Origin of the sequence: Paucibacter soli, from assembly GCF_037482845.1 — a bacterium.
Taxonomy (GTDB): domain Bacteria; phylum Pseudomonadota; class Gammaproteobacteria; order Burkholderiales; family Burkholderiaceae_C; genus Paucibacter_B; species Paucibacter_B soli.
Window position 1 is genome coordinate 281,115 of the sequence record NZ_JBBHJW010000004.1, and the last position, 55,427, is coordinate 336,541.

54 protein-coding genes (2 of these 54 cut by a window edge) are annotated in these 55,427 nt (G+C 69.9%); 30 read left to right on the forward strand and 24 right to left on the reverse strand.

The annotated features are described in order from the left end of the window. The 4 genes from WG898_RS11125 to WG898_RS11140 form a co-directional block, all read left to right on the forward strand. A protein-coding gene (locus WG898_RS11125) for an efflux RND transporter permease subunit (protein WP_339602856.1) crosses the window boundary here: on the forward strand, positions 1–2,095 show its 3' portion. Its footprint begins 953 nt before the window's first position; only the last 2,095 of its 3,048 coding nucleotides appear in the window; its start codon lies off the left edge, out of view; the stop codon is at positions 2,093–2,095. Then, positions 2,092–2,535 carry a cytochrome c gene (locus tag WG898_RS11130; protein WP_339602857.1) on the forward strand — a complete coding sequence of 148 codons (444 nt, stop codon included), beginning with the start codon at positions 2,092–2,094 and terminating at the stop codon, positions 2,533–2,535. The genes WG898_RS11125 and WG898_RS11130 overlap by 4 nt, the downstream gene beginning before the upstream one ends. A 231-nt stretch (positions 2,536–2,766) precedes the next feature. Continuing rightward, entirely contained in the window at positions 2,767–3,648 is an 882-nt protein-coding gene (locus tag WG898_RS11135; protein ID WP_339602858.1) for a chromate resistance protein ChrB domain-containing protein, read from the forward strand. Between the two features lie 130 nt (positions 3,649–3,778). Beyond that, the gene (locus WG898_RS11140; RefSeq protein WP_339602859.1) at positions 3,779–4,963 is read left to right on the forward strand and encodes a chromate transporter; all 1,185 of its coding nucleotides are present in this window, start codon (positions 3,779–3,781) and stop codon (positions 4,961–4,963) included. Between the two features lie 121 nt (positions 4,964–5,084). Here the strand turns inward: WG898_RS11140 and lnt are convergent, their stop codons facing one another. The 8 genes from lnt to WG898_RS11180 all read right to left on the reverse strand — a co-directional run bounded on the left by lnt (position 5,085) and on the right by WG898_RS11180 (position 12,610). Beyond that, positions 5,085–7,568 (reverse strand): apolipoprotein N-acyltransferase, encoded by a 2,484-nt coding sequence (gene lnt / locus WG898_RS11145; protein WP_339602860.1) that lies wholly within the window; start codon positions 7,566–7,568, stop codon positions 5,085–5,087. Next, positions 7,565–8,248, reverse strand: a complete 684-nt coding sequence (locus tag WG898_RS11150; RefSeq protein ID WP_339602861.1) for a hypothetical protein — start codon at positions 8,246–8,248, stop codon at positions 7,565–7,567. The genes lnt and WG898_RS11150 overlap by 4 nt, the downstream gene beginning before the upstream one ends. Positions 8,249–8,257: 9 nt before the next feature. After that, on the reverse strand, positions 8,258–9,331 hold the full coding sequence (locus WG898_RS11155) for an SGNH/GDSL hydrolase family protein (protein WP_339602862.1): 1,074 nt from the start codon (positions 9,329–9,331) through the stop codon (positions 8,258–8,260). Positions 9,332–9,456: 125 nt separating this feature from the next. Beyond that, positions 9,457–9,897 carry a CBS domain-containing protein gene (locus WG898_RS11160; RefSeq protein ID WP_339602863.1) on the reverse strand — a complete coding sequence of 147 codons (441 nt, stop codon included), beginning with the start codon at positions 9,895–9,897 and terminating at the stop codon, positions 9,457–9,459. 88 nt (positions 9,898–9,985) lie between these two features. Then, positions 9,986–11,371, reverse strand: coding sequence for a class II fumarate hydratase (fumC, locus tag WG898_RS11165; protein WP_339602864.1), 1,386 nt, complete (start codon positions 11,369–11,371; stop codon positions 9,986–9,988). Between the two features lie 53 nt (positions 11,372–11,424). Then, a complete protein-coding gene (locus WG898_RS11170) occupies positions 11,425–11,667 on the reverse strand; it encodes a CsbD family protein (RefSeq protein ID WP_339602865.1) in 243 nt (80 codons plus the stop codon). 22 nt (positions 11,668–11,689) lie between these two features. Continuing rightward, the gene (locus WG898_RS11175) at positions 11,690–12,004 is read right to left on the reverse strand and encodes a BON domain-containing protein (RefSeq protein ID WP_339602866.1); all 315 of its coding nucleotides are present in this window, start codon (positions 12,002–12,004) and stop codon (positions 11,690–11,692) included. Between the two features lie 42 nt (positions 12,005–12,046). Then, positions 12,047–12,610, reverse strand: a complete 564-nt coding sequence (locus WG898_RS11180) for a ferritin-like domain-containing protein (protein ID WP_339602867.1) — start codon at positions 12,608–12,610, stop codon at positions 12,047–12,049. Positions 12,611–12,810: 200 nt separating this feature from the next. Between WG898_RS11180 and WG898_RS11185 the strand changes: the two genes are divergently transcribed. Together WG898_RS11185 and WG898_RS11190 are read left to right on the forward strand one after the other, a co-directional pair. Continuing rightward, entirely contained in the window at positions 12,811–13,176 is a 366-nt protein-coding gene (locus WG898_RS11185; protein WP_339602868.1) for a DUF4398 domain-containing protein, read from the forward strand. Continuing rightward, positions 13,173–14,135: an OmpA family protein gene (locus WG898_RS11190; RefSeq protein ID WP_339602869.1), complete on the forward strand. Its 963-nt coding sequence runs from the start codon at positions 13,173–13,175 to the stop codon at positions 14,133–14,135. Before WG898_RS11185 ends, WG898_RS11190 begins: the two co-directional genes overlap by 4 nt. On the opposite strand, the gene WG898_RS11195 is transcribed toward WG898_RS11190, so the two are convergent. The 4 genes from WG898_RS11195 to WG898_RS11210 form a co-directional block, all read right to left on the reverse strand. Continuing rightward, positions 14,127–22,547 carry a glycoside hydrolase family 94 protein gene (locus WG898_RS11195; protein WP_339602870.1) on the reverse strand — a complete coding sequence of 2,807 codons (8,421 nt, stop codon included), beginning with the start codon at positions 22,545–22,547 and terminating at the stop codon, positions 14,127–14,129. The genes WG898_RS11190 and WG898_RS11195 overlap by 9 nt on opposite strands. Before the next feature lie 10 nt (positions 22,548–22,557). Then, positions 22,558–22,806 carry a hypothetical protein gene (locus WG898_RS11200; protein WP_339602871.1) on the reverse strand — a complete coding sequence of 83 codons (249 nt, stop codon included), beginning with the start codon at positions 22,804–22,806 and terminating at the stop codon, positions 22,558–22,560. Between the two features lie 43 nt (positions 22,807–22,849). Then, positions 22,850–24,013 (reverse strand): OmpA family protein, encoded by a 1,164-nt coding sequence (locus tag WG898_RS11205; protein WP_339602872.1) that lies wholly within the window; start codon positions 24,011–24,013, stop codon positions 22,850–22,852. 136 nt (positions 24,014–24,149) lie between these two features. Further along, the gene (locus tag WG898_RS11210) at positions 24,150–24,698 is read right to left on the reverse strand and encodes a sterol desaturase family protein (protein ID WP_339602873.1); all 549 of its coding nucleotides are present in this window, start codon (positions 24,696–24,698) and stop codon (positions 24,150–24,152) included. 128 nt (positions 24,699–24,826) lie between these two features. On the opposite strand from WG898_RS11210, the gene WG898_RS11215 reads away from it, so the two are divergent. Beyond that, positions 24,827–25,546, forward strand: coding sequence for a Crp/Fnr family transcriptional regulator (locus WG898_RS11215; protein ID WP_339602874.1), 720 nt, complete (start codon positions 24,827–24,829; stop codon positions 25,544–25,546). A 93-nt stretch (positions 25,547–25,639) separates the two neighbouring features. Continuing rightward, positions 25,640–26,326: a Crp/Fnr family transcriptional regulator gene (locus WG898_RS11220; protein ID WP_339602875.1), complete on the forward strand. Its 687-nt coding sequence runs from the start codon at positions 25,640–25,642 to the stop codon at positions 26,324–26,326. Between the two features lie 21 nt (positions 26,327–26,347). Here WG898_RS11220 and WG898_RS11225 read toward each other — a convergent pair whose 3' ends face one another. Beyond that, complete coding sequence (locus WG898_RS11225) at positions 26,348–26,740, reverse strand: hypothetical protein (RefSeq protein WP_339602876.1); 393 nt, start codon at positions 26,738–26,740, stop codon at positions 26,348–26,350. 125 nt (positions 26,741–26,865) lie between these two features. Continuing rightward, entirely contained in the window at positions 26,866–27,984 is a 1,119-nt protein-coding gene (locus WG898_RS11230; protein WP_339602877.1) for an AI-2E family transporter, read from the reverse strand. A 124-nt stretch (positions 27,985–28,108) separates the two neighbouring features. Here WG898_RS11230 and WG898_RS11235 point away from each other — a divergent pair, with 124 nt between their 5' ends. The 3 genes from WG898_RS11235 to WG898_RS11245 are packed head-to-tail and all read left to right on the forward strand — an operon-like array spanning position 28,109 to position 30,309. Next, complete coding sequence (locus WG898_RS11235; RefSeq protein ID WP_339602878.1) at positions 28,109–28,996, forward strand: YihY/virulence factor BrkB family protein; 888 nt, start codon at positions 28,109–28,111, stop codon at positions 28,994–28,996. Further along, positions 28,993–30,027, forward strand: coding sequence for an extracellular catalytic domain type 1 short-chain-length polyhydroxyalkanoate depolymerase (locus tag WG898_RS11240; protein ID WP_339602879.1), 1,035 nt, complete (start codon positions 28,993–28,995; stop codon positions 30,025–30,027). The genes WG898_RS11235 and WG898_RS11240 overlap by 4 nt, the downstream gene beginning before the upstream one ends. A 24-nt stretch (positions 30,028–30,051) precedes the next feature. Beyond that, positions 30,052–30,309: a VF530 family protein gene (locus WG898_RS11245; RefSeq protein WP_339602880.1), complete on the forward strand. Its 258-nt coding sequence runs from the start codon at positions 30,052–30,054 to the stop codon at positions 30,307–30,309. On the opposite strand, the gene WG898_RS11250 is transcribed toward WG898_RS11245, so the two are convergent. The 8 genes from WG898_RS11250 to WG898_RS11285 all read right to left on the reverse strand — a co-directional run bounded on the left by WG898_RS11250 (position 30,306) and on the right by WG898_RS11285 (position 36,754). After that, complete coding sequence (locus WG898_RS11250; protein WP_339602881.1) at positions 30,306–32,312, reverse strand: AsmA family protein; 2,007 nt, start codon at positions 32,310–32,312, stop codon at positions 30,306–30,308. The two genes, WG898_RS11245 and WG898_RS11250, sit on opposite strands and share 4 nt — an antisense overlap. Continuing rightward, positions 32,309–32,944 carry an ABC-type transport auxiliary lipoprotein family protein gene (locus WG898_RS11255; RefSeq protein WP_339602882.1) on the reverse strand — a complete coding sequence of 212 codons (636 nt, stop codon included), beginning with the start codon at positions 32,942–32,944 and terminating at the stop codon, positions 32,309–32,311. The genes WG898_RS11250 and WG898_RS11255 overlap by 4 nt, the downstream gene beginning before the upstream one ends. Further along, a complete protein-coding gene (locus WG898_RS11260; protein ID WP_339602883.1) occupies positions 32,941–33,858 on the reverse strand; it encodes an MlaD family protein in 918 nt (305 codons plus the stop codon). Before WG898_RS11260 ends, WG898_RS11255 begins: the two co-directional genes overlap by 4 nt. 11 nt (positions 33,859–33,869) lie before the next feature. Continuing rightward, on the reverse strand, positions 33,870–34,673 hold the full coding sequence (locus WG898_RS11265) for an ABC transporter ATP-binding protein (RefSeq protein ID WP_339602884.1): 804 nt from the start codon (positions 34,671–34,673) through the stop codon (positions 33,870–33,872). Position 34,674: 1 nt separating this feature from the next. Further along, positions 34,675–35,793: an MlaE family ABC transporter permease gene (locus WG898_RS11270; RefSeq protein ID WP_339602885.1), complete on the reverse strand. Its 1,119-nt coding sequence runs from the start codon at positions 35,791–35,793 to the stop codon at positions 34,675–34,677. After that, the gene (locus tag WG898_RS11275) at positions 35,768–35,956 is read right to left on the reverse strand and encodes a hypothetical protein (RefSeq protein WP_339602886.1); all 189 of its coding nucleotides are present in this window, start codon (positions 35,954–35,956) and stop codon (positions 35,768–35,770) included. Before WG898_RS11275 ends, WG898_RS11270 begins: the two co-directional genes overlap by 26 nt. After that, positions 35,953–36,225, reverse strand: coding sequence for a hypothetical protein (locus WG898_RS11280; RefSeq protein WP_339602887.1), 273 nt, complete (start codon positions 36,223–36,225; stop codon positions 35,953–35,955). Before WG898_RS11280 ends, WG898_RS11275 begins: the two co-directional genes overlap by 4 nt. Positions 36,226–36,523: 298 nt before the next feature. Next, a complete protein-coding gene (locus tag WG898_RS11285) occupies positions 36,524–36,754 on the reverse strand; it encodes a hypothetical protein (RefSeq protein WP_339602888.1) in 231 nt (76 codons plus the stop codon). Between the two features lie 103 nt (positions 36,755–36,857). Here WG898_RS11285 and WG898_RS11290 point away from each other — a divergent pair, with 103 nt between their 5' ends. The 4 genes from WG898_RS11290 to WG898_RS11305 all read left to right on the forward strand — a co-directional run bounded on the left by WG898_RS11290 (position 36,858) and on the right by WG898_RS11305 (position 39,233). Beyond that, a complete protein-coding gene (locus WG898_RS11290; protein ID WP_339602889.1) occupies positions 36,858–37,241 on the forward strand; it encodes a collagen-like protein in 384 nt (127 codons plus the stop codon). A 10-nt stretch (positions 37,242–37,251) separates the two neighbouring features. Continuing rightward, positions 37,252–37,410 carry a DUF3309 family protein gene (locus WG898_RS11295; protein ID WP_339602890.1) on the forward strand — a complete coding sequence of 53 codons (159 nt, stop codon included), beginning with the start codon at positions 37,252–37,254 and terminating at the stop codon, positions 37,408–37,410. A gap of 16 nt (positions 37,411–37,426) precedes the next feature. Next, positions 37,427–38,248 carry a polyphosphate kinase 2 gene (ppk2, locus tag WG898_RS11300; RefSeq protein WP_339602891.1) on the forward strand — a complete coding sequence of 274 codons (822 nt, stop codon included), beginning with the start codon at positions 37,427–37,429 and terminating at the stop codon, positions 38,246–38,248. A gap of 112 nt (positions 38,249–38,360) precedes the next feature. Further along, entirely contained in the window at positions 38,361–39,233 is an 873-nt protein-coding gene (locus tag WG898_RS11305; protein WP_339602892.1) for a diguanylate cyclase domain-containing protein, read from the forward strand. Here the strand turns inward: WG898_RS11305 and WG898_RS11310 are convergent. Then, on the reverse strand, positions 39,230–40,144 hold the full coding sequence (locus tag WG898_RS11310; protein ID WP_339602893.1) for a sensor histidine kinase: 915 nt from the start codon (positions 40,142–40,144) through the stop codon (positions 39,230–39,232). The genes WG898_RS11305 and WG898_RS11310 overlap by 4 nt on opposite strands. On the opposite strand from WG898_RS11310, the gene WG898_RS11315 reads away from it, so the two are divergent. Next, on the forward strand, positions 40,115–40,750 hold the full coding sequence (locus tag WG898_RS11315) for a response regulator (protein ID WP_339602894.1): 636 nt from the start codon (positions 40,115–40,117) through the stop codon (positions 40,748–40,750). The two genes, WG898_RS11310 and WG898_RS11315, sit on opposite strands and share 30 nt — an antisense overlap. Here WG898_RS11315 and WG898_RS11320 read toward each other — a convergent pair. Continuing rightward, positions 40,728–41,126: a response regulator gene (locus WG898_RS11320; RefSeq protein WP_339602895.1), complete on the reverse strand. Its 399-nt coding sequence runs from the start codon at positions 41,124–41,126 to the stop codon at positions 40,728–40,730. The genes WG898_RS11315 and WG898_RS11320 overlap by 23 nt on opposite strands. Positions 41,127–41,296: 170 nt before the next feature. On the opposite strand from WG898_RS11320, the gene WG898_RS11325 reads away from it, so the two are divergent. The 14 genes from WG898_RS11325 to WG898_RS11390 all read left to right on the forward strand — a co-directional run. After that, on the forward strand, positions 41,297–42,109 hold the full coding sequence (locus WG898_RS11325; protein WP_339602896.1) for a beta/gamma crystallin-related protein: 813 nt from the start codon (positions 41,297–41,299) through the stop codon (positions 42,107–42,109). A 26-nt stretch (positions 42,110–42,135) separates the two neighbouring features. Then, entirely contained in the window at positions 42,136–42,690 is a 555-nt protein-coding gene (locus WG898_RS11330; RefSeq protein ID WP_339602897.1) for a hypothetical protein, read from the forward strand. Between the two features lie 261 nt (positions 42,691–42,951). After that, positions 42,952–44,148: an amine dehydrogenase large subunit gene (locus tag WG898_RS11335; RefSeq protein ID WP_339602898.1), complete on the forward strand. Its 1,197-nt coding sequence runs from the start codon at positions 42,952–42,954 to the stop codon at positions 44,146–44,148. A gap of 19 nt (positions 44,149–44,167) precedes the next feature. Next, a complete protein-coding gene (locus tag WG898_RS11340; protein ID WP_339602899.1) occupies positions 44,168–44,728 on the forward strand; it encodes a MauE/DoxX family redox-associated membrane protein in 561 nt (186 codons plus the stop codon). Further along, a complete protein-coding gene (gene mauD / locus WG898_RS11345) occupies positions 44,716–45,306 on the forward strand; it encodes a methylamine dehydrogenase accessory protein MauD (RefSeq protein ID WP_339602900.1) in 591 nt (196 codons plus the stop codon). Before WG898_RS11340 ends, mauD begins: the two co-directional genes overlap by 13 nt. A gap of 33 nt (positions 45,307–45,339) precedes the next feature. Then, positions 45,340–45,888 (forward strand): methylamine dehydrogenase light chain, encoded by a 549-nt coding sequence (locus WG898_RS11350; RefSeq protein ID WP_339602901.1) that lies wholly within the window; start codon positions 45,340–45,342, stop codon positions 45,886–45,888. After that, a complete protein-coding gene (locus WG898_RS11355) occupies positions 45,888–46,340 on the forward strand; it encodes a c-type cytochrome (protein ID WP_339602902.1) in 453 nt (150 codons plus the stop codon). Before WG898_RS11350 ends, WG898_RS11355 begins: the two co-directional genes overlap by 1 nt. Before the next feature lies 1 nt (position 46,341). Then, positions 46,342–46,809 (forward strand): c-type cytochrome, encoded by a 468-nt coding sequence (locus WG898_RS11360; RefSeq protein ID WP_339602903.1) that lies wholly within the window; start codon positions 46,342–46,344, stop codon positions 46,807–46,809. Positions 46,810–46,848: 39 nt separating this feature from the next. Continuing rightward, positions 46,849–48,192, forward strand: a complete 1,344-nt coding sequence (locus tag WG898_RS11365; RefSeq protein ID WP_339602904.1) for a DUF1329 domain-containing protein — start codon at positions 46,849–46,851, stop codon at positions 48,190–48,192. A gap of 22 nt (positions 48,193–48,214) precedes the next feature. Beyond that, the gene (locus WG898_RS11370; protein WP_339602905.1) at positions 48,215–49,999 is read left to right on the forward strand and encodes a DUF1302 domain-containing protein; all 1,785 of its coding nucleotides are present in this window, start codon (positions 48,215–48,217) and stop codon (positions 49,997–49,999) included. Between the two features lie 4 nt (positions 50,000–50,003). Beyond that, the gene (locus WG898_RS11375) at positions 50,004–52,364 is read left to right on the forward strand and encodes an efflux RND transporter permease subunit (RefSeq protein ID WP_339602906.1); all 2,361 of its coding nucleotides are present in this window, start codon (positions 50,004–50,006) and stop codon (positions 52,362–52,364) included. Between the two features lie 19 nt (positions 52,365–52,383). Next, the gene (locus tag WG898_RS11380; RefSeq protein ID WP_339602907.1) at positions 52,384–53,337 is read left to right on the forward strand and encodes a WD40/YVTN/BNR-like repeat-containing protein; all 954 of its coding nucleotides are present in this window, start codon (positions 52,384–52,386) and stop codon (positions 53,335–53,337) included. 34 nt (positions 53,338–53,371) lie between these two features. After that, positions 53,372–55,069, forward strand: coding sequence for an AMP-binding protein (locus WG898_RS11385; RefSeq protein ID WP_339602908.1), 1,698 nt, complete (start codon positions 53,372–53,374; stop codon positions 55,067–55,069). 22 nt (positions 55,070–55,091) lie between these two features. Then, on the forward strand, positions 55,092–55,427 hold the 5' end (the start) of the coding sequence (locus WG898_RS11390) for a helix-turn-helix domain-containing protein (protein WP_339602909.1). Its footprint extends 627 nt past the window's final position; only the first 336 of its 963 coding nucleotides appear in the window; the start codon lies at positions 55,092–55,094; the stop codon falls past the right edge of the window.

A 55,427-nucleotide genomic window follows, 5' to 3' on the forward strand; every position in this document is an offset into this window, starting at 1 on the left:
CGTGAACAGCACGGTCGAGCACACCGAGGAGCAGTACCAGGGCTCGATGCACATGTTGTTCGAAGGGGCGGTGCTGGCGGTGCTGGTGATCTGGCTGTTCCTGCGCGACTGGCGCGCCACCGTGATCGGCGCCACCGCGCTGCCGCTGTCCATCATTCCGGCCTTCGCCTATATGCACTGGGCCGGCTACACGCTCAACACCATCACCCTGCTCGCGCTCGCCGTGGTGGTGGGCATTCTGGTGGACGACGCCATCGTCGAGGTGGAGAACATCGCCCGCCATATGCAGACCGGCAAGCCGGCGCGCCAGGCCACCGAGGACGCCGTCAACGAGATCGCGCTGGCGGTCGCGGCCACCACCGCCACCCTGGTGGTGGTGTTTCTGCCCACCGCCTTCATGGGCGGCGTGCCGGGCCTGGTGTTCACCCAGTTCGGCTGGACCATTGTGGTGGCGGTGAGCCTGTCCTTCGGCGTGGCGCGCGTGATCACGCCGATGATGGCGGTGTGGCTGGTCAAGCCCGGCCAGGGCCACGCGCCGGCCGACGGGCCGCTGATGCGCGGCTATCTGCGCGTGGCCGCCTGGTGCCTGGCGCACCGCGGCCGCACGCTGGCGGCGGGCCTGGGCTTTTTTGCGCTCTCGCTGGCCTTGCTGCCCCTGCTGCCCACCGGCTTCATCCCGCCGGCCGATCGCGGCAGCACCACCATCAGCATGGAACTGCCGCCCGGCGCCAGCCTGGCACAGACGATGGAACGCGCCGAAGCCGCGCGCGCCGCGATCGCCGATGTACCGGGCGTGCGCCGGGTGTTTGCCTACGCGGGCGGCGGCGTCGAAGCGGGCGAGGTGCGCCGCGCCAGCCTGATCGTGGTGCTGGCGGAACGCAGCGAGCGTGCCGCGCAACGCCAGGTGGAGGCGCAGCTGCGCGCGCGCCTGGCCGAGGTGCCGGGCGCCCGCTTCACCTTCAGCAGTGGCAGCTCGGGCGAGAAGATGGAGCTGGTGCTGTCGAGCACCGACACGCGTGCGCTGCTGGCCACCGCCGCTGCGCTGGAGCAGGCGCTGCGCGAGCTGCCGCAGCTGCACAACGTCAGCTCCAGCGGCGGCAGCGAACGCCAGGATGTGGTGGTGCGCCCCGATCTGGAACGCGCCGCCGAGCGCGGCGTCAGCAGCGCCGTGATCGCCGACACGCTGCGCGTGGCGCTCGCCGGTGACCGCAGCGCCGCGCTGGCCAAGCTCAATCTGGAAGACCGCCAACTCGACATCCGCGTGCAGATGGAGCCGGCGCTGCGCAAGGATCTGGCCGCGCTGGCCGCGCTGCCGGTGCCGGCGCGTGGCGGCAGCGTGCCGCTGGGCAGCATCGCCAGCGTCGGCCTGGAGAGCGGCCCTTCGCAGATCGACCGCTTCGACCGCGAGCGCCAGGTCACGCTGACCGCCGATCTGGCCGGTGCCGCCCTGGGCGACGCATTGAAAGCGGCCCAGGCCCTGCCGGCCCTGACCGCGCGGCCGGCGCAGGTGCGGCTGCTGGCCTCGGGCGACGCCGAGAACCAGGCCGAGCTGTTCAATGGCATGCGCGGCGCCATGCTGGCCGGCCTGCTGTGCGTCTATGCGGTGCTGGTCCTGCTGTTCAAGGACTGGTTCCAGCCGCTGACGATTCTCTCGGCCGTGCCGCTCTCGGTGGGCGGTGCCTTTGCGGCGCTGCTGCTGACGCGCGGCCAGCTCAATCTGCCCTCGCTGATCGGCCTGGTGATGTTGATGGGCATCGTGACCAAGAACTCCATCCTGGTGGTGGACTTCGCGATCGAGGCCGAGCGGCGCGGACTGACGCGCCTGAATGCCTTGCTCGATGCCTGCCACAAACGCGCCCAGCCCATCACCATGACCTCGGTGGCCATGGCCGCCGGCCTGAGCCCGCTGGCGCTGGGCTTCGGCGCCGATGCCAGCTTCCGCCAGCCGATGGCCGTCACCGTGATCGGCGGCCTGTTCAGCTCCACCGCCATGAGTCTGCTGATGGTGCCGGTGGTCTATAGCTATGTGGCCGATCTGCAGGCCTGGCTGCAGCGCCGGCGCAAGCTGCCCATCAGCCCCTCGACATCCCTATGAAAACAGCCACTTTCCTTCTTGTTGCCGCGCTGGCGCTGTTGAGCGCCGGCCATTGTCACGCTGCCGAGGCCGCCGGCAGCGCGACGCCGGGGCTGCGCCTCATCATGCAGGAGCTGGGCCGCCAGATGCAGCTGGGTGCCGACGCCATCGCGCGCGAGGACTGGGCCGCCATCGCCGCGCTCGCACCCAAGCTGGCCGAACACGCGGCGCCGCCCGTGACCGAGAAGCTGCGCATACTCGGCGCGCTTGGCGGCCAGGCCGGCCAGTTTCGCGAGCTCGATCAGCAGGTCCACCATGCCGCGCAGGCGATGGGCGCGGCCGCGCAGAGCAAGGACGGCCAGGCCGTGATTGCGGCCTATGCCAGGGTGCAGACCGCCTGCCTGGCTTGCCATCAGGGCTTTCGCCAGCCGCTCAAGGATGCACTGGAGTCGAAGCGTTAGCAGGCTGAAGATGGATGTGCGAACCGGACCACATGCGGGGCGCGCCTGCGACCGCGCCGTTCGCAAGCGCATGAGCGCGAGCGATACCGCCGCGGCCGCCAGAACTTGTTGGCCTGAGCGGACTGCCGCAGCCATTGAATTTGTTGACATTGCACCATTGGTATTAATATCAACAAAATGAAATGGTTGCTACTGATCCTATCGCTTCCTACGGAGAACGCCACCGCGCGCATGCGCTGCTGGCGCGCGCTGAAGTCCTGCGGTGCGGCCGTGCTGCGCGACGGGGTCTACCTGTTGCCCAAGCAGGCCGAGAACGCGGCCACGCTCAAGGCCATTGCCGAGGACCTGCGCAACAACGCCGGCACGGCGCACCTGCTGCCCACCGAGAGCGAGGAGGATGACTTCAAGCAGCTGTTCGACCGCAGCGCCGAGTTCGGCGAGCTGTTCAAGCAGATTGCCGCGTGCCGGGCTGGACTCACCGAAGACAGCGCGCTCGAGGTGCTCAAGCAATGCCGCAAGCTTCGCAAGAACCTGGAGCAGTTGCTTGCCATCGACTTCTTTCCGGGCGAGGCGCAGCGACAAACGGATGCGGCGCTGCAAGCGCTTGAACTCGACGCCAGCCGCGTTCTTTCACCCAACGAGCCCCATGCCATGCAGCAGGGCATTGCGCGCCTGCGCATCGAGGATTACCGCGGCCGCACTTGGGCAACGCGCAGCCGCCCCTGGGTGGACCGCCTCGCCAGCGCCTGGCTGATCCGCCGCTTCATCGATCCCGACGCCAGATTTCTCTGGCTCAAGTCGCCGGCCGATTGCCCCAAGAAGGCGGTGGGTTTCGATTTCGATGGTGCCACCTTCAGTCATGTGGGCATGCGCGTGACCTTCGAGACCCTGCTGGCCAGCTTCGGGCTGGAAACCGCGCCGCTGCTGCGCCTGGGCCTGCTGGTGCACAGCCTGGACGTCGGCGGCGTGCAGCCGATGGAAGCCGCGGGTGTGGAGCGCGTGCTCGCGGGCATGCGCGAAGCCATCACCGATGACGACCAATTGCTGCTCGTGGCAGCCGGTGTCTTTGAGGGCCTGCTGACCGCGTTTCAACATGCGGCGGACAAGCCATGATGCTGGCCTTCCAGCCGCGCGAGGGCAGCTCGGTCAAGCGGTGGGCCGCCGATCACAGGCATGCGCTCGCCGGCGGCATCAACGCCTGGGCGGCAGCGTGCAGGCCCCTGCGAGCCAAGGAGGGCCGAGCATGAGCGAGCAGCAACAGGCGAGGGCGGAGCCGGCGCCGCGCTACACGCTGTGGCAACTGCTTGCCTATATGCTGGGCCTGGGTACTTGGGGCTTCGGCGGGCCGGTGGCCCTGGTGGGCTTCATGTACCGCGACCTGGTCGAACGCAGGCAGTGGATTGCCGAGGCCGACTACAAGGAGGGCATGGCCCTGGCCCAGCTGATGCCGGGGCCGCTGGCTGCGCAACTGGCCATCTATCTTGGTTACGTGCACTTCCGCGTGCCTGGGGCCACGCTGGCAGGGCTGGCTTTCGTGCTGCCCTCGTTCTTCATGGTGCTTGGCCTGGGGGCGGTGTACGTCGCCTACGGCGGCATCGGCTGGATGCAGGCGGTGTTCTACGGCGTTGGCGCGGCCGTCATCGGCATCATCGCGATGAGCGCCTACAAGCTGACCACCAAGAACATCGGCAGGGACAAGCTGCTGTGGGCGATCTACCTGACCAGCGCCGCCGTCACGGTGCTCACCAAGTCGGAGGTCGTCTGGCTGTTCCTGGCTGCCGGTCTGCTGGTCTGGATGGTGCGCGTGCCACCGAAATTCGGCGGCCGACTCAACGGCATCGCCGCTTCCGCCCCGATCGCCGGCGCGGCCCTGCTCAGCACCGTGCACTGGCCCCAACTGCTCGAGCTCGGCGCCTTCTTCGCCTATGCCGGCAGCTTCGTGTTCGGCAGCGGCCTGGCCATCGTGCCCTTTCTCTACGGCGGCGTAGTTCAGCAGCACCATTGGCTCAATGACCGTCAGTTCGTCGATGCCGTGGCGGTGGCCATGATCACGCCAGGCCCGGTGGTCATCACCACTGGCTTCATCGGTTATCTGGTCGCCGGTTTCTGGGGGGCGATCTTGGCCGCGCTGGGAACTTTTGTGCCCTGTTATCTGTTCACGATCGTGCCGGCGCCGTATTTCAAGAAGCATGGCAAGCGGCCCGGCATCGCCGCCTTCGTCAATGGGGTGACGGCGGCGGCCATCGGGGCCATCACGGGCGCCGTCATCGTGATCGGCCAGCGCTCGATCAGCGACTGGCTCACTGCCGCGCTGGCCCTGGCAACGGTTGCCGTGTTGTGGCGATTCAAGCAGATGCCGGAACCTCTCATCGTGCTGATTGCCGCGCTGATCGGCCTGTTCGTGCATCCCCTGATGCGGGCAGCCTGAAGGCTTTGCCGCAGCGGCCCGCGTGAAGCAGGCAAATTCGGCGCCTTGCCCGGCGTCGCAGCGCGGAGCAGCTGGTGTCCCAGTACGTGGTGTAGGCGCCTGCCGCGGCGCGCGCCGCTGTTCACTGTGCCAGCAGGCGCAGCAGCAACCAGGCCGGCAGGCCCAGGTAGAGCGCCGCCAGGGCCAGGCGCTCCAGCCAGCGCCGCACGCCGCCGGCCGCCTCCGGGCGCAGCAGCAGGGCGGCCAGCGTGCCGGCCTCGACGACGGTGCGCAGCAGCGCGGCGCACAGCAGCACGCCGATCGCCCAGGCGGCCCACCAGAGCGCGAAACCCTTGAGGAAGAGCAGTGCCCCGTAGGCCTGCAGCTCGCCGAAGCTGCTGCCATAGGCGATCTGCTGGTGCAGGCGGAAGGCCGGAATCGCCAGCGCCAGCGGCAGCAGCAGGAACTTCGCCCATGGTTGCTGCAGGCGGACGCGCCGGCTGGAAGTTAGGCAAAGTTGTGCGTAGCGCGCCGAAAACGACATGGAGGGCGGGGGTGGCAGCCGCAGCAGGCGGGCCAGGGCCAGCGGGTCGGCCAGCGCCAGGCCATAGGGCCAGCGCTGGCCGTCGGCCAGGCGCAGCCAGGCGCCCGGGCCGGGCAGGGGCAGGCGCCAGGGTTCGATGCCGGCGATGTCCCGCAGCGGCAGGGCCAGGCGCTGGCGATCCCGCGCCAGCACCAGCATGCCGGCCTCAAGGCTGGCGCGCGCCCTGAAGGCGCGCAGCACGCACCAGGCCGCCAGCTCCGGCGCGAGGAACAGCGTCGCCACGCTGCGGATCTGCGCCAGGGTGTTGGCCTGCAGCGGGCCGTCGCCCAGCGCGATCGCCGCCAGCAGCCACAGCAGGCTGGCGCGCGCAAAGCCGCGCAGCAGGCCGGCGACGAGGCGGGCGGCGGGGGGTAGGGCCGACACGTTTGTCAGGGTGGCGGCATCGCTGGCGGCGGGGTCCGGCTGTGCTTCGCCGGGTCGCCACCAGCGGCGCAGGGCAGCGCCCATCGCCAGCATGGCCAGGGCGGCGAGGGCCGCGCGCCCCACCCAGTCGCCCCAGGCCAGCATCAGGGTGGGATGGCCGCCGGGCTCGCGCAGCGGCAGCTCGCCCAGCACCAGCACGCGTTCGCCCAGGCGCGCGCCGGCGACGATGCTGCCGCCCGCATCGATGATGGCGCTGAAGCCATTGCTGGTGACGCGGAACTGCGGCAGGCGCGTCTCGATGCTGCGAAACGCCGCCACCGCCTGATGCAGGGCGGCGCCCTGCGGCAGGGCAGCGCTGAACCAGGCGTCGTTGGACATCGTCAGGATGGCCTGGGCGCCCAGGCGCGCGCCCTCGATGGCGAGCGCGGTATCGACCGCATCCAGGCAGATCAAGGCCAGCACCGGGATCTCGCGGCCATCGGCCAGGCGCAGCGGGAACACGCGCGCGCCGCTGCCCGGCCGCCAGCCGCCCGCCCAGGGCAGCCAGCGCCGCAGGGTGGGGCCGTCCAGCCAGGCCGGCACATATTCGGTGAGCGGGAAGGGTCGGGTCTTGCGGTACAGGCCCAGCAGGCCGGTGCCGGGCGCCACGAAGGCGGCGGCGTTGTACTCTGCGCCGCCATCACCCTCAGCATCACGGTCATAGGTGCCGAACACAAAGGGCACGCCGGCGGCGTTCATGAATTCCAGTATCTCGGCGTCGAATGCGGCGCCGGCCGCGCTCTTGGGGTGGCCGAAGGTGGTGGGGTAGACCGTCTCCGACCACAGCACCGCATCGGCGTGCTGGCGCTCGACGGCATCAAAGGACATGGCGAAATGCGTGTCCAGCACCTCGCGCACCACTGCGGCCGCGCCGCGCACGCGACGCATGCCCTCGTAGTCGGTGATATTGGCCTGCACCAGGCCCATGCGCAGCGGCTTGCCGGCCGCCGGCAGGGCCGCCAGCGCCGACAGCGCATAAGCGCCGTAGCCGGCCAGCAGCAGCGGCACGAGGGCCGCCAGCGCGAGTGGCCGGGCCAGCGCACGCAGGCCATGCGCACGCCGCGCCAACACTTCGGCCAGGGCTTCGTTGCTGAGCAGCAGCAGCAGCGTCAGGCCCGCAGCGCCGCCGACATCGGCGGCCTGGCGCAGCAGCCGCGCGGGGTAGAGCCCATAGCCCAGCGTATCGCCCAGCAAGCGGGGCAGCAGCCACTCGGCGCCGACCCAGGCCGCGCTGCCCATCAGCGCCCCGGCCAGCGCGCCGCGACGGCGGCCCAGCCAGCGCAGCAGTGCGAAGGCGAAGAACTGCGGTTGGAACAGCGGTGCCAGCAGCAGGAGCAGCAGCAGGCCGGTGCCGGCACCCAGCTGCGTGTAGGCGCCGATGGCGCTGCCGAACCAGGCAAACACCGCCAGCGTGTAGAGCACCGATATGGCCCAGGCGCTCAGCAGCGTGTCCCGCAGCGAGGTCACCTCGCTGAGTCGGTGCAGCCAGGGCACGAGGGCCACGAAGCCGAGCGACCAGGCGGCGCCGCCGCGCGCGTACAGGCCACACAGCAGCGCGCTGGCAAGTGGGCCGAACCAGCGGCTGGTGGCCAGCCTGTGCAGCAGTTCGCCGATGTTCAACCCCCGGATCGCTCGAGCGGCGCCGGCACCACGATGCGCCGCAGCGGCAGGCCTGGGGGCGCGAGCTCGGGCGGCACCACGCGGTCCGCCGGCAGCGCGATCGGCTGGCGCGCCGCGTCGAGCAGCTGCAGATCGGGCGCGAACATCAGCACGGCCTCGATGCGCTGGCCATCATCGGTGGCCTGGTAATGCCGCACATAGCCGGGCGGCAGCGGGAAGTCCTCCGGCACCGCCAGGCCCAGCAGGGGCGGGCGCGTGCCCGGCGGCGAGAAGGCACCGAGGCCGGTGGTGACGCCGGCCTGGTGCAGGCGCGCGATCACCTCGGCCATGCCGGGGCGCTCGCCCTCGTTGACATAGTCGGCCAGGTCGGGCGTCTGGTCGCCGGCCGGGTCGCGCTGGCGCGGGATGCGTGGCGGCGACGCCGGCAAAGCGCCGTGCTGGGCCAGCGGCGTGGCGGGCAAGGCGGCGCTACTCACCGCCACCGGCCTTGCCGGCAGCGCCAGCGAGGCGCTGCGGGTGTCCGCCAGCGTGACCGGTGCTTCGGCCTTGTCGGGCGCCTCTTCTCCCATCCACCACCAGGCGCTCGCCGCCAGCACCAAGCCCAGGGCGATCACCAGCGGGCCCAGCGAGGGCCGCCAGCCGCCGGCTTGATGATGATGAGGATGGTGGCGGCCTTGCATGGCCCGCCCTCAGGGCGCCGCGGGGTTGGTGGTGGAAATCGCCCAGCCCATGCGCTCGTGGCCGTATTGGTTCCAGATCGGATTCTTGCCGCCGCTGATCGAGGGATAGCGCGGCGCGCCCGCGCCGGAGGTGCCGCCGAACAGGCCGGCGTTGACGGTGCCACCGGTGTAGGTGGGATGGGTGTTGTCGGACTGGATGTAGTCGTAGCTGCTGCTGGCCGAGACGAAATGCGTGTTGGCATCGCGCAGGGTGGCGCGCAGCGTGTTGCTGATGCGGTTCACATAGCTGGCCTCGCTCTCGCCGGCCACATAGCGCAGCGCATCCGAATCGACCAGGCCATCGCCATTGGCGTCGTAGTCGGCGCCCATGTACTGGGCGAAGTTGTCCGCGCACTTGAAGCCCTTGAGCCGCGCGTACTCGCACATCCAGTAGTTCATGGCGGCGAGCTTGGGCAGGAACAGGCTCTGCAAATTCACCGTCGCGCCGCTGCTGGCGTCCTTGCAGCTGCTCTGCACATTGTCGGCGGCATAGCCCGGGTAGTGCAGGTTGGAGATGATCTTGAGCTTGGTGCCGGCATAGGCATTGGCATTGATGAAGTCCATCGCCGCCGCCACATAGGTCTTGCAGCTGGCGACGGCGTTGTCCATGCCGGCGTAGTTGCACGTGCCGGTCTGGCTCTTGAAGGCCGAGCGTGCCTGCAGGCCGTCGTTACCGCACATCTCGAACGTTACCACCCGGGTCGAGGCGGCCTGCATATAGGACTTCTCGGCCACGATCTTGTTGTTGTAGACATCGGCCGCCACCGCGCCGGACTTGGCACGCCGCACGCTCTCGATGTCGGCATTCCACAGCGCCGAGAGGTATTCGGCATCCACCGTCGGAGCCGCGTACTTGGCGGCGTTGAGGGTCGAGCCGTTGTAGCCCGCGTAGATCGAGTCGCCATAGGCCACCAGGCGGTACTTGGTGGCGGTGCCGGCCCGGTCTATGGTCCAGGAGACGTTCTGGGTCAGCGTGTTGGCCGTAGCCGCGGCGCCCACGCCCAGCAGCGTGAGGGCGGTCATGAGCATGCGCAAGGTCCTCATCGGGGTCTCCTTGAAGCCTGGAAGGGCCAGACTAGCAGCCCGGCTGCGCCACCGGTTGCGGGTAATCCCTGCGCTGCGGTGCAGCAGAAGTTGACCCCTTCGGCCGCGGCCCGGCGCCCAAGCGCTTAGTCGCGCCGCCCGACGATGTAATGTTCCAGCTGCTCGATGATGAACTGCTGGTCGGCAATGGTGGCCTTGACCAGGTCGCCGATCGAGACCAGGCCCAGCAGCTGCTCGCCGTCCATCACCGGCAGGTGGCGCAAGCGGTGCTCGGTCATCAGCGCCATGCATTCCTCGGCGCTGCGCTCGGGAGGCACCACCATCACCGGGCTGGACATGATGTCGCGCAACAGCGTGTCCCTGGACGACCGGTCCATCAGCACGATCTTGCGCGCGTAATCGCGCTCCGTGACGATGCCCACCACCTTGCCGTTTTCCATCACCAGCAGCGCGCCGATGTTCTTGTCGGCCATCATGCTCACCGCCTCATACACCGAGGCCGTGGGCGCTATCGTGTACACGGTCGCAGCGGGCTTGGAACGGAGTACTTGTGCAGCGCTTGTCATATGGCGATCCTCCATGGCTGTCGACGCGCCCCTATTCAAACCGATCTGGGCCATTTGCGCATCACCCATCTGAGGCAGCAAGACGCGGCTACACCATCCGCTCGGGCCGCACCCAGGCGTCGAACTGCCCGGCCGTCAGCAGGCCCGAGGCCAGCGCCGCGTCGCGCAGGCTCAGGTTCCGGTCATGGGCGGCCTTGGCGATGGCGGCGGCCTGGTCGTAGCCGATGTGGGGAGCGAGCGCCGTCACCAGCATCAGCGAGCGCTCCAGCAGCTCGCCGATGCGCGCGCGGTCGGCGCTGATGCCGCGCGCGCAATGGGTGTCGAAACTGACCATGCCGTCGGCCAGCAGGCGCAGGCTTTGCAGGAAGTTGTGGGCGATCAGGGGTTTGTAGACGTTCAGCTCGAAATTGCCCGAGGCCGCGCCCATGCTCAGCGCCACATCGTTGCCCAGCACCTGGCAACAAATCATGGTGAGCGCCTCGCATTGGGTCGGGTTGACCTTGCCCGGCATGATGGAGCTGCCGGGCTCGTTCGCCGGGATGCGCAGCTCGCCCAGGCCGCAGCGCGGCCCCGAGGCCAGCCAGCGCACATCGTTGGCGATCTTCATCAAGGCGGTGGCCAAAGTCTTGAGCGCGCCATGCGCCATCACCAGGGCCTCGTGGCCGGCCAGCGCGGCATAGCGGTTGGCGGCGCAGCGCAGCGGCAGGCCGGTGGCGGCGGCCAGGCGTGCCGCCACGCGCCGGCCGAACTCGGCATGGGTGTTGAGGCCGGTGCCCACCGCGGTGCCGCCGATCGCCAGCTCATGCACGGCGTCCTGGCTGGCGCGGATGGCGCGCTCGGCGAGCTCCAGCTGCGCCACCCAGCCCGACATCTCCTGGCCCAGGGTGAGCGGCGTGGCGTCCTGCAAATGGGTGCGGCCGATCTTGATCAGGTCGGCATAGTCGGAGGCCTTGGTGGCGAGCGTGTCGCGCAGGGCGCGCAAGCTGGGCAGCAGGCTGGCCTGCAGCTCGATGGCCGCGGCCACATGCATGGCACTGGGGAAGACGTCGTTGGACGACTGGCCCAGGTTCACATGGTCGTTGGGATGCACATGGCGCTGCATGCCGCGCCCGCCGCCCAGCAGCTCGGAGGCGCGATTCGCCAGCACCTCGTTCATGTTCATATTCGTCTGCGTGCCCGAGCCGGTCTGCCAGACCGAGAGCGGGAAGGCGTCGGCATGCTCGCCGGCCAGCACCTCGCCGGCCGCCTGCGCGATCGCGGCCGCCAGCGTGGCGTCCAGCAGGCCCAGCTCGGCGTTGACCCGTGCGGCCTCGGCCTTGATGCGGGCCAGCGCCAGCAGCAAGGCAGCGGGGATGCGCTCGCTGGAGATGTGGAAGTGCAGCAGCGAGCGCTGCGTCTGCGCGCCCCACAGCGCGCTGGCAGGCACGGCGATCGCGCCGAAGCTGTCGGTCTCAATCCGGGCGGAGGGCTGCATGGCAGGTCCTTGTCAGGGCCGGTCAAAGGCCCACCCGCCCAGTGTAGGCAGGCTCAGTGCTTCTTGGGCGCGTCGTCCTTGTCGCCGAACCAGGCATCGGTGGCGCTGCGCTGCCAGGCCGAGAGCTGCTTCTCGGCTTCTTCCTTGGCCACGCCGTAGCGTTCCTGGATCTTGCCGGCGAGCTGGTCGCGCCGACCAGCGACGACGTCGAGGTCATCGTCGGTCAGCTTGCCCCATTGTTCCTTGACGCGGCCGGTGGTCTGCTTCCAGTTGCCTTCTATGCGATCCCAATTCATGGTGCTTCCTTGTGTTGAATGCTTACGGACGGATGGCAATTTCGTTCTTCACGTTCTTCACGCCGGCGATCTTCCAGGTGATGCCCTCGGCGGTGGTCTTTTCCTTCACGCTCTTGGCAAAGCCTGAGAGCATGACGGTTCCATTGAGCGTCTCCACGCTGATGGCCGAGGCGTCGACGTCCTTGTTGTCGATGAAGCGGCCCTTCACGGCGGTGGTGATGGCGGTGTCGTCCATATAGGCCCCGACGGTCTCCTGGCCTCGCGTGACGGCGCAGCCGCTGGCGAACAAGAGGACGAGGGCGCTGAGCGCGGCGGTAGTGAGGTGGCGGATGGTCATGGTTGGTTCCAGTGGTTTGAGATGGGTGATTGAGATGCGGCCTCAGTCGGCCAGCCAGTCCTTGAGCTCTTCGGCATGCTCTTGTTCGTCGCTCAGGATGTCTTCGAGCAGGCGGCGGGTGGTCGAGTCCTTTTCGCCGATCAGGCTGATCAGCTGGCTGTAGGCCTCGATCGCGACGCGCTCTGCAATCAGGTTGGCGCGGATCATGGCTTTCAGATCCATGGCGTCGTCGTAGCTGGCATGGCTGCGCATGCTCAGGGTATCGGGCGCGAAATCCGGCGCGCCGCCGAGCTGCACGATGCGCTGGGCCAGTCGGTCGGCATGACCAAGCTCGGCCGCGGCGTGCAGCGCAAACTCCTCCGCGATCTTGGCCGAGGCCAGGCCCTGGGCGGTGTAGTGGTGGCGCTTGTAGCGCAGCACGCAGACCAGCTCGGTGGCCAGCGCATCGTTCAGCAGCTTGACGATGTCGCCACGCCAGGGACCGTAGTGCGGTGTCATCGCGCCCAGCTCGAGGCTGTGGCGCGCTTCGGCCAGGGCTGCTTCGTCCAGGGCCATGGGCTCCTGCGGCGTGAGCGAGCGCTGGCGGGCATGTGTGGTGCTGTGCATCGAAGCATCCTTGTAGCGAAAGGGCAGCGGTCACCGCCCCTGCCGACCAATGTAGGCAGGCCCTGGGGCACTGCCCATAGTCGGGCAGCACCTGCTCTTGTAGGACGACACCGCATCTGCCGGCTCTGTGCGTCAACGCACCGACGCCGGCAACGGGGCGACGCAGGCTGGCCGGGACATCCCAACCACGGAGTAGCACCATGCGTACCCTTTCTGTATTCGCCCTGAGTGGCTTGTTGATCCTCGCCCTGGCAGCCTGCGCCAGCACCCCGCCGCCCGCCGCCGAGATGGCGCTGGGCAAGGCCGCCATGGGCCAGGCCTTGAGCGCTGGCGGCAACGAATACGCGCCGGCCGAGATGCGCATGGCACGCGACAAGCTGGAGCGTGCCCAAATTGCCATCAACGACAAGCAGTACGCCCAGGCCCGTCTGCTGGCCGAGGAGGCGCAGGTCGACGCGCGGCTGGCGCAGAGCAAGTCGGAGGCCGGCAAGGCCGGCAAGGCCGCGATGGCCGTCAAGGAAGACGGCCGCGTGCTGCGCGAAGAACTCGAGCGCAAGGCGCCGTGAACGCCGTGAACCCCCTCAACACCCGCAAGGAATCCATCATGAGCATCATCCGCAGCAATCCCAGTACCCTGATCGCCCTGGCGGCCAGCGCCGTCCTGATGGCGTGCAGCTCGATACCGGCCAGCAACCCGCAACTCGATACCGCGCGCGCCGACTACCGCCAGGCCCAGAACGACGCGCAGACGCGCGAGCTGGCGTCGGCCGAGCTGAAGCAGGCGGGCGAGGCGCTGGAGCGTGCCGACCAGGCCTATGCGCGCCGCGACGAAACCGGCAGCGTCAATCACCTCGCCTATGTGGCGGCACAACGCACGGCGATCGCGCAGGAAAGCGCACGCCAGCGCGCCGCCGAGCGCGCGGTGGCGCAGTCGCAGGTGGAACGCGACCGTATGCGACTGGCCGCCCGCACCAGCGAGGCCGATGCCGCCAAGCTCAGCGCCGCCACGGCGCAGCGCCAGACCCTGGACGCGCAGCGCCAGACCTCGATGGCGGTGGCCGATGCCGAGGCCGCGCGGCGCGCTGCCGACGATGCCCAGGTGCGCACCTACCAGCTCGAAACCGAGCTGCGCGCGCTCAATGCCAAGCAGACCGAGCGCGGCCTGGTGATCACCATCGGCGACGTGCTGTTCGACAACAACCAGGCCCGCCTCAAGCCCGGCGGTCTGCGCAATCTGGAGCAACTGGCCGCCTTCATGAAGCAGTACCCGCAGCGCCGCCTGATGGTGGAGGGCCATACCGACAGCGTGGGCAGCGACAGCAGCAATGAGGGGCTGTCGCAGCGGCGTGCCGAGGCGGTGCGCGATGTCATCGTCGGCCAGGGCGTGGCGGCCGATCGCCTCAGCGTGCGTGGCCTGGGCGAGACCCGACCGGTGGCCAGCAACGACAACGCCGCAGGACGCCAAATGAACCGCAGGGTGGAGATCCTGCTGTCGGATGTGAACGGCGTGATTGCATCACGCTAGCAGGGGGACGACAAAGCTGGCCCCCAAAGGCAGTTCGTTCCAGTTCACGCACTGACCCGGCAGCAGGACTTGGGCCGCCGCTCCATCCCCCAGGATGGCGGCGGCCTGTTTTTGCGCCAGCGCCGGCGGCGCGCGCAACAGCAGGAAGCGCATCACGCGCGCGCCGCGCCGCAGCGTCAGCCGGGCCTCGGGCCAATGCGAGGGCAGGCAGGGGCGCAGGCTGAGGCTGTGCGCCTCCAGCCGCAGGCCGAACAGCGACTCGATGGCGGCGCGCTGCAGCCAGGCGGCCGAGCCGGTGTACCAGCTCCAGCCGCCGCGCCCCAGCAAGGGTGGCTGGCTGTAGACATCGCCCGCCATCACATAAGGCTCGATGCCGTAGGCCGGCCCGCGCAGGGCATCGGCGGCACGGTGGGCCGGGCTCAGATAGGTGAAATAGCGGTAGGCCAGATCGCCCGCCTCGGCCAGCGGGCTGTGCTGCGCGAGTTGCGCCTGCGCCATCAGCGCCCACACACCGGCATGCGAGTACTGGCCGCCGTTCTCGCGCACGCCCGGCGGGTAAGCCTGGATATAGCCGGCGCTGGGCTGGGCCTGGGCCAGCGGCGGATGCAGCAGGCGCAGCAGGCCCATCTCATGGTCCACCAGTTCGCGCTCCACGGCCGCCATCGCCAGGCGTTGCCGGGGCAGCGGCGCCACCCCCGACAGCACGCTCCAGGCCTGCGCGATCAGGTCGATGCGCGCCTCGCTGTTGGCATGCGAGCCCAGTGGCGAGCCGTCGTCGAAGAAGGCACGCTTGAACCACAGGCCGTCCCAGGCCGGACCCTGCAGCGCCGCCTGCCAGCCCTCGGCCGCGCGCTCCCAGCGCGCGGCGCGCTCGGGCTCGCCGCGCTGGCGCGCCAGCGGCGCGAAGCCGGCCACCAGCTGGCAGGCGAACCAGGCCAGCCAGACCGACTCGCCGCGCCCCTGGTCGCCGACCCGGTTCATGCCGTCGTTCCAGTCGCCCGCGCCCATCAACGGCAGGCCGTGGGCGCCAACGCGCAGGCTCGCGTCGATGCAGCGCGCCGCATGCTCGTAGACGCTGGCGCTCAGCGCGCTGGTGGCGGGGCTGCCGTAGGCATCCTCGGCGCCGGGCGCAATCGGCGCGCCGTCCAGAAAGGGCTGGGTCTCTTCCAGCAGCGCCTGGTCGTCGCTGGCGCGCAGGTAGTGCAAGAGGGCCTGCGGCAGCCACAGCAGATCGTCGCTGCAATGGGTGCGCACGCCGGCGCCGCCGGGTTCGTGCCACCAATGCTGCACGTCGCCCTCGGGGAACTGGCGCGAGGCGGCCAGCAGGATCTGCGCACGCAGCCGGGCCGGCGCGGCCCAGGCCAGCGCCATGGCGTCCTGCAGGTGGTCGCGAAAGCCGGTGGCGCCGCCGGCCTGGTAGAGCCCGGCCTTGGCCCAGATGCGGCAGGCCAGGGTCTGGTAGAGCAGCCAGCGGTTCACCATCGCGTCGAACAGGGGGTCAGGTGTTGCCACCGTGGTGGCGCCCAGCAGCTCGTCCCATTGAGCATGGGACGCGGCCTCACGGCCGGCGGCGTCCTGCTGCGCGGCGCTGGCGGCGAGCTGGCGTGCCGCCGTGGAGCTGGCCGCATAGCCGAGCAGGAACACGCGCTGCTCGCTCGCGCCCGGCGCGAGTACCAGCTCGCTGGACAGCGCCGCGCAGGGGTCGAGGCCGCTACCGCTCAGGCGCCCCAGCGCGTGGGGCAGCACCAGGGCGCCGCTGGCGTCGAAGAACTCACGGCGGTCGCAGCTCCAGTCGCTCGGCGCGGCGGCGCCGGCCAGCGCGAGGAAGGCGGTGCCGCCACCAAAGCCGCCGGAGCGCTCGCGCTGGGTGGCGAACAGCACACCGCCCTGGCGCTCGGTGTGCAGGCTGGCGCGGTCGCTGCGGCTGGCGCCCAGCAGCCATTCGGCCATCGCCAGCACGCGCAGATGGCGCGTGCGCGGCCCGGCGTTGTGCACCTGCAGGCGCAGCTGCTTGACGGCCGCCTGCGGGTCCACGCACCAGCTCAGGCTGATGCTCAGTTCGCCGTGCCGGTGGCTGATGAGGGTGCTGCCCTGGGCGTGGCTGACGCGGTAGCGCAGCGCGGCGTCTCCGCCGGCGCCGGCGCTGGCGCTCCAGACCTCGCGGCTGCGCAGATCCTGCAGCAGCAGATGCTCGCCGGCCGGGTCGGCGACCGGGTCATTGGCCCAGGCGGTGAGCTGGTTCATGCGGCTGTTCGTGGCCCAGCTGTAGCCGCCGCCGGCCTCCGAGACATGGCAGCCGAAATGCGCATTCGCCAGCACATTGATCCAGGGCCGCTGCGGGCGCTCGGCGGCACCGGCGCTGAAGCTGAAGCGGGCGCTGCCGTCGCTGGCGAACTCGCCCTGCGAGACTGCGGGCTCGGGCGGCGGCTCGGCGCGCACCAGCGGGCTGGTCGGCACCTCCTGGCGCAGCAGCTGGGCCTGGTCGTGCAGCGAGGCCCAATCGGCCACATGCTGGCGCAGCGGCCGCCCATCGGCCTGCAGGCGCAGACGCGCCAGGGCCTGCAGCGTGGCCAGCTCCTCGGCCGAGACCTCCTCGGCGCGCAGCAGGTGGAACTGCGTCACCGCGCCCTGCGGCAGGGCCATTCCATCGGCGAGGTGGCGCTCGCGCAGCAGCGCCAGCTCGCGCTGCAGCGCCATCTGGTAGGAGGCCGGCTCCTGGTTCAGCACCACCAGCTCGCAGGCCAGGCCACCCCATTCCCATAGACGCAGCGCCTGCGCCAGCGCGCGCAGCAGGCCCAGGCCCTGGGTGGCGGCGATGCTCACCAGCAGCATCGGACGGTCGCCCGAGATGCCGTAGCGCCACAGCAGGCGCCGGTCGCTGCTCGCCCTGGCCTCGCCCGGGGCGCCCGGATCGGGGCGCGTCAGGGTGTAGAGCAGGGCGGTGCTGAGCAGCTGCGTGGCGGCATGGTTGTCGGGGCTGATCCGCAGGGCACGCAGCCGGATGCTGGTGAGCGTGGCCGACATCAGCGAGGCACGTTCGACATGACTGGGCTGGCGGTATTTGTCGATCACCGCATGCAGCAGCGCCGGCTGGTCGGAGGCGGCGGTGGCGAAGGTCAGCAGGGCCTTGCCATGTGCGGGGATGCGCAGCGTGAGCGCCAGTGCGCAGACCGGGTCCAGGCCGGTATCGAGCGCCTGCACTGCGTTGGCGGTGGCCGGCGCCGCCATCGCCACGGCTTGCAGCCTGGCCAGCGGCTGGCGGGCCGCGCGGTTGCGGCCCAGCCACAGTGCGCGATCGGTCTGCACCGCCAGGGCGCGGATATCGGCCTCGCCGGCCACCAGGAAATGCGCCGCCAGCAGCGCCGGCTCGCTCGCCAGGCGCGGCTTGCGTTCGAACCACAGGGCCTGCTGGGCCGGCTGCCATTCGGCGCGCAGAAACAGATTGGCGAAGGCCGGGTGCGCCTCGTCGGCGCGCGCCTCCGACAGCGTGGGCTCGAAGGCCGAGATCAGCTCCAGCTCGATCGCCGTGTCGCCCAGATTGCGCAGTTCCACCGAGCGGAACTCGATGTCGTCCTCGGGGCTGACCCAGACCGTGGTCTGGGCCTGCAGCTCGGGCCAGCTAGCGTACAGGCAGACGCGATCGGCGTGGAACACCGCGCGGTAGCTGGCGGCGGTGTCGGGCGCCGGATGCTGGCTCAGCGAGACCGGCGTGGCCCCCGGGCTGCGGCGCAGGAAGAAGAAGCTGCCATAGGCGTCGCGCAGCGCGTCGTCGCGCCAGCGCGTCAGGCCCAGGCGGCCCCAGCGGCTCTCGCCCGCGCCGTTGGCGCGCAGGCTCAGCGCATAGCGGCCGTTGGAGAGCAACTGGGTGGCCGGCAGGCCGGTGTCGGTGGGCAGCAGCTCGCGCAGCAGGCCGGGCGGGCGGCGCTGCAGCAGCTGCGGTGGCAGTGGCAGCACCGGCGTGCTGAGGGTGGAGATCTCGCGCGGCGCGCGCTCGTGCAGCAGCGAGGCCACCGCCGCCACATGGGCGTTGGCCATGCCCCAGCGCTGCGCTGTGCCATGCAGCAGCACATTGGCCAGCGCCACGATGCTCATGCCCTGGTGATGCGACATGAAGGTGGCCACCGGCACATAGGGCAGCTCGGGGCTGCCCTCCAGCGCCTCGATGAGCCGGGCGGGCGAGAAGTCCAGTGCCTCGATGAAGCCGTAGCGTTCGCGCGCACCCAGCGCCTGCAGGGCGCGGAGATTGCGCGTCGCGCCATGCGGTGCAAGCTGCGCGGCCAGCGCCGTCGCGTAGGGGGCCACCACCAGCTCGTCGGCCGGGGTGCGGCGCAGCGCCAGGCGTGGCACGCCCTGCGGCGCGTACTGATAGGCCAGGCTGTGGTCGCGCCCGGCAAAGGCCGATTCCGAGATGCCCCAAGGCAGGCCCGGCTGCTGCTCGGCTGCGTAGGCGATCTGCTCGCGCAGGGCGGCGCAGCAGGCCTCGCGCAGCACGCTGCCGGGTGGCTCGGCCAGGATCAGGCTGGGCATCAGGTACTCGAACATCGAGCCCGACCAGGAGCGCAGCGCCGCATGCCGGCCCACCGCGTAGAAGGGCCGGCCCAGTGCCGCCCAATGCTGCACCGGCACATCGCCCTTGGCGATCGCCAGCAGGCTGGTGAGGCGCGATTCCGAGGCCAGCAGGTCGTAGAAGCCGGCGTCCAGCTGCTGCTCGGCGACGCGGTAGCCGATGTGGAAGAGGTGGCGCTTGCGGTGGTAGAGAAAACCGAACTCGGGCTCCCAGGCCAGGCGCTCGCAGGCTTCGGCCAGCACCAGCAGCTGCGCGCTGAGCGTGGCGGCGCTGGCCTGTCGGTCCAGTGCCGCCGAGCGCAGGGTGGCCTCGTAGTCGGCGGCGAGCCAGTCGATCTCGGCGCGGCCACCGTCACCGTCACCACCGGCGGCCGCCGTGATGCGCTGCTGCAACTCGGCCAGGCTGGCCTGCATGGCGGCGTCATTGAGCGGTGCGGCCGCCAGCTCCAGGCAGGCCTGGGCCAGCGCCAGCAGCTGGCCGCTGAGGTTGCCGCTGTCGACGCTGGAGACGTAGATGGGCAGCAGCGGCGCGCCGCTCTGGGTGTCGTACCAGTTGTAGAAGTGGCCGCGGTGGCGCGCCAGCGTGGCCAGCGTGGCGAGCGTGGCCTGCAGGCGCTGCACCAGCTCTGCGCTGCCGATCCAGCCGAACTCGCGCGCGCACGCGCAGCTCAACAGGTACAGGCCGATATTGGTGGGCGAGGTGCGGTGCGCCAGCATTTCGCCGGGCAGGGTCTGCAGATTGTCGGGCGGCAGCTGGCGGTCGTCGGGGCCGATGCAACGCTCGAACAGGCGCCATGTGTCGCGCGCAATGCCGCGCAGATAGAGCTGGTCGGCCGCGGGCAGCGCCGCGTCGGCGCGCGGCGCGCGCGGCCGACTGGCCCACCACACCGCCAGCGGCGCCGTGGCCCACAGCAGGCTCAGGGCCGAAGCCAGCGCCGGCGCGTTCGTGCCCCACAGCAGCAGGCCGGCCAGCAGCACGCCGGCCAGCAGCGGCTCGGCGCGGTGCTGGCGCAGCAGCGCGGGGAGGCGCGTCTGGGCGGCCGCCTGGGCCGCGGCGGCGGTGGTCCACTGCAGCAGATGGCGGTGACTCACGACCATGCGGTAGAGCGCGCGCACGATCGCATCCAGCGCCAGCAGCGCCTGGGCCTGCAGCTGCTGCAGCTGCCAGAGCCCGCCGCACAGGGCGCGCCCCAGATCGGCCAGGGCCTGGCGGTAGAAGTGCGCGCGCGCCAGGTCCTCGCGGTGCGAGTGCAGCGCCGCCAGCGCGCCCAGCAGCGGGCCCGCCAGGTAGGCGGCCAGCACCAGCGCCAGCGCCGCGGGCGCGGCCAGCCAGCCGCTGGCCAGGCTCAGCAGCAGCAGTGCCAGCGCGGCGGGCGCCACCAGCGAGCGGCGCAGGTTGTCCAGCATCTTCCAGCGGTTCAGCGCGCGGATCGGGTAGCGCCAGGGGTTCAGCAGAAAGGGCAGCAGCTGCCAGTCGCCGCGCGTCCAGCGGTGCACGCGCGCGGCGGCCACATCTGCGTGGAAGGGGGCGTCCTCGATCACGCTGATGTCGCTGAGGGTGGCACAGCGCACCAGGGCGCCCTCCAGCAGGTCGTGGCTGAGCACGCGCGCCACCGGCAGCGAGCCGGCCAGCACCGCATGCAGGGCCTGCACATGCAGCAGGCCCTTGCCGGCGAAGCTGCCCTCGGCGAACAGGTCCTGGTAGACCTCGGAGCTGGCGGCGCTGTAGGGGTCGATGCCGCACTGGCCGGCGAACAGCCAGTGATAGGGGGTCAGGTCTTGCAGATCTGGCAGCGGCGATGCCACCTGCGGCTGCAGGATGCCGTAGCCGCCCACCAGGCGGCGCCCGCTGGCGTCCATGCGCGGCTGGTTGTGCGGATGCGCGGCCACCCCCACCAGCTCGCGCAGGCGGCCGGGCGGCAGCTCGGTGTCGCTGTCCAGCGTGACGATGTAGCGCGTGTCGGCGGCGATCTTGGTCTCGGCACCCAGATCGAGAAAGGCGGCCGGCTGGCCCTCGGCCAGCGCCGCCACCAGCTGCTCGAGCTTGCCGCGCTTGCGCTCCCAGCCGATCCAGCGCCGCTCGCTGGCGCTGTAGCTGCGCTCGCGGTGCAGCAGCACAAAGCGCGGCGCCTGGCCGGGCGCGGCCGGGTAGCGGCTATTGAGGGCCTGGATCTGGCCGCGTGCGTCATGCAGCAGGCCGGCATCGGCAGCGGCACAGGCGGCATCGGCATCGGCCCAGTCGCTCAGCAGGGCGAACTGGGCCTGGTCCTCGGGGTTGGCGAGCTGGTGCAGCTCAAGCCGGCGCGCCAGCGCCCGCACCGCGGCAGTGCTGGTGAGCAGGCAGGGGATCACCACCATCACCCGATGCGCGGCCGGGATGCCGCCGCCCAGTGCCAGGCGCGGCAGCCGGCGCGGCCGCGTCGACTCGCTGATGAGGCGGTGCAACAGCGCGATCACCGCCTCGGAGGCCGGGAACAGCATCAGCGCGCCGGTGAGCAGCAGCGGCAGCGCGCCGGTGGCCGTGCCGGCCTGGCCGAGCAGCCAGACCACCAGGGCCAGGCTCAGCAAGGCCAGGCTGCCCAGGTACAGCGGCAGGGCCAGGCGCTGCAGCAGCACGCGCGCGACGCGGCGCAGCGGCTCGGCCAGGCCCAGCGAGCGCAGCAGGCGCGGCCGACCGGGGCCGTGCAACCAGAAGCCCGGGTAGGCGGCGCGCGATGGCTCGGGCTGCCCGCCGGCCTCGCCCATCAGCGCCAGCAGGGCCTCGGCCACCGCCAGCTCGCTGCGGCGGCTGCGCCGCGCCAGGCCCTCGATGGCATGCAGGCTGAGATCGCGGCTGGCCGGATGTTCGTAGGCAAAGCCCGGGGCGCTGAGCAGGCGCTGCATCAAGATGCTGCTGCCGTCCACCAGCTCGCCCCAGTCGGCGTCGCCGATGGCGCGCAACGAGCTCACGGCGTTGCTGACGCTGAGGTTGTCGGCGGCCTGGTCGGCGTCCTGCTGGGCCAGCAGGCTGGCCAGGTCGGGCAGGGCCAGGCGCAGCCAGGCCTGGAGCGGGTTGTCGGCGTTGTCGGCACGATCGCCACCTTGCGGCTGCTTGAGCAGGCGCTGCGCCAGCTGCACCAGGAACACGCGGTCGACGCCGCGCAGCACCAGCTGCCGCAGCAGGACATCGAATTCGCGCGGGCTGCCGCTGTCGAGTTGGTCGCAGCACAGGTTCGCCAGTTCGCGCGCGGCCTTGTGGCAGGCCACGCGCTCGGCCAGGCGGCGCAGGTTCTCGATCAGCACCACGCGCAAGGTGGTGGGCAGGGCCCAGATCTCGCCCAACCTGAGCTCGCAGCTCTGCTGATAGGCGGCCAGGTAGCGGCGCAGCAGCTCTTCGTCGAAGCCGCCATCGGTATGTGCGACGAAGGCCCAGGCCAGGCCGTAGATGCGCGGCAGCCCGGCCAGTGGCTCGTCGGGCAGCAGGGGCAGGGTGCGGAAGTAGCTGCGCGGCAGGCCTTCGTGCACTTCCTTGAGCTGGGCGTCGATGAGGTGAAAGTTGTCCAGCAGCCATTCGGCCGCGGGGCTGAGGTCCACGCCCATCTCGGCCTGCGCGCCGATATAGCGTTGAGCCTCGCGCAGCATCGCGATGTTGTCGCGCAGGCGCGGCGAGAAGCCGGCGTGCCATCGCCTGGCCACGCCGGCGTTGCGGTGTGTGAGCCCCAGGCTCAGCCCATGCTGGGCAAAGCGCTGCGGGCCGAAGATCTCGGATCGTATCGGCGGCTGCAGCTTCCCGCGCGCGGGGTCCAGCAAGGCAAGCAGGGCCGGTGCGGCCTCCGGCACCTGGCGCGCGAGCTCGGCCGCCCTCACTGCGCCGCCCTCACCGCAGCGCCATCAGCGCGAGTCCGATCAGCAGCACCATGGCCAGCAGGCTGCTGACCAGCCGTGCCGCCAGGAAACCATGCATTAGATCGGCCCGGCAGCGCAGCCCGAACCAGCGGCCGCGCTGTGCGTGGCAGACGTGCAGATGCGCGCCGAGCGCGTCAAGCTCGGCGGGGCTGGTGTCGGCGCAGGCGCCGAAGGCCGAGGTGCTCCAGCGCGCGGCTGGATACCCGGATGTCATCGTCATGATGGCCTCCCGCCGTCATTGGGTACAGGCTGGGGGAATGAGATCAGCGCGTACCGACCACTTCGATCTCGACGCGGCGGTCCGGCTGCAGGCAGGCGATCAGCGCTGCGCTCTGCTTGTTGCCCTTGCAGTCTTCCGGCTTGGTGAGCGGTTGCGATTCGCCCTTGCCCACCGCGGCGATCTTGCTGCCATCTAGCTTGCCGCCGTCGACCAGATAGCGCTTCACCGCCTCGGCGCGCTGCTCGGAGAGATGCTGGTTATAGGCCTCGGTGCCCAGGCGGTCGGTGTGACCCTCGACATTGATGACCTGGTAGCTGCTGCCGGTCAGCTCACGGCTGAAGTTGTCCAGCGCCGCCTGGCCTTCGGGGCGCACCGTCGAGCGATCGAAACCGAACAGCGATTCGGCCGTGAAGCTGACGCGCTTGACCGCCGGCGGGGGCGGCGGCGGCGGCGCCATCGGCGCCATCACCATCGGTGCGGGTGCCAGCACGGGCGCTGGCGCCGGGGCCGGCGCGGGTGCCTGTGCCACATAGACGGGCTGCGGCGCGGCGGCGCGCGGTGCGCTGTAGTTGCTGCTACGGCCGAGCGGGAACACCAGGCTCACCGATACCAGGTCCACATTGCCATGGCCGCCGGTGGTGTCGTTCATGCGATAGCGCTCGACCTCGCCGCGCACCAGGAAGCTGGGCGAGAAGGCGTACTGCAGGCCGGCGCCGTACTTGGCGTTGCTGCCGCGTGCGCGCTGCTCGTGATTGATGCCTGAGGCCGCGCCGCTGCCGACGAACTCGGCCCGGTTGCGCGCATAGGTGCCGCCGACGCGGCCGAGCGCCGACAGGCTGTCGGTGATCGGCAGGGTGGCCACCAGGTCGAGGTTAACGCCTTGCATCTTGATATGGGTGTTCAGACCGCCGCTGGGCACGGTGCTGGCCACGGAGCTGAATTCGCCGAGACGGAAGTAGCCCGCTTCCAGCGCCAGGTAACGATTGAACTGCCAGCCGCCGAACAGCTTGTAGCCGGTGTCGCGGCGGTCGCGTTCCAGGGCGCTGATGCCGAAGCCGCTGCCCAGCACGCTGCTGGCCATGGCGGCGTCGTTCAACTTGGCGCTGGACTGGCCGACACCCAGGCCGACATAGCTGCCCTGTTCCTGCGCGAGGGCGGGGCCGGAGGCCAGCAGGGCGCCTAGGCTGGCAAGCGCCAGAAGACTCATGGGGTGTTGATTTTTCATTGGAACTTTCGTGTTGGCGTGGATGCCGCGGTTTTGCGGGACAAGCTCCCTTGTAGGGCCTGGCGCGGCGCCGGTCTGTGCGCTGGCGTACCAGCGGGCGGCCGCGCAACAGCGCTGCTCAGCAGCTGCCGAAGGCTCGGTCCCAGAGCGAGGTGCTGACGCCGTAGCGCCCGGCATGGGCACCGCGATGGTGCAGCGCATGCCAGTCGCGACGCTGCAGCAGCCAGGGCGGCAGGCGGTTGCCGTGGTGGCTGAGGTGGTGCACCACGCCATAGGCGACATAGGCGCCCAGCACGCCCAGCATCAGGGCCGCTGCGGGCCACAGTCCCAGCAGGGCCCAGGCGGGCAGGAACACCAGGCCCGCGAACAGTGGCACGCTCAGCACCGTGGGCATGCCGATCAGCGCCCCCGGCTGCTGGTGGTGCGCCGCGTGCCAGCGCTTGAAGGGTTGCATGCCGTGGAAGACGAAACGGTGCACGGCGTATTCGATCAGACTCCACAGCAGCGCGCCGGCCGCGATGCAGGCCAGGCCCAGCAGGATCTGCATCCAGCCGGACCGCCAGGCCAGGCGCAGCAGCAGCCCGGCCAGCAGGGCACAAGCCAGGCCGAAGAGCGCGAAATCCAGGCGGTAGGCGGTCTTGCTGAGGACGGGATAGAGCAGGGTCATGGGCCACCCTAGGCCCGGGCAGGGCCAGAGTCTGTGCGCTAGCGAACATATGGCCGGACCGGGACTGCCTATAGTTCAGCTGCTGTCGCCACCACCGGCAGCCCCCTGCCATTTTCCGGAACGCCAAGATGAACATCCCGCCCAAGAGTCGCGGCAACCAGTTGCTGGATTGCCTGCCCGAGCCCGAGTGGTTGCGCTGGCAAGAACAACTGGAGCCGGTGGACTTGCCGCTGGGCCAGGTGCTGTACGAATCGGGCCGCACGCTCGCCCATGTCTACTTCCCCAGCACGGCGATCGTCTCCCTGCTTTATGTGATGGAGAACGGCGCCTCGGCCGAGATCGCCGTGGTCGGGCGCGAGGGCATCGTCGGAATCTCGCTCTTCATGGGCGGCGGCTCCACGCCCAGCCGTGCGGTGGTGCAGAGCGCCGGCAGCGGCTACCGGCTGCGTGCCTCGGCCATGAAGGAGGAGTTCGACCGCGCCGGGCCGGTGATGCATCTGTTCCTGCGCTACACCCAGGCCCTCATCACCCAGATGGCGCAGACGGCGGTGTGCAACCGCCACCACAGCCTGGACCAGCAGCTGTGCCGCTGGCTGTTGCTGAGCCTGGACCGCCTGAGCGGCAGCGAGCTGGTGATGACCCAGGAATTGATCGCCAACATGCTGGGCGTGCGCCGCGAGGGCGTGACCGAGAGCGCGCTCAAGCTGCAGGCAGCCGGCCTGATCCGTTATGCGCGCGGCCATATCTCGGTGCTGGACCGCGCCGGTCTGGAGGCGCGCAGCTGCGAATGCTATGCGGTGGTGCGCAAGGAGTACGAACGCCTGCTGCCGGACCGGCTCGCGCTCTGAACGCCACCGCGTGCCACCGAAGTGCTCTGTGCGCTGGCAGACGGTCGGCGCGCTGCCGCGACCGCAGACTCGGGCCAACTTGGGAGAACGCCCGTGAGCCTGGCCGAGAACCTGCTGATTCAAGCCCTGCCGCGCCCGGAGCGCCAGCGCCTGCTGGCCGCCGGCGAAGCGGTGCCGCTGCACTTGTCGGAGGTGCTGTGCGAGTCCGGCGAGGCCACCCGGCATGTCTACTTCCCGCGCAGCGGCTTCATCTCGCTGGTGGCGCAGATCGACCAGCATGGCCTGGAGGTGGGCATGATTGGCCGCGAGGGCATGCTTGGCCTGCAGCTCACGCTGGGCGTGCAGCGCGCGCCGCTGCGCGCCCTGGTGCAGGGCGCAGGCCTTGCCTGGCGCATGACCGGTGCGGTGTTCTGCCGCGAGTTGGCGCTCGCCCCGGCGCTGCGCCAAAGCCTGCGGCATTACCTCTATGTGCGCATGGCGCAATCGGCCAGTGCGGCCGGCTGCCTGCGCTTTCATCAGATCGGGCCGCGGCTGGCGCGCTGGCTGCTGATGAGCCAGGACCGTGCCGGCCTCGACAGCTTCCACGTCACGCATGAATTCCTCGCCTATATGCTGGGCGTGCGGCGCGTGGGCATCACCGTGGCCGCGGGCCTGCTGCAGGGCCAGGGCCTGATCCACTACCACCGCGGCGAGTTGCAGGTGCTGGACCGCGCCGGCCTGGAGGCCGCGGCCTGCAGCTGTTATGCCAGCGACTGCGCGGTTTATCGCGACTGCAGCTGAACACCAGGCAGCGGCATGGGCCTATCTGGTGGTGGCGGGCGGGGCGACGGCAGGCACCACCGTGACCAGCTCGCGGTAGATGCCGCCACCGGCGGCGCTGCCGGACACCTGGCCCTGGCCCCGCATGCGCGCCAGGCAGTCAAAGCGCTCGTCGCCTTGCAGAACCTCGCAACGTCGCACGGCATTGCGGCGCCAGCTTTCCTCGTCGCCCTCCAGTCCGCCGCGCTGCGCTTCGGCATAGGCCGCGCCGGCCTCGCGCAGGCAGGTGGGACGGTCCTGGTTGGTCTTTCCGGCCAGGCAGGCGGCGCGCTCCTGCTGGTAGCGCGCCAGCGGCGTGCCGTCGCCCGCCAGAGCGGCGAGCGGGCTCAGCCCGGCCAGGCCGGCCGCAAGCACACAGGCACCGAATCGCAACATTGAATGGTTCATATCGACCTCGCGTTGAATGGCCCATGCTGTGCCCGGGCAGCCCGCGCGTCTGTGCGCTGCAGTACGGCGCCCCGGCAACATCGTCACTTGGTGTTACCGACGCGGCGCGCGCCTCAGTCGCCGAGCAGCTCGCCGATGGGCCTGAGGTGTTCGACGCGGTCGCACACCGCCTTCACCGTGGTGAGGATGGGCACGCCCAGCAGCAGGCCCCAGGGACCCCACAGCCAGCCGAAGGCCAGCACGCCGATGAAGATCGCCACCGCATTCATGCGGTTGGCGCGGCTGCTCAGCCAGGGCGTCAGCAAATTGCCCGAGAGGGTATGCACCAGCAGCGCGGTGCCGCCCACCAGCAGCGGCAGCTCCAGGTTGCCGAACTGTACGAAGGCGAAGAAGGCCGAGCCGGCGGTGAGCACGCTGGCGCCCAGATAGGGTATGAAGTCCAGCACAAAGGCCGCCGCGCCCCAAACCGCCGCATGCTCCAGGCCCAGCGCACTGAAGGCGCCCCAGATCACCAGGCCCACCAGCACGCTGGTGCACAGCTGCACCAGCAGGTAGCGCTGGATCTGCTCGGTGATCTCGTCCAGCGCCTGCACGGTGATGCGCTTCTGTGCAAAGCTGGGGCCGGCGATCCTGACCATCTTGCGCCGGAAGCTGTTGCCAGAGGCGAGCAGGAAGAAGGTGATGAAGACCACCACCACCGCCTGTGCCAGCGCAGCCAGCGCACCGAGGCTGCCGCTCCAGACATAGTCCTTGAGGTCGAACTGCGAGCGCTCGATGCGCACGCGCGTCACGCCGCGCACCGTCACCGCCGGTGTGCTGCCCTCCTGCGCGGCCTGTTCCAGCTCGGTGGCGGCCTTCTGCACCTTTTGCAGCGCGCTCTCGGCCTGTGGGCCGCGTGCGCGCACCGCGTCGTGCACCTTTTGCGTTGCCGCGGGCAGCGACTCGATCAGCGCATAGGCGTCGTCGCTGAGCGCATAGACCGACCAGCCCAGCCCGCCGGTGATGCTGGCGATCAGCAGCGCCGCCCCCAGCACGCGCGGCAGGTGCAGGCGTTCCAGCGCATTCACCACCGGGCTGAGGGCATAGCTGAAGGCCAGGCCCAGCAGCACCGGCACCAGCAGGTCCTTGGCCCAGTGCAGCGCGAACAGGCTGGCCAGCAGGGCCAGCAGGCCCAGGGAAAGGCTGCGCACATCGATGGCGGGCGAGGCGGGGTTGAGTTCAACAGGGTCCATGGCCGAGGTTACCCCGCGCCGAGGTCGCGTGCCGCGCCGGCAGCCGGTTTGCGGCCAACGCCCACAGGCGATCGAGGCCTTGTCTGACGCTGGTCTCTGGCCTGGCTGGGCGAAAATCGGCTGAATGGCACCGTTCCCTGACTTATTGGCGCAGCGCGGCCGCCCGGTGCTCTGGGTGTTGCGCCACCCGGCCGCGTTTGCGCTGCGCACGCTCAAGGCCTTTCGCGCCAACCAGGGCCTGCTGCTGGCCGGTGCGGTGGCCTATTACGCGCTGCTGTCGATCGTGCCGCTGCTGATCCTGGCGGTGATCGTGCTCTCGCATGTGGTGGAGCAGGGCGAGTTGCTGGCCACCGCGGGCCGCTATCTGGAGTGGCTGGTGCCTGGGCAATCAAGCGCCATGGTGGCCGAGCTGGCGCGCTTTCTGGCTCACCGCGATGTACTGGGCTGGGTGCTGCTGGCCAGCATGCTGTTCTTCAGCTCGCTCGCCTTCACGGTGCTGGAGAGCGCCATGTCGGTGATCTTCCATCACCGCCTGGTGCGGCGCCGCCGTCATGCGCTGGTCTCGGTGTTGATCCCCTATGCCTATATCTGCAGCCTCGCCGCGGGCCTGCTGCTGGTGACGCTGGTGGCGGGCAGCCTGCAGGCGCTGGGCCAGCAAAGCATCGAACTGCTGGGGCGCAGCTGGTCGCTGGTGGGGGTGTCGGGCCTGCTGCTGTACCTGCTGGGCCTGGCGGGCGAGGTACTGATGCTGGCCTCGATCTACCTCGTCATGCCGCTGGGCCGTCCCTCCTGGGGCGCCGCCCTGCTGGGTGCGCTGGTGGCGGCGCTGCTTTGGGAGCTGACCCGCCACGCCCTGGTCTGGTACTTCGGCACGCTCTCGCAGATCGGCACCGTGTACGGCTCGCTCACCACCGCGATCGCGGTGCTGCTGAGCCTGGAACTGGGCGCCACGCTGCTGCTGCTGGGGGCTCAGGTGATCTCGGAGTATGAGCGGCTGGGTGGACACCGGTGAGGCGCAAGACCTGGCCCCAGAGTGGTGGCTGGGCCAAGCTGTTGCGTCGCAGCATGGCCATGCAGGCGCGCGTGGTGCGCCAGGCCATGCGCGAGCCGCAGCGCAAGCATGCGCCGAAGGCTGCGCAGCCCTCGAATGCCAGCAAGGCCGCCGGCGCCGGGCGCTGGCTGCCGGGGCGGGCGCTGGCGGCCGGCGGTTCACGCCGCTACTGGCTGTACCAGCCGCCGCAGCTGCAGCCCGGCGAGCGCCTGCCCCTGCTGGTGATGCTGCATGGCTGCGGCCAGAGCGCCGAGGCCTTTGCCCTTAGCACGCGCATGAACCAGCTGGCGGCGCGCGAGCGCTGTTTCGTGCTCTACCCCGAGCAGGACAGGCGCGCCAATGCGCAGGCCTGCTGGAACTGGTTTGCCACCCGCAGCGGCCGTGCCGACGGCGAGCTTGCGCTCATCATGCAGGCACTCGACCAGGTGCTGGCCCGGCATCCGATCGAGGCGTGCTGCGTGGCCGTGGCCGGCTTGTCGGCCGGTGCCAGCATGGCCGCATTGCTGGTGAGCCGCCACCCCGAGCGCTTTCGGGCGCTGGCGATGCACTCCGGGGTCGCCCCAGGCGCGGCGCATTCCACGCTGACGGCGCTGGCGGCGATGCGCGGCCACAGTGCCTCGCGGCCCGTGCTGCCGGCCTCGCCCTCGGACTGGCCACCGCTGCTGGTGCTGCAAGGCGGGCGCGACCGGGTGGTGGTGGCCAGCAATGGGCGTGCCGCGGCTGAACTCTGGGCCGACGCCGCGGGCGCGGTGGCGGGCCCGGTGCGGCGCCTGCAGCGCGGCCAGCGGCATGCCGGCGAGCTGATCGAGTTCCGCCGCCACGGCCACCTGGCGGCCACATTGGTGGAGATTGCGCTGCTGGGCCATGCCTGGAGCGGCGGAGCGGCCAGCCAGGACTTTGGCGATGCCCTGGGCCCAGATGCGTCGCGCATGGTCTGGGCCTTTGCAAACCGGCAGTTCCGTGCCGCCCGGCGGCACCCGGCATTCGCCTGACGCCGCTGCGGCGACAATCGCGCCATGCCCAGCGAACAGAAGCACCCTCCCGCCTCCCGCGACCCCCTGCACGGCATGACGCTGGAGCGCATCGTCACCGCGCTGGCCGATCACTATGGCTGGGCCGGCCTGGGCGAGCGCATCCCGCTGCGCTGTTTCACGCACGAGCCCAGCGTCGCCTCCAGCCTGAAGCTCCTGCGCAAGACCCCCTGGGCACGCGAGAAGGTGGAGGGGCTGTACCTCTTCATGCTGCGCGAGATGCGCCGCAACGAGCGCGACTAGCTCCCAATCTGCCTGCTGGCGGCCTCGCAGGCCTGCGCCGCGTGACGTGCGCCCGGGCCGTCGCCCAAGTCGATCAGCGGCAGCAGCGCAGCGAGTGGATTGATCAGCCCCAGCAGCAGTGAGCCGGCGAGCTTGGCCGCGATGGGCCCCTTGTCCACCGTCAGCGTGGGTGCGGCCAACTGGCCCTGCACGCGCAGGGGCGCGCGCAGCGTCAGCGGGCTGAAGTCCTTGGGGCTGACCAGCACGCGCAGGTCCAGGGCTTCCTGGCGCAGTGAGAGCGTGCCGTCCACCCAGACGGTGGAGTCCCGGGTGTCCATTACCAACACGCGCGGACTCAGTACGCCGGCCTTGGCCTGCAGGTCGGCCACCGCGCAGGGCAGGGTCAGGGCGTCGTCGCCCTTCAGCGCCACGCCCAGGCCCTGGGCCAGGTCGAGGCCGGCGGCCTCGATCGCGAGGTGCGAGACCGTGCCCTCCAGCAGCTCGCTGCGTACGCGGCCCTGCAGGCTGGCGAGGATCTCCGCGGTGGAGCGGCCCTGGCCATGCAGCTGGGCCTGGCCGCGCAGTTGACCGCTCAGCCAGGGAGGTGCCTTGGCGAGGCTGCGCTCCTGGCGCACCCAGCGTTCCAGCCGCACGTCCTGCCAGTTCAAGTCGGCGCTCCACAGCGCCTGCTCGCCGCGGCCATCCAGCTGCAGCGCACCGCTCAGTCGGCCCTGCGCGAGACGCGCATTCAGCGCATGCAGGCGCAGCATGCCGGACTGCAGGCTCAGCAGGGCCTGCAGCGGCCGCAGCGCATCCAGATAGCGGCTGCCCAGGTCCAGCTCGGCAATGTCCACGCTGACTTCGGCGTCCATGCGGCGCAGGGCCGCGAGGTCGAAGGGGCGGGCCGGGAGCACATGGCCGGGGCCGCGCCGCGGTGCCACCAGCAGGGTGGGTGCGCTGGCGGGGGCATCGCTGGCGGCCACCGCGCTGGTGCTGCCCAGCGCCGGCCCCAGATCGGCCAGCAGCAAGCGCCGGCCGATCAGCTGGCCGGTCAGCAGCGGCTGGCTGCGGCCGGCGTCGTAGTTGAAGACGCCGCGCAGCCGACTCGCACCGACCCGGAAATCGTCGAGCACGACGCGCCAGGTCTGGCCCTGCTTGCGCATGGCGCCTTCGCTGCGAAAGGCCGCGGTGCTGGGCAGGGTCACGCCCAGCGGGTCGCCCACCGCCGCCAGCGAGGGGCCGTCGAGCCGGAAGCGGCCATCCAGCGCGCCGAGATGGCGTACATCGGTGGCCGTGCCCTCGAAGCCGAACCGGGCGCGGCCCACCGTGGCCTGCAATTTGACCGGCACCGCCAGCGCGCCTTCGCCGTCGCCCAGCCAGGGCAGCAGGCCGGCCGCGCTGAGCGTGAGCTGCAGGGGCAGCTCGTGGAACTGGCCGTTGGCCTCCAGCTTGAAGCGCTCCTCGGGATGGGCCAGGTCTTCCTGCAGCGACCAACGTGCCTGCAGATGCAGGCCGCCGAGTGCATCGTGGTACAGCATGCTGGCCTGGCTGACCTCCACCTCGCCGAGCTCGGGCAGCAGCACCGGCAAGGACTGACCCTCGGGCGCCTGAACGCCGAACTGCCAGGAGGCGCGGCCGTCGGCCAGGCGCTCGATATGGGCGTCGAGCCGGCGCGCCTGCCAGCGCTGCACGCGCAGCGGCTGGCCGAACTGGGTGCGCAGCAGGTCGAGGTAGCCGAGCCGCACCCAGATGTCCTGCGCCAGCAGCAGTTGTGGCGCGGCACTCCATGCCGGCGCGGCCACGCGCATTTCGGCGCTGCGCAGTGACACCCCGCCAAGCAGACCCAGTTCGAAGCCACGGCGCTCGATCGTGACGGGCTGGCCAAGCCGGTTGCTGAGCAGGCGCTCCAGCGGCGCCGCCAGCCAGGGCCAGCCCAGTACCTCGCCCAGCGTCAGGCCGCCGGCCAGCAACAGCAGCCCCGCGGCCAGGGCCCAGCGGCCACGGTGTTGACTGGGTAGCCTCATGGCCGGCCCAGGTCGGCGCTATGCACCGTGCCGATGCAGAACTCGCGCAGCTCGCCGAGCACGCGCTGCAGCGCGCGGTTGGCGGCCGCCGCGCCGCCCTGGGCATTGGCCGGGCTGGCGGGCTCCGCGGTGCTGAAGTCGCGGCTGGCGAGCACGCGGCGCGTCAGGTTGTCGATCAGGCGCGCGCGCAGCGCCAGGCGCAGCAGGCTGCCCCCGCCTTCGAATTCCTGCTGCAATGTCAGCAGCTCGGTGTCCAGGCGCAGGCCGGCTGCGGTGGCGCTCGCGCTGGGCGCCACCGGGCCCAGCACCGCGCTGCCCTGCAAGGCGCTCAGCAGCAGCGGTGCGAGCAGTTGCGCCGGTGGCTCCAGCCACTCGCTGTGGGCGTAGTAGGCCAGGCGGTACGGCTCGCGCTGGTAGAGCATGTGGCGGCTGTCGAGCCCGGCGCTGGCGCGCGGCGTGTTGACGATCAGGCCGGGGGCTGAGGCCGCCGCCTGGGCAGGGGCCGGGGTCGGCCCGGCATCCAGGCTGTAGCTGGCCGGCAGCGCTGGCGCCTGAGGCAGCAGCGAGGCGCAGGCGCCGCAGGCGAGTGCCAGCGCGAGCAGCGTGGCAGTGGCGCATGGGTGGCTTGTCATTTGGTGCTGGCTCCGGTTTCTCCGGGCCCGGGCGGCACCGGGCTGCGGCCGAGCAGCAGGCCGCTCGGGTTGCGTTCGGTCTGTGCGGAGAGGCGCTGCAGCGAGACGCTCAGGCGCTGCAGTTCCAGCATCAGGCTTTGCAGCTCGGGCAGGGCCTCGGCGCTGAAACGCCGCAGGTCGGCGCCCACCGCCTGCACGGTCTTGCCGGCCTGCTGGCTGGCCAGCGTGGCGGCCTGGCCCATCGCTTCCACGGCCATGGCGCTGCGGCCCGCCTGCTCCATCAAGGGGCCGAATTGGGTGCTCGCGTGCGCGCTGTTGGCCAGGGTGCGCGCCGCATCCGCCAGGCCGGCGTCGATGCTGGGTCCACGCGCCGCCAATGTGTGGGTGATGCTGGCGATGTCGGCCAGGCTGCTGCTGAAGGCCTGGCGGTTTGCGTCGCTGAGGATGGCGTCGACATTGCTGGAGGTGCGGTCCAGCTTGGCCAGCACCTCGGTGAGCACGTTTTCCAGCCTGGCGCTCAGCGAGGGCTTGGTGCGGATCTGCGGATACCGACCCGGCTCCGGCGCCAGCAGTACCGGCGAGGCCTGCGTGCCGCCGCTCAGCTCGACATAGGCGATGCCGGTGAGGCCCTGGGTCTTGAGCACCGCGGTGGTGTCCTGCTTGATGGGGGTGCCGATCTCGATCGCGAACAGCAGGCGCACGCGCTGTGGGTTGGCGGGGTCGAGGCGGATCTCGCGCACCATGCCCACATCCACGCCATTGAGCTTGACCGGGGCGTTGAGGTTCAACCCCGCCACCGACTCGTCCTCGATGGCGGCGTAGAGCGCGTAATGCTTGCGCATCGCGCCGCCCGCGGCCAGCCACAGCAGGCCGGCGATCAGCAGACCGCCGAGCAGCAGCACGAAGGCGCCCACCAGGGTGTAGTTCAGCTTGGTTTCGATGATGAGCTCCCCGCCTGTTGGGTCGCCGCCATGGCGGCGCTGCGTGCCCGGGCACCGTCGAAATAGGGCTTGATGGCGGGGTGGTCCATGGCGGACAGCTCGGCCATCGAGCCCACGCCCTGCACGCGACCATCGGCGAGCACGGCGACGCGGTCGGCCACCTGCCAGAGCAGGTCGAGGTCATGCGTGACCATCACGATGGTCAGGCCCAGCAGCGTGCGCAGGCGGCGCAGCAGCGTGTCGACGCCGGCGGCGGCAAGCGGGTCCAGGCCGGCGGTGGGCTCGTCCAGGAACAGCAGCTCGGGGTCGAGCGCGAGCGCGCGCGCCAGCGAGGCGCGCTTGAGCATGCCGCCGCTCAGCTCGGCTGGGTATTGCTCGCCGACCTCGGGCCTGAGGCCGGCGAGGCTGAGCTTCCAGGCCGCCAGCTCTTCGATGAGCGTCTCGTCCAGGGTGGTGTGCTCGCGCAAGGCCAGGCCGATGTTCTCGCGCACCGTGAGCGCGCCGAACAGGCCGCCATGCTGGAACATCACGCCCCAGCGCCGGCGCAGGGCCAGTGCATCGGCCGCGCTGCTCCGGCCCAGCTCCACGCCCAGCACGCGGATGCTGCCGCTGTCGGGCCGCTGCAGCAGGATCATCTCGCGCAGCAGCGTGGACTTGCCCGAGCCGCTGCCGCCCACCAGCGCAAACACCTCGGCGCGGCGCACGCTCAGGTCCAAGCCCTGGTGCACGACATGCGCGCCGAAACGGGTGCTGACGTCCTTGAATTCGATCACCAGTTCGGGGCTCATCTCAAAGCTCCAGGGCGCTGAAGATGATGGAGAACAGCGCGTCCACCACGATCACGATGAAGATCGCCTGCACCACGCTGCGGGTGGTCTGGCGGCCCACGCTGTCGGCGCCGCCGCGGGTGCGAAAGCCCTGGTAGCAGCCCACCATCACGATCACCACGGCGAACACCGGTGCCTTGGCCAGGCCCACCAGGTAGGTGGACATGCCCACCGCCTTGGCCAGGCGATCCGCGAACTCCGCGTAGCCCACGCCCAGCTGGGCGCGTGCCATCAGCATGCCGCCCAGCAGGCCCATGGCGTCGGCAAACACCGTCAGCAGCGGCAGGGACAGCATCAGCGCCAGCAGCTTGGGCAGCACCAGTTGCTCCAGCGGCACGATGCCGAGGGTGCGCATGGCGTCGATCTCTTCGGTGACGGACATGGTGCCGATCTGGGCCGCGTAGGCCGAGCCCGAGCGGCCGGCGATGATGATGGCGGTGATCAGCGGCGCGAACTCGCGCAGCATCGAGACGCCCACCAGGTCGACCACGAAGATGTTGGCGCCATAGCGGCGCAGCTGGTCGGCGCCCTGGTAGGCCACCACCACACCGAGCAGAAACGACAGCAGGCCGACGATGGGCAGGGCGTCCCAGCCGGCCGTGCGGATATTGAAGAGCACCGGCCGCCAGCGCAGGCGCTGCGGGTGGCGCAGACCCTGGGCCAGCACCGCCGCGGTCTCGCCCACAAAGGCGAGCAGGGCAGCGCCTTGCAGCAGGGCTTGCTGGCTCAGCAGGCCAAGTTGGGCCAGCCAGCCAGCGCCGGGCGCGGCCGCAGCCATGGAGGCAGGAGAGCGCTCGTCCAGCTCCTTGGCCACCGCGGCCAGCAGTGGCGCGAACTCGGGCCGCAGCCGCAGTAGCGGGGCGTTGAGCCGGCGCGTCAGCTTCTGCAGCAGCCAGGCGCCCGCGGTGTCCATGGCCTCGATGCCGCTGGCGTCCAGCTCGGTGCCCGGTCTGGCTGGCACGGCATCCAGCCTGGCGGCAATGCCGGCCAGGCACAGGCTGGTCCAACTGCCGGCCAGGCGCAGGCCAAGCGCGCCGGCGCTGGCAAGACTGGCCTCAGCGCTTGGGCTTGATGGCGCCATGGCGGTCTGCGCCGCTGCGCTGCACCTGGTAGCTGCCGGGTTCCAGCATCAGGTAGGCCTGGTCGGCGGCGGGTGCCTGCGCTTGGGCCGCGCGCGCAGCGCGTGCGGCCTTGCGCCGCAGGCGCAGCGCATTGAGGGCCTTCAAGGGGTGGAGCGCGCTCATGGCTGTGCCTTGCTCAGGGCGGCCATGCCGTCCTTGCCAAGCTCGCTGATGAACTCGCTGTAGTTCTTGATGATGCCCTGGCTGAGCTCGTTGAAGGCCTTGGAGTGCAGCAGATTGGGCAGCTGGCCGGGGTTGCTGATCTCGTCCGAATGTGAAAAGCGCGTCAGCAGTTCCAGGTTGGCCTGGGTCAGCTTGGTGAGCTTTTCCAACGGCGCCAGGGTGGCGGCCAGCGCGGGTTGCAGGCTGGCGGGCGTGGTCTTGGTGGACATGGACAATCCTTGGTGGTTGACGGATGCCTGCAGCATCGCCCGCGCGCCACGGCGTAGGCATCGGACGGTGCGGCGCCGGCGTGTAGGACAAGAACCCAGCGGGCCCGCCAGCGGCGACCTCGGGCGCCGCATGCCAACGACTGCCGCCGCAGTACCGTGAACGCCATTGCCAGGCGCAGCACTGGCGCGGCCATCATCGCGATGCGCCGGTGCGCGGCTAACACTGGGTATGGGCGGTTGGGCGACTACCTGCTGGCGGCCATCGCCACCGGCCCGATCCTGCCGCTGAGCCGCGGCGTCACAGCAGGCCGTGCCGGTCGAAATCGGGCTCATGCTCCCGATCCTCCGGCAGCACCGGCAGCCGCCCCTCCCATTGGCAGGCGATGAAGCGGCAGCGGAAGCGCCACATGGGTCTGAAGGCGCTGATGACGAAGTCAATGGGATGCCGTGGCTCGCGCCAGAGCTGACCGTTACAGCTTGGGCAACGGTAGGCGTGCGGCCTGTGGGGATCGGCATGCTGGATCGTCATGTTGCCGACTATCGCGCAACGGCACCGCGCAATCTGTGCGTCAGCGCACTGACGGGCCAGATTTCTGCGCGCCTACTCGCTACACCCCAATCAAGGAATCACCATGACCTACCGCCAATTTTCGCCGCCCCAGCAACGGGCCTTGTTCGGCGCCGTGCTCCTGCTCTGCACCGCATTGACGGCCTGCGAGCGACCCACCGTCGTGGCCGTGCCGGCCGCACCGGTGGTGCAGGTGGCCGTACCAGGCCCGCCCGGACCGGCAGGCAGCCAGGGCAGCCAGGGCTACCAGGGCAACACCGGTAACACCGGCAACACCGGCAGCACGGGCAGCACGGGAAGTACCGGCAGTACCGGCAACACCGGCAGCCAGGGCGAGGCGGGCCAGACCGGTCAGACCGGCCAAACCGGCCAAACCGGCCGCACCGGCAAGAGCGGCGATGGCACCACCGTGATCGTGATGCCGCCGGCCTCTGCGCCCAATCGTTGAGGAGAATGCCATGAGCCTCGGTGTCGTTCTATTGATCCTGTTGCTGCTGATGCTGGTGGGCGCCGTGCCTACCTGGCCGCACAGCCGGAGCTGGGGCTACTTCCCCAGCGGTGTGGTGGGCGTGATCCTGCTGGTGGTTGTCGTGCTGTTCGTGACGGGCCGCCTCTAGGTCGGTCGTCTGTGCCATGGGCAAGAAGAATAGGAGCAGCAAGCGGCGCACCAGCGAAGCGCCGACGGCGCCGCAAGCCTCCAACATCAGCCGCGACGACTACGAAGCCGAGCTTCACCTGCTGCAGGTCGAGTTGGTGAAGCTGCAGCGCAGCGTGATACGCCGCGGCGAGCGCGTGCTGGTGATACTGGAGGGGCGAGATGCGGCCGGCAAGGATGGCAGCATCAAGCGTTTCGTCGAGTACCTCAGCCCGCGCGAGACGCGCGTGGTGGCGCTGGGAAAACCCTCGGACCGCGAGCGCGATGCCTGGTATTTCCAGCGTTATGTGGCCCAGCTGCCCTGCGCGTCGGAGCTGGTGTTGTTCAACCGCAGCTGGTACAACCGCGCCGGCGTGGAGCGTGTGCTGGGTTTTTGCAGCGAGGCCGAGCACGAGACCTTTATGCAGAGCGTGCCGCGCTTCGAGGAACTGCTGGTGAACTCGGGCGTGCGCCTGCTCAAGTACTACCTCGACATCAGCAAGGCCGAGCAGCGCCGCCGCCTGGCCGATCGCGCGCTTGACCCGCTCAAGCAATGGAAGGTCAGCGCCGTGGACGGGGTGGCGCTCAAGCATTGGAAGGCCTACGGCCGGGCGCGCGACGAGATGCTGATGCGTAGCCACAGCGTGGTCGCTCCCTGGCGCATCATCCGCGCCGATGACAAGATGCTGGCGCGCCTGAATTTGCTGCGCGACGTGCTGTCGGCTGTGCCCTATGCCGGCAAGAAGCCACGCCAGCTGCAGGCCGACCCGCGCATCGTCTTCGAATACACGGCCGATCGGCCCATGGAGCTGGCGTCATGAGAGGCTGGCCCAAGATGCCTATGTGCGTTGCCGCACGGACCTGCTTGCCGGGCTTCGCTACAAAGCTGGCGCATACCCTGCCATGACGGTATCCACCAAAGGGAGTTCCCGGATGATCAACCCCGATTCATCGGGCGTGCCGCAGCGCGGCAGCCTGGTTGCGGCGAGCCGGTCGGACCCGGCGTCGACGGCTGAGGCGCAGGACCCGCCGCAGGCCGCACACAACGGTCTGGCGCCTGCCGACCTGCCGGTCTTGTTGGGGGCGGTGGGCGGGCGGCTGCGCGAGCTGGCGCAGGAGCCCGAGGCCGAGCCGCTGCTTGAATGCGCCGATGCACTGGCGCAGCTGCAGGAGGGCATGACCCACGAGCTGCGCCGCCGCCGGCAGCTGGAGCTGGCCCTGTTCGACACCCAGGTCTATCTGGCGCAGGCGCGCGCCGACCTGGCTGGCAGCCGCGACGGCGCGCGCCGCGCGCGCTACCAGGCCTTGCACGACGGCCTTACCGACCTGCCCAACCGGCGCTACTTCGGTCAGCGTCTGGCCCAGGCGATCCAGGAGGCGCGACCCGAGCAGCCCGCTGTGGCGGTGTTGTATCTGGACCTGGACAACTTCAAGCAGGTCAACGACGAGCATGGCCATGCCGTCGGCGACGAGGTGCTGAAGATCGCGGCGGCGCGGCTGCGGCGTGCGGTGCGGGCCAGCGATATGGTGAGCCGCATCGGTGGCGACGAGTTCGCCTGCCTGCGCGCCACCGACGCCGACCCGCGACCCCTGCTGCTGCTGGCCAACAAGCTCTACCAGGCGGTGTCCGCACCGATGACGGTGGGTGCCCTGAGCCTGCAGATCCAGCCCAGCATCGGCATTGCGGTATTCCCCTTCGACGGCGCCTGCGCCGAATCCCTGCTCAAGAGTGCCGACATGGCGATGTACACCGCCAAGCGCGCGCGGCTGGGGCATGCCTTTCACGACACTCAAGCGGGTGGCTAGGTCTGTGCCAGCTGCGGCAGGCTCAGCTCGATCAGCGTGCCCTGGCCGGGTGCCGAGCGGATGCTCAAGCGCCCCTGCTCGGCTTCCACGCGGTAGCGCATGCCCAGCAGGCCGCGCGAGGCGCCGCCCGGGTTGGCGCTGTCGAAGCCGCGGCCGTCGTCGCGCACCGAGACCTGCACCTGCGTGCCCTGGTTGGCCAGCGTGATCCAGACCTGGCGTGCCGCCGCGTACTTGCTGATGTTGTTGATGGCCTCCTGCACCAGCCGGTACACCGCCAGCTCGGCGCGTGGGCTCAGGCGCACCGGTGCAACGCTGCAATGCACCGTGACGTTCGAACGTTCGCCAAATTCCCGCGCCAGAATCTCCAGCGTGGCGGGCAGGCCCAGATTGCCCAGCGCCGAGGGGCGCAGGTCCTCGACGATGCGGCGTGTCAGCGCGATCACCTCGTCGAGCGACTGCACCAGATGCGCAAGCCGCTCGCTCGCCTCGGGTGCCGAGCCGCCCAGGCGCGAGCGGATGCGCGCGGCATCCAGCTTGGCGGATGTGAGCAGCGCGCCCAGCTCGTCGTGCAGGTCGCGCGCCAGGCGCTGGCGTTCGTCTTCGCGCGCCCATTGCAGGTGCTGCGCCAGATCGATCAGCTCGGCGGTGCGCTCGGCCACCATCAGGTGCAGGGTGTCGTGCGCGGCCTGCTGCTGGGCCAGGCTCTGGGTCAGCAGCAGCACCAGCAGGGCCAGTGCGATCACCTGCAGCCAGGCCCAGGGCGCCAGCAGCAGACACAGCGAGGCCAGGCCTGCCAACAGGCACACAATTGCTTGCCGCCGCAGCAGCTTGATGAAGAACTTCATCCGGTGCGCGCCCGCCGCGCGTGCAAAGGAGACATCGTGATACGCATTGCCATCGTCGACGATCATGCGCTGGTTCGCGCCGGCTTGCGCCAGTATTTTGCAGAGCAGGCCGACTTCCTGGTGGTGGGCGAGGCCGCCAGTGGCCGCGAGGCGATGGCGCTGCTGCGCGAGGGCGGGCTGGATGTGATGCTGCTGGACATCGGCATGCCCGAACAGAGCGGGGTGGACACGCTGGTGGCCATCAAGGCGCGCGCGCCGGAGCTGCCGGTGCTGATATTGAGCGGCTTTGCCGAGTCGCAATACGCCACCACGCTGCTGCGCCAGGGGGCCAGCGGCTATCTGGGCAAGGACTGCGATCCCGGGGAGATCGTCAAGGCGATACGCGCGCTGTGTCGCGGCCGCAAGTACATCTCGGCCGGGGTGGCCGAGCAACTGGCCGAGGAACTGGGCGACAAGCATGCCGACCAGCCCGCGCATCTGCAGCTATCCGAGCGCGAACTGCAGGTGTTCCTGCGCCTGGCGCAGGGCGAGACGGTGGGTCATGTGGCCGAGGGCATGTCGCTGAGCGTGAAGACCATCAGCACCTACCGCACCCGAGTGATGGAGAAGATGCGTCTGGCCAGCAACAGCGACCTGACCTACTACGCGCTCAAGCATGGCTTGATCCGTTGAGCTGCTGGCCCAGCTGTTGGCAGTAGTGCACCAGGGCCTCGATGTCGTTCGACTTGTCGAACACCTGGGCGGCACCCAGGGCCAGGCAGCTGCGGCGCACCTCGGGCGTGGCGTAGTTGCTCAGCACCACCAGCTTGTAGGGCGGTGGTGGGCTCTGGGTGGCGCGCAGCACGCCCAGGCCCGAGCCTTGCTTGAGGAAGATGTCCAGTATCACCAGATCCACCTCGCGACCGTGATGGGCCAGCCAGTGCAGGGCGCTGGGCTCGTCGTCGGCGGCGGCCACCATTTGCAGTGGCACCAGTTCCTCGAGAGTCGCACTCAGGCTCTCGCGTAGCAACGGGCTGTCTTCGACAAGATAGGTGCGCAGGGTGACCATCAAGCGGGAGTGTGCGCGTTGGGGCCAGGCCTTGCCAATGGGTGCTGCGTAGGGCCGGCTGTAGGACGGCGACTACAGCACATGCCGGCCTTGACCGCTGGGCGCGGCGCACCGCGACTTGCACACTTCAGATCGTGGCGCACTGCCGCTGATCTCCCCTGGAGGGAACCATGAACAAGATGCTTCGATTGACTGCCTTGCTGGCCGGGCTGACGCTGGCCGCGCAGGCGGGGGCCCAGGTCACTTTCTACGAACGTGAGGCCTTTCAGGGCCGCAGCTTCGAAACCGCCCAGCAGATCCGCAACCTGGAGCGCTATGGTTTCAACGACCGTGCCTCTTCGGTGGTGGTGCAGCGCGGCCGTTGGGAGGTCTGTGAAGACCGGCGCTTCGACGGACGCTGCGTGGTCTTGCGCCAAGGCCGTTATGCCTCGCTGGAGGCCATGGGGCTGAACGATCGCATCTCCTCGGTGCGCATCGTGGACCGCGACGCCCGCATCGAGGAAGACCGCTACGCGCCGGCTCCGCTGGTGCAGCAGGACTATCGCCGCCGTGGCGGCGAGCGCCTCTACGACGCCACCGTCACCTCGGTGCGCGCGGTGGTTGGCACGCCCGAGCGGCGCTGCTGGACCGAGCGCGAGCAGATCCCGCAGGAGCGTCGCGAGGCGAATGTGCCCGCCGCGCTGGCGGGTGCGGTGATAGGCGGCATCCTCGGCCACCAGATCGGCGGTGGCACCGGCAGGGACATCGCCACCGTGGGCGGTGCGGTCGCCGGTGGGGCGCTGGGCGCCAACATCGGCCGCGACCGCGATGGCCGCCCGGTGACCACGCAGAACGTGCAGCGCTGCGAGAACGTGGCCGGCGACCCGCGCCCCGAGTACTGGGACGTCAGCTATGAATTCCGTGGCCGCGACTACCGTGTGCAGATGACCTCGCCTCCGGGCGCGACCATCAGTGTCAACCGCCAGGGCGAGCCGCGCGCCTGAGCCCCCGCTTTCAAACTAGGAACACCATGACCAACTTCAGCATGCTCAAGACCTCCCTGGCCCTGGCCACCACCCTGCTGCTCGCGCCGATGGCGCAGGCCAACACCATCAGCAAGCTCGCATACGGCAGCGCCAAGGACAAGATCAGCGCCGACTACAAGATCGACAAGGCGGCCTGCGCCAGCCAGGCCGGCAATGCCAAGGACGTCTGCGTCGAGCAGGCCAAGGCGAAGGAAAAGATCGCCAAGCATGAGCTGCAATACAACTACAGCGGCAAGCAGGACGACTGGACCAAGCTCGAGGTGGCGCGCGCCGAAGCCGGCTACGCGGTGGCCAAGGAGCGCTGCGACGACCAGGCCGGCAATGCTCGCGATGTCTGCCGCAAGGAAGCCAAGGCGGTCGAGACCAAGGCCCTGGCCGATGCCAAGCTGAGCAAGCGCATCGTCGCCGCCAAGGTCGACGCGATGGATGAAAAGCGCGACGCCGACTACAAGGTCGCGGCCGAGAAGTGCGAGGCCATGGCCGGTGATGCCAAGGCCGGCTGCATCAGCGCGGCCAAGGCCAAGTTCGGCAAGAGCTAAGCCGCCAACGCGGCCAGCCGCGCCACCCTCTTTTGACCCGAGCGCGCCCCTTGAGGGCGCGCTGCTGCAATTGCGCGGAGTTGCTGACGTGGGCCACCGCCACGCGCTGGTTCCGGCTTGCTGCTGCCCAGACTCCTAGGGGTTTGCCCGGCCCGGCGGTTTCTTGCCGAAACGTGATATCCGTCAAAGACGTGCATCTCCAAACTCTGCCTCAACACGCAAGTCCGGCATGTCGCCGGCTTGGCAGACAGAGGGCAGACGATGATGCGCAGGAAGCAAAGAGGACAGGAAACGCGGGGTCGAGGGGCCCAGGTGTTCGCGGCGGCGCTGCTGCTGATGGCCGGCGCGGCCAGCCAGGCCTTGCCCGAGGAACTGCCCGCCGAGACCCTGGGCGTGGCGGTGCTGACACCCGCGCAGCGCGAGCGCGTCTATGTCGCCGACATCGCCATCAACCATATCCAGGACGGCCGCATCCGCGTCTGGGATCCGCGCAGCGGCCGGCTGCTGGGCATGATCTCGGCCGGCTATGTCGGCAACTTCACGCTCAGCGCCCAGGGCGATGAGCTCTACCTGGCCACCACGCACCTGAGCCGCGGCTCGCGCGGCGAGCGCAGCGATGTGCTGGAGGTGCACGACACCAGCACCCTGGGCTTCAAGCACGAGATCGCGCTGCCGCCCAAGCGCGCCCAGGCGCTGAGCTACCGCGGCCTGGTGCGCGCCACCGCCAATGGCCGCTTTGTGCTGGTGCAGAACGCCACCCCGGCCACCTCGGTCAGCGTGGTGGACCTGCAGCTGCGCAAGACCGTCAACGAGGTGCAGACCCCGGGCTGCTGGGGCCTCCTGCCCGCGGCCAGCCATGCCAGCCGCTTTGCCATGCTGTGCGGCGACGGCAAGGTCGCCACCGTGACCCTGGACGAGGCCGGCCAGGTGGTGGACCGGCAGGCGAGCGAGAAGCTCTTCGACGCCGACGCCGACGCCTGGTTCCACCATGCCGAGCAGCTCGGCGACCGCTACTGGTTCGTCTCCTTCAAGGGCCAGCTGACCGAGCTGGACCTGGGCGGGCCGGTGGCGGTCGTCAAGGCCAGCCGCAGCCTGGTCAGCCAGCCGCAGCAGCGCCAGGGCTGGCGGCCCGGCGGCTACCAGCTCTTCAGCGTGGATCCGGCCGGCCGCTTTCTGGTGATAGGCATGCACGACAAGGGCAGCGAGGGCTCGCACAAGCGCCCGGCCAAGGAGCTCTGGACCTTCGACCTGCACAGCGGCCGGCGCGTGGCCACGGCGCCGGGCCACCAGACCGCCTCGCTGACCTTCTCGCGCAGCGGCCAGCGCCTGCAGGCCCTCGATGGCGAGACCGGCACGATGCGGGTCTGGCAGTGGAGCGGGGCCGGCGGGCTCGGCAAGCCCCTGGTCACCGTCAAGCAGGCCGGCGAGAGCTCGCTGCTGCTCGAATCGCACGACTGAGCCGGGGAGCCTAATCATCATGTTGCCCTCCCTGGATCCGCTGGCCGTGTGGATTGCCGCCGCACTGACGGCGACGCTGTTCGGCCATGCGGCGCTGGCCAAGCTGGCCGACCTGCCGCTGTTCGAGCAGCACCTGGCGGCCTATGGCGTGCCGCAGACGCTGCTGGGCCCGGCCACCCGCCTGCTGCCGGCGCTGGAGCTGCTCGCCGCCGTGCTGTTGATGCTGCTGACGCCCTGGCGCGCGGCGGGCGCCGCACTGGCCGCCGGCCTGCTCCTGGCCTACGCCGCCGTGATGGCCTGGCAGCGCCTGCAGCGCCGCTCGCTGGACTGCGGCTGCGGCGGCGCGCCGCTGCCCATCAGCTGGCTGCTGGTGGCACGCAATCTGGCCTTGCTGCTGCTGGCGCTGCCGGCGGCGATGCCGATGTCGGCGCGCGCCATGGACTTGAGCGACTTCGCCGTGGTCGCCGCCAGCGTGCTGCTGGCAGTGCCGCTCTACGCCGCCTTCAACCAGGTGCTGCGCCACACGGCCGCACACCGCACTCACCAAACCCCTGCCGGGAGTACCTCATGGACGCGTTGACGATTTCCCTTGTTCTGTTGTGGCTGGCCGTGCTGGCCCTGGGCCTGATGCTGTGGGCGCTGTCGCGCCAGGTGGGGGTGCTGTTCGAGCGCGTCGCGCCCATGGGCGCCCTGGTCACCGATGCGGGCCCGCCGGTGGGCAGCGCCTCGCCGAGCTTTGCGCTCACCGGCATCCAGTCGGAAGCGGTGGTGATTGGCGGCGCCCAGGCCATGCCGACGCTGCTGTTCTTCCTGGCGCCCAGCTGCCCGGTCTGCAAGAAGCTGATTCCCGTGCTCAAGGCCCTGGCGCGCGATGAGCAGCAGGCGCTGCGCGTGGTGCTGGCCAGCGATGGCGAGGCCGACCACCTGGGCTTTGTGCGCGAGCAGCGGCTGCAAGCCATGCCCTATGTGCTCTCGCCCGAGCTGGGCATGAGCTTCCGCGTCTCGCGCCTGCCTTATGCGGTGCTGCTGGATGCCCAGGGCGTGGTGGCGGCCAAGGGCCTGGTGAATTCCCGCGAGCAGCTCGACAGCCTGCTCAACGCGCATGACATGCGCACGCCCAATATCCAGCAATTCCTGAGCGGCCCGGCCACGGCCTGACCCTAACCAAATACGTCAACGGAGCACTTCCCCATGCGCTGGCTCTTCAATCTGATCGACACCCACACCGAGCGCCGCCTGCGCCAGGTGGCTCACAACCACGGCCGGCGCAGCCTGCTGACGCGCCTGGGCGTGGCCCTGGTCGGCGGCGCCGTGCTGCCCATGCTGCCCTTTGACCGCAGCGGCCAGTTCATGGGCGCCCAGGCGGCCGGCACGAGCAAGCCGGGCGCCGCCGCGGACAAGAGCGAGGACCCCACGCAGTGCGAGTACTGGCGCTACTGCGCCTTCGACGGCCATCTGTGCACCTGCTGCGGCGGCAGCCTGACCCAATGCCCGCCCGGCACCGAGGCGTCCAAGGTCAGCTGGGTCGGCACCTGTCTGAATCCCAAGGACGGGCGCCATTACCTGGTCTCCTACAACGACTGCTGCGGCAAGGGCTCCTGCGGCCAATGCCTGTGCAATAACAACGAGCGTGAGCGTCCCGGCTACCGGCTCGGCGTGCACAACGACATCAACTGGTGCATGGCCAATACCAGCTCGATGTTCCATTGCACCACCTCGGTGATCGTGGGGGTGGCGTGATGCGGATGGTGCGCCGGCTGGCGACCTTGTTGCTGCTGGTCGCGGCCCAGGCGGCGCTGGCGCAGGGCGGCGGGCCCGAGGGCGCCGCGCTGTTCGCCCAGCATTGCGCCACCTGCCATCAGGCCGATGCCTCGGGCACGGTGGGCCTGGCGCCGCCGCTCAAGGGCGCGCATTGGGCCCGGCTGGGCGCGGACCGCGCCTACCTGCCGACGGTGCTGCTGCATGGCCTGTCCGGGCCCATCCAGGTCGGCGGCCAGCGCTTCGTCGGCAGCATGCCGGCCTTCGGCGCACAGCTCGACGATGCCAGCCTGGCGGCTGTTGCCAACCATCTGAAGCGCCTGCAGGGCGCGGAAGAGCCGGTGCTGGGCGCCGATGAGTTCAAGGCGCAGCGCCAGCTCGCCGGCAGTCCGCCGCAGACGCGCCAGCGCCGTGTCCAGCTGTTAGGGAATTGATATGTGGCGCATCGTCCTGAGCCTGCTCCTGTGCGCCTCGGCCACGGCCGGCACGCTGGGGCGGCAGGCGCCGCCGCGCGCGAATGCCGAATCGGTGGCCGTCACCAGCAGCGTGCGCAGCCTCTACATCGTGCATTGCGCCGGCTGCCACGGCATGGACGGCGCCGGCTCGGCGCTGGGCAATGTGCCGGACATGCGCCGCCTGGGGAATTTCTTGCGGCTGGAGGGCGGGCGCGAGTTCGTCGTCAGCGTGCCCGGGGTGATGGGCTCGGGCCTCAGCGATCAACAGGTCGCCGAGGTCACCAACTGGGTGCTGGGCGGCATGGCCAGGGCCTCGCTGCCCGAGGGCCACCAGCCCTATGGCGCGGCCGAGGTGAGGCGGGCCCGCGCGACGCCGCTGCTGGACGTGGCCGGAGAGCGCGCCAGGCTGAAGGCACAGGCGCTGGGCCGCCAGGTCGAGATCGATTGATTGATTGACGTAGTGATCCGTTTCAACGAAAGCGATGCAATGAGAATCAACACTTTGTGCGCCGTGCTGGCGCTGTTGGGCGGGGCGGCCGCGGTGGCCGGGCCGGAATCGCTGGGCAAGGAACTCACGCCCATGGGCGCCGAGCGTGCCGGCAACAAGGACGGCTCGATTCCGGCCTGGAGCGGCGGCGACACCAAGGCGCCGGGCGGCTGGAAACCCGGCCAGGCAAGACCCGACCCCTATGCCGGCGACAAGCTGCTGTTCAGCATCGACGCCAGCAATGCCGACAAGTACAAGGACAGGCTCAGCGAGGGCCAGCTGGCCCTCCTGAAGACCATCAAGGGCTACCGCATGGATGTCTATCCCACGCGGCGCAGCTGCGGCTACCCGGAGGCCGTCTACGAGAACACGCGCAAGAACGCCGGCCAGGCCAGGCTGGCGGCGAACGGCTTTGATCTGGAAAAGGCCGTCACCGGCGGCGTGCCCTTCCCGCTGCCGGCCAATGGCGCCGAGGCGATGTGGAACCACAAGCTGCGCTGGATGGGCGAGGGCCGCATCGAGCGCTATTCCACGGTGTTCTCGCAGCCCGGCGACGCCAAGTTCGTGCCCCTGGTGCAGGACCAATGGACCGTCACCCCCAACGGCAATCTGGCCGGCAAGCCGATACCGGACGGCGAGGGCGTCGAGTACCGCCTGCTCAACGAGGTGGTGACGCCGCCGGCGCGCACCGGCGAGCTGATCCTGCTGCATTACTTCCTGAACAAGGACAACGACGCCTGGCTCTACTTCCCGGGCCAGCGCCGCGTGCGCCGCGCGCCGACCTTCTCCTACGACAACCCGGTGCCGGGCTACGAGAACCTGCTGGCGGTGGACCAGTACCCGATGTTCGGCGGGCGCCTGGATCGCTACGACTGGAAGCTGCTCGGCAAGCAGGAGTTACTGGTGCCCTACAACAGCTTCCGCTTCAACGACCAGGGCAAGAAGCTGGAGCAGGTGTTCGGCCCCGACAGCCCGAAGCGCGAGCTGATCCGCTACGAGGCGCACCGCGTCTGGAAGATCGAGGCCACGGTCAAGGCCGGCCAGCGCCACACCTTCCCCAGGCGCGTGATCTATCTGGACGAGGACAGCTGGATGATGGTGGCGGCCGATCTCTACGACGCGCAAGGCAAGGTCTGGCGCGTGCAGGAGTCCTACCCCTATGTGGCCTGGGAGCTGCCCGCCTGCGTCTACCAGGGCTATGTGGCCTACGACCTGAACGTGGGCCGCTATATGGCCGACAACATGCCGCAGGACGGCAAGACCGACTGGCTGGCCGGCCGTGAGGGCCGCATCGACACCAACAAGTTCAATGCCGACGAACTGCGCCGCGCCGGCGCACGTTGAAGAACAAGAAAGAGGTATTGCCATGAGCCATCACGCCACCTTGCTGCGCGGCAGCATCGCCGCGGCCGCCGCGCTGAGCTGCCTGGGCACGGCCCAGGCCCTCAGTACCACCACCGAGGGTGGCACCGCGATCGACTTCAGCTCGACCATTTCCTACGGCCTGCAGGGCCGTCTCAGCAAGCCCAGCCGAACGGCCATGGGCAATGACAACGGCGGTGCGGTGCCCAGCGGCGCGGCGCTGGGTTCGCTGCTCAACGGGCCCGGCAACGACGCCGCCGCCAACCCCGACTTCAATCTGCTGAACGGCGACGACGGCAATCTGAATTTCCGGCGCGGCGACCTGGTCTCGGCCGCACTCAAGGGCACGCATGAGCTGGGCCTCAAGAGCAATGATGGCTGGCGTGCCCTGGTGCGCGCCAGCTGGGTGCTGGACAGCAAGGCCGGCGACACGCGGCGCACCGAGCTCTCGGCGGCGGCCAAGAAGATCGCGGTGCACAACCTGACCTTTCTGGATGCCTGGGTGTCCAAGGACTTCCGCTGGCTGGACGAGCGCAACGCCACGCTGCGCATCGGCAACCAGGTGCTGAGCTGGGGCGAGGACATCTTCATCATCGGCGGCATCAACCAGATCAACGCGCTGGACCTGCGCAAGCTGCACACGCCGGGCACCCAGGTCAAGGAGATCCTGCGGCCCGCGCCCATGCTCAGCCTCAACACCGGGCTGAGCAGCACGCTCAGCGCCGAGGCCTATTACCAGCTCAAGTGGAATGCTTTCCGCTTCGACCCGGTGGGCACCTTCTTCTCGGGCGCCGACATCGTCGGCGCCGGCCAGCGCCCGGCCTATATTCCCAGCTCGCTCTTGGCCGGCGCCGGCCTGTGCCTGCCGCCCACGCCCTGTGGCGATATGGGTGCCGGCATCCAGCCGGGCATCAATGTGCTGGGCTTCGAGGCCGACCGGCTGCCGCCCAAGGGCCGCCAGTTCGGCCTGGCGCTGCGCTACAAGCCGCAGGGCATGGACACCGAGTTCTCGCTCTACTACCAGCGCTACCACGACAAGCTGCCCTTCACCACGCTGTTCACCGACCCGGCCTATGCCGCGCAGAACGTCGCCAACATCGGCTACTACAACGAATACGGGCAGGACAAGAACCTGCTGGGCATCTCCTTCAACACCAAGGCCGGGCCTGTGGCGGTGGGCGGCGAGCTCTCGTACCGGCCGCGCGACTCGGTGGCGATCGACGGCAGCGTGCCCTTGGCCGGCCGCTACAGCATCTTCGAGCCGGCCAATGCCGATGCCAAGGGCCGCATCACGGTGCGCGGCTTCAGCGAGGAAAAGAAGTTCCAGGCCAATCTGACCGCGCTGTACTTCACCGAGGTGAATTCGCCCCTCGGTGGCCTGGTCAAGGCCCTGGGCGCGGCCGAGGGCACGCTGCTGGCCGAGCTGGCCGTGACGCATTACCCGCGGCTGCGGATCGGCCAGGTCCCCTACCTGGTGTTCCCCTCCTACGCCTCGCCCAACAAGACCTCCTGGGGCTATGCCTTCGAGTTCGACCTGAGCTATCCGCATGTCTGGGGCAGCGAGTGGAACCTGACGCCATCGACCGTGTTCACGCATGACGTGAAGGGCATCTCGCCCAACACCCTGCCCTTTGTCGAGGGCCGCAAATCGCTGTTTCTGGGCATGTTGTTCGACAAGGGCTCGGAGTGGAAGCTGCAGCTGGGCTACACGGCCTTCTTCGGCGGCGGCCTGAGCAATCTGATGCGCGACCGCGACAACCTCTCGGCCAGCCTGTCCTTCAATTTCTGACGCCATGCTGAGCCAACTTGTCCTGCGCTGCGAGCGGCTGATCTTCGGCCGCCGCAAGGCGCTTTTGCTGCTGCTGGCGCTGATCACGCTGGTGATGGGCCTGTTCGCCGCGCGCCTGCACATGAGTGCCGGTTTCGGCAAGCAGCTGCCGCTGGGCCATGAGTACACCCAGACCTTTCAGAAGCACCAGCACGAGCTGTTCGGCGCGAACCGGCTGATCGTCGTGGTGCATGCCCGCCAGGGCGAGATCTGGACGCCCAAGGGGCTCAAGCGCCTCAACGAGGTGACCCAGGCGCTGCTCTACCTGCCGGGGGTGGACCGGCGCTCGGTCAGCTCGCTGTGGACGCCCAACACCCGCGTCATGCAGGTCACCGAGCAGGGCTATGAGGCGCGCGATGTGATTGGCGGCGACATCACGCCCGACAAGCTCGACGCCAGCACCATCGCCCGCATCCGCGACAACGTGGTGCAGGGCGGCTACCTCGGCAGCCTGGTGGCCAGCGACGACTCCGGCGCCATGGTCAGCGCCGACCTGCTCGATGTGGACCCGGCGAGCAAGCAGCCCACCGACTACATCGCCCTGGGCCCCAAGATCGAGCAGGAGCTGCGCGCGCGCTTCGAAGACGCTGACATCGAGATCCAGATCATCGGCTTCGCCAAGCAGATCAGCGACATTGCCGAGGGCGCGCAGGGCGTGCTGCTGTTCTTCGTGCTGGCCTTTGTGCTGACGGCGCTGGCGGTGTACTGGTACTGCCGCTCCTGGGCCTTCACGGCGGTGGCGCTGAGCTGCTCGCTGGTGTCGCTGGTGTGGCAGTTCGGCAGCCTGCAGCTCCTGGGCTATGGGCTGGACCCGCTGGCCGTGCTGGTGCCGTTCCTGGTGTTTGCCATCGGCGTCTCGCATGGCGTGCAGCAGATCAACAGCATCGCCCGCGAGATCAGCGCCGGCAAGAGCGTGTTCGATGCCGCCAAGGCCAGCTTCGGCGGCCTGCTGGTGCCCGGCACCATGGCCCTGCTGACCGCCCTGGTCGGCTTCGCCACGCTCTTGCTGATCCCGATCCCGGCGATCCGCGAGCTGGCCATCACCGCCTCGCTGGGCGTGGCCTACAAAATCGTCACCAATCTGGTGATGCTGCCGGTGCTGGCCTCCTTCGTGAGGCTGGACGCGGGCTGGGGCAGCCGTATGCAGCGGCTGCGCCGCCAGCGCGAACTGGGCATAGGCGTGCTGGCGCGCGTGGCCGAGCCGCGCGTGGCGCCCTGGGTGGTGGGCGCCGGCCTGCTGCTGTTCGCGCTGGCGCTGTGGCAGGGGCGCGACCGCCATATCGGCTATGTGCAGCCCGGCGCGCCCGAGCTGCGCGACAGCGCCCGCTACAACCGCGACGCACTCAGCATCGCCGAGAAGTTCGCCGTGGGCCTGGACGTGCTGACCATCGTCAACGAGACCACGCCCGACAGCTGCCACGACTTCCGCAAGATGGCCTATATCGACGGCCTGGCCTGGGAGCTTGCCAACACGCCCGGCGTGATCGGCACCAATGCCTTGCCGGCCCTGGTCAAGCTCGGCGCGGCCGGCTTCAACGAGGGCAATCCGAAGTGGGGCGATCTGCCGCGCGACAGCCGCTCGATGGCCAGCTTCATCGGCCTGGTGGGCGAGGGCTCGGGCCTCTACGACCCGCGCTGCACGGTGCTGCCCATCCACGCCTATCTGGCCGACCACAAGGCCGAGACCATCAAGCGCGCGGTGCAGGTGGTGAAGGCCTTCCGCGCCAGCGAAAGGATGGAGGGCGTGAACGTGGCCCTGGCGAGCGGCAATGCCGGCGTGCAGGCCGCCACCAACGAGGTGCTGGAGGCCACCGAGCTGCCCATGATGCTCTACGTCTACGCCACCATCGTCGCCCTGGTGTTCCTGACCTATCGCGACTGGCGCGCCGTCGTCGCCTGCTGCCTGCCGCTGACCCTGGCCACCTTCATCGGCTACTGGTTCATGAAGGCGCTGGACATCGGCCTGACGGTGGCCACCCTGCCGGTGATGGTGCTGGCGGTGGGCATAGGCGTGGACTACGCCTTCTACATCTACAACCGCCTGCAGCTCTATCTGGCCGAGGGCGCGGCCATCGTGCCGGCCTTTTTGCAGGCCCTGCGCGAGACCGGCATCGCCACCGTGTTCACCGCGCTGACGCTCTCGGTGGGCGTGGCCACCTGGGTGTTCTCGCCGCTCAAGTTCCAGGCCGATATGGGGCTGCTGCTGGCCTTTATGTTCATGTTGAACATGCTGATGGCCATCACCCTGCTGCCGGCCCTGGCCGTCTGTATCGACCTGCTGATCCCGCGCCGCGGCCCGGTGCATCGGCCCTTCATGGTGCATTGAGATGAAAGCCTTTTCCGCCATGTCTTTCACACGCCGCCGCGGCCTGATCACCATGGGCGCCGCGCTGCTGCCCGGTTTTGCGCATGCGCAGCCACAGCAGGCGCTGCAGCGCCCGCTCGCCGCCAAAAGCCTCTGCCTGGACCTGGCTTGGGCCGGCCAGCGCCTGGTGGCGGTGGGCGAGCGCGGCCATGTGCTGCTCTCGGACGACCAGGGCCAAAGCTGGCGCCAGGCGCGCTCGGTGCCCAGCCGCACCACCCTGACGGCCCTGCATGCCAGCGATGCACGCACGCTCTGGGCCGCGGGCCATGGCGGCACCCTGCTGCGCTCGGGCGATGGCGGCGAGCACTGGCAGCCGATCTCGACCGGCCTGGACGCCGGCGACACCTTGCTGGCGTTGCGCGTCGAGCCCGGCGGCGCGGGCCTGGCGGTGGGCGGCTTCGGCCTGGCCCTGCGCAGCCAGGACGGCGGCGCGAGCTGGGAGCGTGCCGAGCTGCTGCCTGGCGAGGCCGGCGAGCGTCACCTGAACCGCATCTTTGTGTCGGCGCGCGGCACGTGGCTGATCGCGGCCGAGAACGGCGCCATCTTGCGCAGCGAGGACCGCGGCGCGCATTGGCAGCTGGTGGCCACGCCCTATGCAGGCTCGCTGTGGAGCGGCCTGGCGCTGCATGACGGCACGCTGCTGGCCTGCGGCATGCGCGGCAACCTCGTGCGCAGCAGCGACGACGGCCGCAGCTGGAAACACCAGGCCCTGCGCGAGGCCGGCTCGCTCACGGCCATGGCCCTGCGCGCCGACCACCGGCCGGTGATCGTCGGCGTGGACGGCAGTCTGCTCAGCGGCGACCTGTCCGGCGAGCGCTTTGCCTTCAGCCGCCTGGACGACCGCGCCAGCCTGACCGCCGCCCTGGTGCTGCCCTCGGGCGAGCTGCTGGTGGCCAGCACGGCCGGCCTGCGCCGCATCGCGCTGCCGGCCTGAACCCCATCCCATGATTGACTCGAGACCGGAACCCATGAATTCAGCCGCCCAAGCTTTTATCGAGGCCCGCGACCTGCTGCTGGCGCATCGCGAGGACTACCAGACCGCCGTGGCGCGCTTCCGCTGGCCGCGGCTGAGCCAGTTCAACTGGGCGCTCGACTATTTCGACGCGATGGCGCTGGGCAATGGCGCGCCCGCGCTGTGCATCGTCGAGGAGAGTGGCGAGGAGTTGTGCCTGAGCTTCGACGCCTTGCGCCGCAGCTCCAACGCCGTGGCCAACCATTTGCGCGCCCTGGGCGTGCGCCGCGGCGAGCGCGTGCTGGTGATGATGGGCAACCAGCGCGAGCTGTGGGAGGCCATGCTGGCCTGCATCAAGCTGGGCGCCGTGGTGGTGCCGGCCACCACCCTGCTGAGCCCCGACGATTTGCTGGATCGCTTCGAGCGCGGCGGCGTGCGCCATGTGATCGTGCAGCCCACGCAGGCGCACAAATTCGATGCGCTGCCGGCGCAGCTGCTGGAGGGCTGTACCCGCGTCGCCACCGGCGCCGCGCCGGCCGGCTGGCAGCCCTTCGATGCGGCCTACGCCGCGTCCGAGGTCTTCATCCCCGATGGCCCGACCCAGGCCAGCGACGCGCTGCTGCTGTACTTCACCTCGGGCACGACGGCCAAGCCCAAGCTGGTGTTGCACACCCACCAGAGCTACCCGGTGGGCCACCTGTCCACCATGTACTGGCTGGGCCTGCGCCCCGGCGACATGCATCTGAACATCTCCTCGCCCGGCTGGGCCAAACATGCCTGGAGCTGCCTGTTCGCGCCCTGGAATGCCCAGGCCTGCGTGTTCATCTTCAACCAGGCCCGCTTCAGCGCCCGCGCCCTGCTGGACACGCTGGCTCGCCACCCGGTGAGCTCGCTGTGCGCGCCGCCCACGGTCTGGCGCATGCTGATCCAGGAGGACCTGGCGGCCTGGGCGCCGCGGCTCAGGCTGCGCGAGCTGATAGGCGCCGGCGAGCCGCTCAACCCGGAGGTCATCGCCCAGGTGCAGGCCGCCTGGGGCCTGACGATACGCGATGGCTTCGGCCAGACCGAGACCACCGCCCAGGTGGGCAACACGCCCGGCCAGCCGCTGGTGGCGGGCTCCATGGGCCGGCCCCTGCCGGGCTACCAGATCGCGCTGCTGGACGCCGAGGGCCGCCCCGCCGACGAGGGCGAGCTGGCGATCTGCCTGGAGCCGCGCCCGCTGGGCCTGATGCCCGGCTACGAGGGCGATGCCGAGCGCAGCGCCGAGGTGATGCGCGCGGGCCACTACCGCACCGGCGATGTGGCGCGGCGCGATGCCCAGGGCTTCATCACCTATGTGGGCCGGGCCGACGATGTGTTCAAGTCCTCCGACTACCGCATCAGCCCCTTCGAGCTGGAGAGCGTGCTGATCGAGCATGCCGCCGTGGCCGAGGCCGCCGTGGTGCCCAGCCCCGATGCGCTGCGCCTGGCGGTGCCCAAGGCCTTCATCATGCTGCGCGAGGGCAGGGCGCCCGATGCCGCCACCGCCGCCGACATCTACGCCTTCTTACGCACGCGCCTGGCGCCCTTCAAGCGCATACGAAAAATCGAATTCTGCGATTTGCCCAAGACCATCTCGGGCAAGATCCGGCGTGTGCAGCTGCGCGAGCTGGAGCGCCAGCGCAGCGATCAGCAGCAGGGCGTTTGCCCGGCCCATGAGTTCCCCGAGCCCTAGCCTCAAACCGACGGAGTGCCCGATGTCGCGTGTGTTCGAACACCAGTCGCAGGATGTGGACGATCAGGCCAAGGCCCTGAACGGCTGGCGCCAGGCCTATGAGCAGCTGGGCTGCGGCCGTTTCGACGGCTATGCCTGGCAGCTCGAGACCGAGGAGGGCATGCTGCTGCGCGAACGCACGAACCGCCGGCTGCGCGAGCAGATCACGCCGCCGCCCGAACACATCGCGCTGGCCATGCCCACCATGGTGGACGCCGGCGCCGTCTTTGCCGGCCGGCCGTTGGGCTGCGAGTCGCTGATGATATTGACCAGCCAGGATGAGTACGACGTGGTCACCACCGGCGAGCTGGACCTGGTG

Coding starts and splice junctions, on each gene's coding strand:
- WG898_RS11375 (WP_339602906.1), top strand. CDS start 50,004: ATGCTGAGCCAACTTGTCCTGCGCTGCGAGCGGCTGATCTTCGGCCGC.
- WG898_RS11200 (WP_339602871.1), bottom strand. CDS start 22,806: ATGACGATGACATCCGGGTATCCAGCCGCGCGCTGGAGCACCTCGGCC.
- WG898_RS11210 (WP_339602873.1), bottom strand. CDS start 24,698: ATGACCCTGCTCTATCCCGTCCTCAGCAAGACCGCCTACCGCCTGGAT.
- ppk2 (WP_339602891.1), top strand. CDS start 37,427: ATGGGCAAGAAGAATAGGAGCAGCAAGCGGCGCACCAGCGAAGCGCCG.
- WG898_RS11295 (WP_339602890.1), top strand. CDS start 37,252: ATGAGCCTCGGTGTCGTTCTATTGATCCTGTTGCTGCTGATGCTGGTG.
- WG898_RS11380 (WP_339602907.1), top strand. CDS start 52,384: ATGTCTTTCACACGCCGCCGCGGCCTGATCACCATGGGCGCCGCGCTG.
- WG898_RS11325 (WP_339602896.1), top strand. CDS start 41,297: ATGAACAAGATGCTTCGATTGACTGCCTTGCTGGCCGGGCTGACGCTG.
- WG898_RS11255 (WP_339602882.1), bottom strand. CDS start 32,944: ATGACAAGCCACCCATGCGCCACTGCCACGCTGCTCGCGCTGGCACTC.
- WG898_RS11360 (WP_339602903.1), top strand. CDS start 46,342: ATGTGGCGCATCGTCCTGAGCCTGCTCCTGTGCGCCTCGGCCACGGCC.
- WG898_RS11270 (WP_339602885.1), bottom strand. CDS start 35,793: ATGGCGCCATCAAGCCCAAGCGCTGAGGCCAGTCTTGCCAGCGCCGGC.
- WG898_RS11350 (WP_339602901.1), top strand. CDS start 45,340: ATGCGCTGGCTCTTCAATCTGATCGACACCCACACCGAGCGCCGCCTG.
- WG898_RS11320 (WP_339602895.1), bottom strand. CDS start 41,126: ATGGTCACCCTGCGCACCTATCTTGTCGAAGACAGCCCGTTGCTACGC.
- WG898_RS11370 (WP_339602905.1), top strand. CDS start 48,215: ATGAGCCATCACGCCACCTTGCTGCGCGGCAGCATCGCCGCGGCCGCC.
- WG898_RS11290 (WP_339602889.1), top strand. CDS start 36,858: ATGACCTACCGCCAATTTTCGCCGCCCCAGCAACGGGCCTTGTTCGGC.
- WG898_RS11265 (WP_339602884.1), bottom strand. CDS start 34,673: ATGAGCCCCGAACTGGTGATCGAATTCAAGGACGTCAGCACCCGTTTC.
- WG898_RS11160 (WP_339602863.1), bottom strand. CDS start 9,897: ATGACAAGCGCTGCACAAGTACTCCGTTCCAAGCCCGCTGCGACCGTG.
- WG898_RS11130 (WP_339602857.1), top strand. CDS start 2,092: ATGAAAACAGCCACTTTCCTTCTTGTTGCCGCGCTGGCGCTGTTGAGC.
- WG898_RS11330 (WP_339602897.1), top strand. CDS start 42,136: ATGACCAACTTCAGCATGCTCAAGACCTCCCTGGCCCTGGCCACCACC.
- WG898_RS11230 (WP_339602877.1), bottom strand. CDS start 27,984: ATGGACCCTGTTGAACTCAACCCCGCCTCGCCCGCCATCGATGTGCGC.
- WG898_RS11305 (WP_339602892.1), top strand. CDS start 38,361: ATGATCAACCCCGATTCATCGGGCGTGCCGCAGCGCGGCAGCCTGGTT.
- WG898_RS11205 (WP_339602872.1), bottom strand. CDS start 24,013: ATGAGTCTTCTGGCGCTTGCCAGCCTAGGCGCCCTGCTGGCCTCCGGC.
- WG898_RS11275 (WP_339602886.1), bottom strand. CDS start 35,956: ATGAGCGCGCTCCACCCCTTGAAGGCCCTCAATGCGCTGCGCCTGCGG.
- WG898_RS11155 (WP_339602862.1), bottom strand. CDS start 9,331: ATGAGGACCTTGCGCATGCTCATGACCGCCCTCACGCTGCTGGGCGTG.
- WG898_RS11340 (WP_339602899.1), top strand. CDS start 44,168: ATGTTGCCCTCCCTGGATCCGCTGGCCGTGTGGATTGCCGCCGCACTG.
- WG898_RS11150 (WP_339602861.1), bottom strand. CDS start 8,248: ATGCAAGGCCGCCACCATCCTCATCATCATCAAGCCGGCGGCTGGCGG.
- WG898_RS11135 (WP_339602858.1), top strand. CDS start 2,767: ATGCGCTGCTGGCGCGCGCTGAAGTCCTGCGGTGCGGCCGTGCTGCGC.
- WG898_RS11280 (WP_339602887.1), bottom strand. CDS start 36,225: ATGTCCACCAAGACCACGCCCGCCAGCCTGCAACCCGCGCTGGCCGCC.
- WG898_RS11225 (WP_339602876.1), bottom strand. CDS start 26,740: ATGTTGCGATTCGGTGCCTGTGTGCTTGCGGCCGGCCTGGCCGGGCTG.
- WG898_RS11285 (WP_339602888.1), bottom strand. CDS start 36,754: ATGACGATCCAGCATGCCGATCCCCACAGGCCGCACGCCTACCGTTGC.
- WG898_RS11385 (WP_339602908.1), top strand. CDS start 53,372: ATGAATTCAGCCGCCCAAGCTTTTATCGAGGCCCGCGACCTGCTGCTG.
- WG898_RS11170 (WP_339602865.1), bottom strand. CDS start 11,667: ATGAATTGGGATCGCATAGAAGGCAACTGGAAGCAGACCACCGGCCGC.
- WG898_RS11185 (WP_339602868.1), top strand. CDS start 12,811: ATGCGTACCCTTTCTGTATTCGCCCTGAGTGGCTTGTTGATCCTCGCC.
- WG898_RS11365 (WP_339602904.1), top strand. CDS start 46,849: ATGAGAATCAACACTTTGTGCGCCGTGCTGGCGCTGTTGGGCGGGGCG.
- WG898_RS11310 (WP_339602893.1), bottom strand. CDS start 40,144: ATGATCGTCGACGATGGCAATGCGTATCACGATGTCTCCTTTGCACGC.
- WG898_RS11140 (WP_339602859.1), top strand. CDS start 3,779: ATGAGCGAGCAGCAACAGGCGAGGGCGGAGCCGGCGCCGCGCTACACG.
- WG898_RS11235 (WP_339602878.1), top strand. CDS start 28,109: ATGGCACCGTTCCCTGACTTATTGGCGCAGCGCGGCCGCCCGGTGCTC.
- WG898_RS11250 (WP_339602881.1), bottom strand. CDS start 32,312: ATGAGGCTACCCAGTCAACACCGTGGCCGCTGGGCCCTGGCCGCGGGG.
- WG898_RS11215 (WP_339602874.1), top strand. CDS start 24,827: ATGAACATCCCGCCCAAGAGTCGCGGCAACCAGTTGCTGGATTGCCTG.
- WG898_RS11180 (WP_339602867.1), bottom strand. CDS start 12,610: ATGCACAGCACCACACATGCCCGCCAGCGCTCGCTCACGCCGCAGGAG.
- WG898_RS11245 (WP_339602880.1), top strand. CDS start 30,052: ATGCCCAGCGAACAGAAGCACCCTCCCGCCTCCCGCGACCCCCTGCAC.
- WG898_RS11175 (WP_339602866.1), bottom strand. CDS start 12,004: ATGACCATCCGCCACCTCACTACCGCCGCGCTCAGCGCCCTCGTCCTC.
- WG898_RS11355 (WP_339602902.1), top strand. CDS start 45,888: ATGCGGATGGTGCGCCGGCTGGCGACCTTGTTGCTGCTGGTCGCGGCC.
- mauD (WP_339602900.1), top strand. CDS start 44,716: ATGGACGCGTTGACGATTTCCCTTGTTCTGTTGTGGCTGGCCGTGCTG.
- fumC (WP_339602864.1), bottom strand. CDS start 11,371: ATGCAGCCCTCCGCCCGGATTGAGACCGACAGCTTCGGCGCGATCGCC.
- WG898_RS11335 (WP_339602898.1), top strand. CDS start 42,952: ATGATGCGCAGGAAGCAAAGAGGACAGGAAACGCGGGGTCGAGGGGCC.